We start from the raw sequence: 44,293 nt of genomic DNA, 5'->3' as shown, positions 1-44,293 counted from the left end.
GCCTTGAGGCCGGCCGATCACCGGTCTACAAAAAAGACAGTTGCTCCCCGGGGACCGGCTTGTTTGCCCCCGTCGCCAGCCGGTCATCATCTCGGCCGGCTTGACCTCAGCATCGGGAGGCCAGGACCACACGATTTCGCCGGCGCATTCTGCCGTTCGTCCGCACGGAGAACCATGCTGCGGCAGCCTACGCCCGTCGCATCACCGCCTCCACGTTCGTGACGATCGCGAAGCGCCCCTCATGGCGAGGCGGGACAGGCGGAGTATTTCATAAAATTCGGAAAAACGAAAGCGAAATTTTCGTGGACGCGGCGTGCGAACCTCGATCGCATTGGAAGGGCTGGTGTTTGGCGCCGAAGATCGGCTTCGTCTGGGCGCAGACAAAGCCGGATCGCTGTGGAAGTTGCCGGCTGGCCTGCACCCGGAACGGGGCCAGGCCAGCCGATGCGCATGCTCAGCGTCTTTGGCCTTTGCCTCGGCCGGGTCCCGTCGTGTCGAGAGCCTGGCGGCAATCCGCTGAGACTTTCTCGCGGTTGGTCTCGAGGCAGGCGCGAACCTGGCCTGCGCCGTGCTGCTTGCCGGAGCAGAAGCTCTGGATGTCAGCGGCGCATTGCGTTGCCACCGGCCCGGTTCCCTGAGCGAAAGCGGGCATGGCCGCGATGGCGGCGATGACGATGGCGAGTTGCAAGGACGTCCTCATTCAAGCCTCCTTGGGGAGTGGTGTAGGCACGGTAGCGAGGTAGCGTGTGTCCTGCGTCCGTTCGTTGCGCAGGATCAAGCCGAAGGGGATCGCGCCGGAGGAACGGCTTCGCGTTCCGGGAATCGTGCCTGGAGGAAACGGCGTGACTGCCAGGAAGCTGCTCCACGATGATGATATCGCCGACATCGAGTGGCAGTACCAATACCTGCTGCGTCAGCAGCATGACCGCGATGGCTTCGATCTCCTCGAAGGCAGCCGGCACATCGGTGACGATGTCAGCGGCCCTGCGGAAGCTCACCCTCGTCGACCTGAGGCCACCGTCCTACGCTCACCCCGCCGCTCGATCGGCTCGCTCGTGCGCCCCCGCGGCTGCGCGCTGGGATGACGAGACGGGTCTCAGAAGCCGGTCCGCGCACTCAAGACAAGCTGATCTCGGTTTCGCCGTCCGGCCCGATCAGCGTCAACATTCCGGGCGTGCCCTCGCCACCGGAGAGGTAGTGATAACTGTCCAGGGCACGTCCGCTCGGAATGCCGAGAAGCTCGGCGGGGCCCGTCAACCTGTCTTCGGCAAACATGAACGGCTTGGCTGGGGACGGCGTGGGGACGGTTGCGGCAGGCCTTGTGGCCATGCGCCTTTCGATGTCGGCGAGATATTGCTCGAGGCTCGGCGGATTCGGCATCTTGGCGGCAATTATCGGATAGGCCTGGATCGCTTTCTTACGCACCGCGTCGAGGATCATCTCGTGCTCCGTTTGTCCCGATGATTGGGCCTGGTCGGCGGAATGTCGCTCGGGATGCAGAAGCCGCGACAGCTGGTCCGTCGCGTTGTCCGCCCTGCAATAGGTTGCCAGCGCCTCGGGCTCACCGCCCTCGGGCGGCAGGTTCTCGCCGGTGAAATAGCCGGGTGCCGAGTTGTAGCTGTCGCGCTGCTTGCCGTCATCGACGAGAAGATACAGCAGGATATCGCTGTCATGGACGATGAAGGCGATGACCGGCCGTTGCAGCGCGCTCGAAAGCGCGAGCGCCAGAGCCGACAGGCCCGCTTCATCTTGAAACGCGGCTTGAGGGAAAATGCTGGTCCAGGCATCGGCAGGCGAGCCACGCACATAGGCCGGAACGACGCCGAGAGACTTGAGCGCCTCGATGACCGCGCGAGGTGCGGCGTCGCGAACGTGGAGGTTGGTGATGAACGATCCCATGCTCACTGCTTCCTTCAGCTCGGCGGCGTCGATATGTCCGATTCCAAAGCGGCCGAATTTTGCGCGCGTTCGGAGCGTAAGGGCCGTGGCTCACGTGGGACAGGTTTGTCCATCGCAGGAAAATCTGGCACACCCGGTCGCTGCCCGCAACGAAATGGGGTCGTGATGCCAATTGAAGATGTCGAGTCTCTGAAGGCTGCAATTGCTGGCGGTCGCGCGCCGGAGCTTCTGCTGTTCTGGGGACACACTGCCAAGACGAGCGAGATCGGCAAGCACGTGCTCAGCCAGTGGTGGTCGGCAGCGTTCGCGCTCGACGGGCGGACCTATGCGACCGCCGAGCACTACATGATGGCGCAGAAGGCCGAGCTGTTTGGCGACCGCGAGACGCTGGACGCCATTCTCGCCGCGCCGGGTCCGTCGGAGGCGAAGAAGCTCGGACGGGAGGTGCGCGGCTTCGACGACGCGCGCTGGACCGCGCACCGGCTCGACGTCGCCGTGCGCGGCAACGCCGCGAAGTTCGGCCAGAACCCGGCGCTTGCGGAGTGGCTCCGTGCCACCGGCAACGCCGTGCTGGTCGAGGCGAGTCCAGTCGACCGCATCTGGGGCATCGGCCTCGCCGCCGATGATCCGCGGGCGCGCGATCCCGCGCGCTGGCGTGGTCTCAACCTGCTTGGCTTCGCGTTGATGACAGTTCGCGCCGCGCTCGGCTGAGCGCGACGCAACGCCTGAATCACAGCCGCGGATCGATCGGCTCGCTCTCCAAGGCCAGCACCGCGAACACGCATTCGTGCACGCGGCGCAGCGGCTCGCGGGCGACGAAGCGGGTCAGCGCCTCGTGGCCGAGCGCGAACTCGCGCAGGGCCAGGTTGCGCTTGCCCTCGAGCTTGCGCTGGCGCAGCCGGACGATGTGCTCCGGCGCATCATATTCCGGGCCGTAGATGATGCGCAGATATTCCGGCCCGCGCACCTTGAGCGCCGGCTGAATGAGGCCCTTCGGTCCGCGCGCGACGAAGTTTTTCGGCTTCACCACCATGCCTTCGCCGCCGCTTCCCGTGAGCTGCTCCCACCACGCGATGGCGTCGGCGACGGCCGTGTCGTCGGCCAGCACAACAGTGCGCCATTGCGTGCGGGTGACGACGGATGCTGATGCGGCGGCCAGCCGATCGGCGAGCGTCATGTGCCAGACGTGGTCCTGATCGAACCAGACCCGGCCCTCGCTGGCGAGCAGATGAAACGGCGCGACCTTGAGATCGTCGATGCCGCCGACCGGCCAGACATAAGGCGCCCAGGCAGCGCCATAGCGCTTGGCGCGCGCGACACGATCGCGGAAATGGTCGCCGAGCGCGGCGACATCGAGGCCACGCGCGGCGGCGCGCGCCACTGCGTCGGCGGCTGCTTCGAGGCCGGCGACCGATGACGCCGCGACCGGCGCGTACTGGCTCTCGATCAGGCTGCCGGCCTTGGCCGACCAGGGCATGATCTCGGCGTCGAGCAGCAGCCAGTCGGATTGCAGCTCCTGCCACAGGCCGGCGCTGTCGACAGCGTCACGCAGCCGTGCCAGCAGCGCCTCGGTCATCGCGGCATCGTTGAAGAAGGCGCGGCCGGTGCGGGTCCAGATCGCGCCGCTCTCGTCGCCTGCGATGCCGAAGCGGGCCCTGGCAACATCGGCGCTGTTGCATAGCGCAATGACGGCGCGCGAGCCCATGTGCTTCTCCTCGCACACGACCTCGGCAACGTTGCGGGCGCGGAAATGCGCGAACGCCTCCTCGGGCCGTTCCAGCCAACCCTCGCGCGCGCTCGTCTCCGATGGCGACATGGTCGGCGGCAGATAGACCAGCCACTGCGGCGGCAGCGCGAAGCGGCTCATCACCTCCAGCGCGGCGGCCGCGTTCTCCTCGGCCACGACCATGCGGCCGCGCAGCGTGGTGTCGATCCAGCGGCGGCCGCTCACGTCATCGATATCGAGCAGCTGATCGGCCTCGGCCTGCGCGGAGGCGCTGCCGGCGCGAGGCGCGAGCGGACGGACCGGCTCGCACCAGACGCGCTCGGCCTCGACCTCGACGAGCTCACGCTCCGGCCAGCGCAGCGCTGTCAGCCGGCCGCCGAACACGCAGCCGGTGTCGATGCACATGGTGTTGTTGACCCATTCGGCTGATCGCACCGGCGTGTGACCGTAGACCACGGTGGTCGGTCCGCGGTAGTTCGCGGCCCAGTCGGCGCGCAAGGGCAGGCCGAATTCGTCGATCTCGCCGGTGGTTTCGCCATACAGCGCGAATTCGCGCACTGCGCCGGAGCCGCGGCCGATCATCTCCTCCTTCAGCCCGGCATGCGCCACCGCGAGCCGGCCGCCGTCGAGCCAGACATGGCTGCGCAGCCCGTCGAGAAAGCCCGGCAGAGTGTCGCGGAAGCTTCGCTCCTCGCTGGCGAGCTGATCGATCGTGGCCTGCAGGCCGTGCGCGATCGTGACCTTGCGGCCCGCCAGCCAGCGCTGGAATTTGCGGTCGTGATTGCCCTGCACGGCATAGGCGGTGCCGGCCGCCACCATGCTCATGACGATGCGCAGCACATCGGGTGACTGCGGGCCGCGGTCGACGAGGTCGCCGACGAAGACGAGCTTGCGGCCCGCGGGCGGCGTCACTGTGACGGCGCGTCGACCCTCTGTGTCGCTCCATGTGACCTGATAGCCGAGCTTCGCCAGCAGCGCCTGCAATTCGGCCGCGCAGCCGTGTACGTCACCGATGATGTCGAACGGTCCGGCGTCATGCCGCTTGTCGGTCCACAACGGCTGCCGCGCGATGGTCGCGGCCTCGATGCGCGCGACGCTGTCGAGCTTCCACACCTGGCGAAAGCCCTCGCGCTGCAGCCCACCGAGACCACGGCGGATCTCCGAGACCATGCGCTGCACGACGGGGCCGCCGAAGGCGCGCTCGGGACGCGTCCTGTTTCTGTCGATGCAGACGTCGATGCCGGGATCGAACACGATCGCGACCGGCAGCGCATGCCATTTGCGCGCGAGCTCGACCCAGCCCTTCCGGTCGGCAGGGCGCACATTTGTGGCGTCGATGACGGCGAGCCTGCGGTGCTTCAGCCGCTTGCCGGCAATTTCGCGGACGATGTCGAACGCGTCGGCGGAGACGCCCTGGTCGGTCTCGTCGTCGGCGACCAGCGCGCGGCAATGGTCCGAGGAGATCACCTCGGTCGGAAGGAAATGCCTGGCGGCGAAGGTCGACTTGCCGGAGCCGGTCGAGCCGATCAGCACGACCAGCGCGAAATCGGGGATTTCGATGTTCATGGAATTGCTCAGCGAGTGAAGACGGCCATCTGCGTCGGCGCGCCATGGCTCTCGTCGTGATGGCCGATGCCGGAGAAGGCGGCCTGATAGTTGAAGGTTGCGCAGATCCGCTGCGCCCAGTCGGCAAACTCGGCGCGCGACCATTCGAAGCGATGGTCGCGGTGGCGAAACTGTCCGGCGGGCAGGCTTGGAAACAGTGCGTTGTAGTCGGCGTTCGGTGTGGTCACGATCACCGCGCGCGGCCGCGCGGCGCCGAACACCACGCGCTCGAGCATCGGCAGCCGGTCGGGATCGAGGTGCTCGATCACCTCGACCAGAACAGCGGCGTCGGCCTCCGCCCAGCGCGCGTCGCGATAGGTCAGCGAGCCGTGCAGCAAGGTGACGCGGCCCTCGGGCGGGCCACCGGGGAAGCCCAGCTTGAGCCGCTTGGCCGCGCGCTCCAGCTCGCCGGCCGCGGGATCGAGCCCGATCAGTCGTTCGACCCAGCGTTCGCGTACCAGAAGCTGCAGCAGCCGGCCTTCGCTGCAGCCGAGATCGGCGATGGTCTTGGCGCCGGTGGTCCGCAGCGCCTCGATGACCGCCGTCATGCGCAGGTCGTTGAGCCGGATCGGCGCCTCCAATTTGTCTTCTGTCAGGCTGCGCGCCTCGGGCTCGGCCGTCTCGTCCTGTGTCTCCGGCGCAAGCCGCGCCAATGCCGCGCGCGCGAGCACGCCGCGATGGCGCAGATAGCGGCGCACGATCAGCTCCTTGGCAGGATGGGCGTCGAGCCAGCCTTCGCCGCGCTTGAGCAGCTTGTCGATCTCCTCGTCGCCGACCCAGTAATGCTTGGCATCGTCCATGACGGGGATCAGCACGTAGAGATGGTTGAGCAGCGCGCTGAGCCTGGCGGTGCCGCGCAACGTCAGTCGTACGTAGCGGCTGGTGGGATCGCCCTGCGGTCCGGCGATAGGCGCGACCTCGACCTGCCAGCCCAGCGGCTCGAACAGCTGCCGCAGCACGGCTTCGCCGCCGCGCAGGGGCAGGGGCGTCACCACGGCCTCCAGCGCGATGGCGCTGTCGGCAAGCTCCTGGCGCGCACTGCTGACGCCGTTCATCGCGGTCCGGAACGCCTTGTTGAGCGCGACCGACAGGAACGACGACGCGGCATAGGGGCGGTCGTTGACATATTGATCGAGCAGCCCGTCGCCCTGACCGTTGCCACGGACGAGGCCGATCGGATCGACGTCGAGCACCAGCGCCGCCTCGCAGCGATCATTGCTGGCCTCGGGATAGAAGATCAGCGCCTTGCCATAGGTGAGCGCGAGCTCGTGCAGCCGCTCCGGATGCTTGTTGAGCAGGTAGCCGAGATCGGTGGCAGGCTGATGGGTGGTGGCGATGGACAGGTACATGGCGTCACTTAAACGGGGGCGCGTGGGGTGGTCCACTGTTTGTGGAAGAAGACCCGGGCGCGTCTGTGACGCGTCCGGGTCATTTGTCGTCAGTGCAGGGTCGCGCCGCGCAAGCTCTCCTCCTGCGCCGCGATCCAGGCGATCACGGCCTCGGAGAAGCCGTCGACCCGCGTCCAGGGCCCGTAGCCGACCCCGTGCTGGTACGACGCCACGTTGACCATGGTCCCGCGCGTCTTCGGCGCCGGCACAGGATCGTGGCTCTGCTCGTCGGTGAAGACGATCAGGTGGTCGCCCTTGCGGTCGACCTCGCTGACCGCGCGGCCGAGATAGGTCGAGACATGCGGCTGCGAGTCGAGGATCGCGTCGCGCAGCGCAAAGCCACGTCGCGGCGGCACCTTCACGACCTCATTGCTGAACGTGAAGATCTCCACCTCGTCGCAGACCTCGCGGGCGAGGATCGCCAGCCCGCACGCCGCGTCCGCGCGCGTCATCTCCGACCTCGCGGACAGCGCCGCGAACATCGAGCCGGAGACGTCGATCAGGAGCCGCGTGCGGCCCTTGAGCCGCGCGTAACCCTTGATCGACCTGAACATCGCGGCCTCGAGCTCGGGCTCGAAGGCCGGCGCATGCCGGGCCGCCGTGATGAACCGATACGGCAGCACCCGGTCCGTCCGCATCGTCGCGATCGCCTGTGCGATCGTTGCGCGCGGCACTCCGGCCTGCCGCATCAGGCGCAGGTTGCGGAACAGCGCCAGCGCTCCGAGCCTGTTCTCACCGAGCAGCCGCTCGAAGCTCGCACGCTTGTCCGCACCGGCCGACAGCGCGACCTCCCAGGTGTCGGGCGAGGGCAGCTCGCCATCGACGAGCTGCTTCCACACCGCCTCCTGGACGGCATCCCTGGGCCTGGCGTGAACCAGGAAGAGGACGTCGCGCAGCCGCACCGGCCCCTCGCGGTCATACTTCGCGAGCTGATAGGCGTCGAACTTCGAAAACGCCTTCGCCAGCCCCTTCTTGACCTGCGCCGAGACCGGCTGCCGCTTGCGCTGCTGCTGCGGACCGAGAGCGTCCGCCCAGTAGATCGCGAGCAGCTCGGCCATCTCGTCCGGCCGCTGGATGATGCGCGACAGCGTCTCGGCGACCAGCGCGCGGTGCGACGGCAACCGCGCCATCTCGCGGGCGACGAGCAGCGGCGCGTGCCGCAGCTTCATCTCCTCGCGCGCACGGACCGCGAGCTGAGCCACCTCGCGCGGCTCGACCTGCGGCACCAGCGCCTTGATGCGATCGGCGATCGCGATCCCGTCCTCGTAGAACTGGTCCTCCCAGAGCAGGCAGCTCATCAGCGTGCGCTGCAGCGCCTGTGCCGGCGCGAGCTGTCGGGACGGCGCACCCTCGTGGGTGAAGGCGCGCAGGAACGTGTTGAGCTTGACCATGCCAGGGCCTCCTCTTGGGTTAATGGTCGATGGATAAATGGCCGGGAGCATCGGCCGGCACGCGCGATCTCGTTCGAGATCAGGCGTGATGGGAACCACGCGCCGGGAACGGGCGAATGCTGATCGGTTAGTGCTCTACCGCTGAGCTACCGGCGCATGGAGCGCCGGGTGGGAGTCGAACCCACGACCTCTCGATTAGCAATCGAAGTATCAGCATTCCTCACCACGGCGCGTGGAAGAAGGAGCGCAGAGCGTATCTGCGCCGTCGCGGTGACCGCCTGTTCGAGACGATCACCGGTTGAGATGGAGCACGAGCCGGGAACGGGCGATGACTGAGACCCGGGCCACTTGCATGGCCCGGACAGCGCTCTGACCTCTAAGCTACCGGCATGACGCCGGGCGGGATTCGAACCCGCGACCTCTGGCGTGGAAGGCGAAGTAACAGTCATCTTCACCACGGCTCGCGAATGAGTTCGGCGGGGAATGGGTGATGCTGTTGCTGCCCCAGTGGGGCGCTCGGTTTCAACGAAGTAACAGGCATCTTCACCACCGCCTTGGCCGCACGGCTGCGGGATGCGGCCGGGCGGCATTGATGGCATGCTGGGGAACGGGCGATCACGGCGATACGACGATCGAAACGCAGGCTTGGCATCAGCCTCGCCGCAACCAGCGACTCACCCATCTCGCTTGACGGATTCCACGGTACGATCGATCGAAGGCGGCGCGCGGCCGCATTGGCGCGAAGGAGCCGCGATCTTCACCACCAGCAGCTCCCGGCTGCGAACGGCCGGGAATTCAATTGGCTTGTCTGCGGCGCTGCACGGCGCCGCGTGTTGCGAGCTCCAGGGAGCTCGCTCTGTCATCGGTGTCCGGCGTTGCCGCCTCGTTCCCTCCGACAGGCCCCGCGCGCGCAGGCCACGCGCATCACCTGCGCGAGCCCCGGGATCCGGGTCTCCCGTTCCGGCTCGAGGCCGGGACATCTGGTTGTTCGCCGTGCAGCCGGCTCACGTGAGGGCAACAAAAAACCCTCCGGAGCGGCGGGCTCGGGAGGGTCCGTGTGATGCGGACTGTTGATCTTGCCTCAAGCAAGATCGTTCCCCCGAGCATGGCGTGCGCCATCCACCGGCATGACGCCGTTGGACGTGCGGATGAAGTGTTCGTAGCCGAAGGACATCGTCTCGCTCATGTTTGTCGCGGGCGCAGTCGCTCGCGAGGCCGCGGGACATACGCCGCTTTGTTGGTGCTGTCAACAGCATGGCGTTGATGTTTTGCCGGCTGCTGCGGAGGCCTTGATCTGCAACAACGCGCCGATGCGGAGCATGCTTATCGTGAGCATATCGAGATGCGGCGAGAATTGCGGGCGCAGAGTCATGAACCGACGGCGGGTCCTGATAGGAGGCGGCAGCGCGCTTGCAGCGGCCGCGCTCGGCGCCGGCTCCTGGCGCGCCGCGACCGGCACGATGCGCGCATATGACGACTATAGTGCCCGGTTGCGCGCGCCGTTGTCGTCCGACATCACCGATGTCATCCGTTACGCGACGCTCGCGGCCAACAGCCACAACACGCAGCCGTGGCGCTTTCGCGTGACGCGGGATGCGATCGAGATCATGCCCGATCCGTCACGCCGCACGCCGGTGGTTGATCCGGACGACCATCATCTGTTCGTCAGCCTCGGCTGCGCGGCCGCCAATCTCGCGATCGCCGCCGATGCGAGCGGCCGTCCGGGCGAGATCAGCAGCGACGGCCGGATGGTGCGGTACAGCTTCACGAACGGCACGGCGCATGACGATGCGCGGCTTGCGGCCATCGTCCGCAGGCAGTCGACGCGCGCGGAGTATGACGGACGAGCGGTGCCGCTAGGCGATCTCGCCGCGCTGCAGGCGGCCTCGGCAATGCCGGGCGTCGATCTTGCGATCATCACGGCTCCCGCCGCAATCGCTGCCATTCGCGATCTCGTCGTCGCCGGCAATGATGCGCAGATGCACGATGCCGCGTTCTTGCGCGAGCTGAAGAGCTGGCTGCGGTTCAATCCGCGGAGCGCGATGGAGACGGGCGACGGCCTGTTCGCGGCGGCCAGCGGCAATCCGTCATTGCCGACCGCGCTCGGTGGCCTCGCCTTCGATCAGCTCTTCAATGCAGCATCGGAGAACGACAGATATGCGCGGCAGATCAGCTCATCGGCCGGTGTCGCCGTGTTCACCGCCGAGCAGGCCGACGCCTCGCATTGGATCAGGGCCGGGCAGGCGTGCCAGCGCTTCGCGCTCGAAGCGACGCGGCTGGGGCTGAAGCTCGCCTTCGTCAACCAGCCGGTCGAAGTCGCCGCGTTGCGGCCAGAGCTGGCGCGCGTGGTCGGAACGACGAGGCGGCCGGATCTCGTGCTGCGCTTCGGCTACGGGCCGGCGCTGCCGTTTGCGCCGCGGCGGCGCGTTGCCGACGTGCTGGGTTCATGAGTCGTTCCTGTCAATCTTGACGGATTTGCGACTCGGTGCATTGCTTCGCTGCATGTTCGAGAACACCCGATTGGCACGCATGAGCGACGGGCATTATTGCCTGGTGCGCGACCTTGGCCTGGTCAAGGGCGGCAAGGGCATGCGCCATCACGAGGTGGTGGTGGATTTCAGCTATCGCGGCATCAAGGTGTTTGCCAGGCAGGGCGCGTCGTCGCTGATGCGCCGCGTCGCGGCCAAGCTCGCGCAGCACGACGCCACCTCGAAGCTGCCGGCACTGCTGCGCGTGCGCCTGCGCGAGCCGCAGTAGCGTCAGCGCTTGCGCCGAAGTTCACCGCTTTGCGGCGTCGTATTTGGTCGTTTCGGCTCGTAGGGGCTTTCCGGATTGACGTCGAGCTCGACCTCGGCGACGCAATATTGCGGCCGGCGGTGGCTGCGCCCGGAATGCCAGCGCCCCTGGCGCAGCTCGACCTCGCTCATGTCGGCGACATCGAAGCACTTCCATTGGCCGCCCGGCGGCAGGCCGCTGCTCGCGCCGCCCGCGAACTGGAACACGAGCACGCGCTCGCGGCCGGCGGTGTGGCCGAGGATGATCGGGCAGATCGCGCGGGCGAAGCCGCCATAGATGCACAGAATCTGCTGACGCGTGAGCATCGCCTGCATGATCAATCGGTAGGTCGGGCTCGGCATGCTGGCCTTCTGCACGATGCAGCAACATAAGATCGCCGGCCGCGGCCAGTTCCGCATCGAACCTTGCAGCGGCGGTTCACGGGCTTAGATTGAGCCCTCAACGAGACAGCGCGAGCAAAAAGCCATCATGTCCGATCTCTCCAGCTTCCCGATCACCACGCGCTGGCCGGCGCGGCATCCCGACCGCATCCAGCTCTATTCACTGCCGACGCCGAACGGCGTGAAGGTCTCGATCATGCTGGAGGAGACCGGCCTGGCCTACGAGCCGCATGCGATCGATTTCGGCAAGGATGAGCAGAAGACGCCGGCATTCCTGTCGCTCAATCCGAACGGCAAGATTCCCGCGATCATCGATCCCGACGGTCCCGGCGGCAAGCCGCTCGGCCTGTTCGAATCCGGGGCGATCCTGCAGTACCTTGCCGAGAAGACCGGGAAATTTCTCCCCGACGATCCGGCGCGGCGCTGGCAGACGATCCAGTGGGTGCATTTCCAGATGGGCGGCATCGGCCCGATGTTCGGGCAGCTCGGCTTCTTCCACAAATTCGCCGGCCGTGAGTACGAGGACAAGCGGCCGTTGCAGCGCTACGTCGCGGAGAGCAGGCGGCTGCTCGGCGTACTCGACAACAGGCTCGACGGCCGGCAGTGGATCATGGACGCCGACTACACCATCGCCGACATCGCGACGCTCGGCTGGGTGCGCAACCTGATCGGGTTCTACGGCGCGCGCGACATCGTCGCCTTCGATGAGCTCAAGCACGTGCCGGCCTGGCTGGAGCGCGGCCTGGCGCGGCCGGCGGTGCAGCGCGGGCTGGAGATCCCGCAGCGGCCGTGATCGTCAGCGAGGCCGATTTCGAACGTTGCATCGCCGAACTGCTGGCCGCGCCGGGCGACGCCGTGCTGCCGTCCGACAGCGTGATGTGGCGCGTGCATCGCGAGGCCGCGCTGTTTCTCGGCGCCGGCCGCGCGCTGCTGTTGCAGCTCGCCCATCCCTGGGTGGCGGCCGGCATTGCCGAGCAGTCCAGAGTGTTCGCCGATCCGCTCGGCCGTTTCCACCGCACCTTCAGCATCGTCTACACCATGGTGTTCGGCACGCGCGCGCAGGCGGTCGCCGTGGCGCGGCGGCTGTATCGGCGGCACGCCGCGGTCGATGGCGTGATGCCGGAGACGGTCGGACCGTTCGCCGCCGGCTCGCGCTATCACGCCAACGACGTCGACGCGCTGCGCTGGGTCCATGCCACCCTGGTCGAGACCGCGATGATGTCCTACGGCCTGCTGTGTCCGCCGCTCGGCGATGCCGAGCGCGAGCAATATTGGCGCGAGGCCATGCGGTTCGCGGGCCTGTTCGGAATTCCACACGAGGCCATGCCTCCGGACTGGACGTCGTTCAAGGTCTATGCGGCCGAGATGATGGCGTCGGAGACGCTCACGGTCAGCACGGCCGCGCGCGACATCGCGCACCGCATCTTCTCGGGCGAGGCGACGTGGATCGCACCGCCGCGCTGGTTCACGGCGCTGACGGCCGAGATGCTGCCGGAGCGGCTGCGCCTTGCTTTCGCGCTGCCCTATGGCGAGCGCGAACGCCGCAGCGCGGCGCGGGCCAAACGGTTTCTGCCACGCGCCTACGCGTTGCTGCCGGAGAGATTGCGTACCGTCGGCCCCTATCAGGAGGCGATGGCGCGCATCGAGGGGACGACGTGTCCGCCGTTCACACGGCTGCTCAACCGCGCCTGGATCGGACAGCCCAGCATGGCGAGCCCGTTCGAGCCGCGTGCGGACCGTGCGCGGAGCGGGACGCTCTGAGACCGGCGCGCTTGCGGCGCCGATGACGGATCACGGCCGTGGAGCGAGCTTGAGCGTGATGCCGCGAACCTCCTGCGGCGTCGGCGCGCGGCTGCCGCCGGGTTGGCTGATGCTGAGGCGGATCGACAGCCGTCCACCCTCGATGGCCTCCTTCGGCACCGGGAGCGCATAGGTCCCGGCCTCCGCACCAGTGCGAAGGCCGAATGGCGAGATGGTCCCGAGCGGCATCCCGGCTGCGGTCGTCACCGTCACCTCCTGGCCTCGCCCCAGTGCGCCCAGGCTGATCTCGACGACCGCAGCGTCGCTCGCATCCAATGGCCGCGGCACGACCAGATCGACGGCTCTGAAGGGCTCCGCCGCCAAGGACGAGGCCGGTCGCAGCAAGGTATAGAGCAGCACGGTACAGAGCAGCACGGCGCAGGCCCGCAGCGCGGCGCGCCTGCCGTTCATCGGCGCAGCGGTCCGACCGAGAGCGCTTTCAGGGGCGGCGCGGTGCCGACGCCGCCCGAAGGCACGACGCGGATGCTCAGCGGCTGGTTGGGCGCGGCCCGCAGGGCGGAGAACGCCTCCTGCTTCGTCGGCAGCGGCACCGCGAAGGTCGCATCCATGGTCATGGCCATGCCCGGCATCATCGATCCGAAGAAGGCGATGGTGCCTGCATAATACGGGCTGTCAGCCGTGACCCTGGTGACATTGGCGGGCGCGTTCACCAGGACGTCGAACTCGCGCACGGTCGAATAGCCGCTCGGGCGGGGCAGCGTGATCTGCGCCATCAGCGGCTGCGGCCGCGTTGCCGCCAGGTGCGCTTCGAGCGCGTCGCCAGGAATCTTCACCGTGCCCGCATTGGCCTTGACCGAGCCCTGCTGCGGCTTGATCTGCGGCGCCGAGGCGACCGCGGGCGGACCCACGATGTCCTCGCCGAAACCCGGCGCATAATCGTAGTCGAAGCGATCGGTCGAGATGTAGTCGCCGGCCTTGCTGGGGCCGACATAGCCGCCCTTGCCATCGGCGTAGAACAGGAACGGCTCGTCCGAGAATGTCTTCAGGTCGGCCCCCTGCGGCAAATAGGGTAGCTTGAGCCGCTGCTGCTTGCGTGTCCAGACATCCCAGAGCCGGTCCATGTTCGAATGATGCAGGAAGAAGATCGGATCGACCGGCGACAGGAAATTGGTCATGTTGCCATAGGGGCCGGGATCGAGCGGGCCGACACCGCCGATGTAGTTGTGGACCTTGTTGTGCGGCAGACCTTCCAAGGTCGAGAACTTGGTCGCGCCATTCGGCTGGGTGTTGTGCGAAGCGGTCTTCGAGCTGGTGAAGCTCAGATAGTTGTCGGGGTTATAGAAGTCGGTCGGCAGCAGGCCCGCCATGATCACGAACGGCGAGACGTCGTAGGTGGTCTTAGCATCGAGCTTCGGATTGTCGCGCGACAGATAGCGTGAGGCGCAGGTGGTCGCAAATGCCTCATTGCCGGAGATGCCGGCATTGGCGGACGGCGAGAAGCCGGTGACGTCGTTCCAGAGATCGTCGATCGACTTGTAGCCGCGGATCTCGAGCTGGCCGCGCTGGTCCTTCGACAGGCCGTTCCAGTAATCCGTCAGCGCCGGCTTGATGAACGAGGTGAAGACCGCGAGATTCCCGGTGAACGGCTGATACGCCTTGTCGGTCGGCGTCAGCACGCCGTCGAACATGCCGGCAGGAATTTCCGGCAGCTCGGTCCAGTCCCAATAGGGCAGGGCGAAACTGTCGTCGCCGCTGAGCGCGCGGATCGATTGCTCGAAATAGCCGAGATAGCCGCGATGCCAGACATAGAACCACCAATTGCCGTGCGGGCAGTCCATCAGATGAATGAACGCGTTGCGGAACCAGTTCTGCGGATGGTTTGCGGGAAGCTGCAGCATGGCGGCGACGCCCTTGGCGTAGCTCGCGAGCATCTTCTGGCCTTCCGCGCTGGTGACGTTGGCGCGGCGATATTTCGCGGCGGCGTGGCCTGGTCTCGGCGAGATGACGGTGCCGGCTGCCGCCATCGCGGCCGTCGCCAGGAACGTTCGGCGGGTCTGTCGCAATCCCATGCTCATCTGAAATGAATCCTGGATGGAAAAACGCCATGTTGCGTTCTCACGATTGCAATCTCAAGTAGCAATTCCGTGTGATGGCCGTATGATGCCGCCCGAGAGGGTTGCCGATGAACGCGCTGACGCTGCTGATCATCCGTCATGCCGAGAAGCCTGACGGCGACACGACAGGCCCGGGCCTGACCCACACGGGCAAGCCGGATTCGAAGTCGCTGGTGATCTTCGGCTGGGAGCGGGCAGGGGCCTGGACCGCGCTGTTCGGCAGCGGGCTGGGCGGCACGGACTATCCGACACCGCAGGCGGTCTATGCCGCCGATCCCGACAGCACCAAGGACGGCTCCGACCCGAGCCGCCGGCCGTACGAGACGGTGCTCGAGCTCGCGGCGCGCATCGGGCTCGACAAGCCGAACACGTCCTTTGCGAAGGGGCAGGAGGCGGCGCTGGCCGAAGCCCTGCTACCGCTGTCCGGCACCGTGCTGGTGGCGTGGGAGCACAAGGCGATCATCTCCGACATCCTGCCGCGGCTGCCGGTGAGCAATGAAGGCCAGTTGCCGACCCACTGGTCCGGCAAACGCTTCGATGTCGTGCTGCGCTTCGACCGCGCCGCGGGCGGGGCCGATTTCAAGTTCACAGAGCTGTATCCCTGCCTGATGCCGGGCGATTCCAACACGCCGTTGAAAAGCGATCCGAAAGACGATTGAGCACCCGATCGCGGTTCGCCTGCTCCAGGGAGATATCCCGCGGACGGGTGCGTTGGAGCGACGTCCGCAGCAGTGGCGTGGGTAGGGTCGATCGCGCGGGCCGTTTCCTTTCGCGGGTCAGGTCAGGCCAGCGCAACCCGCTCGCGGTCGCTGATCTCCTCGACCCAGGCATGGGCGGCGAACCATTCATGGTAGATGCGGCAGTGCGGGCAGTAGGCGCGCGAGAAGAACACGGGCATGCGCTGAAAGCGCGCAGCGTCCATTTCCATCCCCGTCTCGATGCTGCGGCCGGTCTGCGGACAACGTACCATGATCTTGCCCATCGCGGTCTCCTGTTCGTGGGCCAGATACGCCGGGGATGCGAAGAAAATGTAATGCTCAGCCGACAGTTTCGTGGCAAAGGTCGGAGTGAATTCCGACCGCGGAACGCGTGGCCTCCGCCGCATCAAAAGCGGGTGAATCGCACTGCAAAATGCAGGGCCGATTGTCGCAACGTGGGACATCCATCACCGTCGGACACGATTGTTTGAGGACGCGTGGCATGAGCATCACGATCTACGGAATCAAGAACTGCGACACGATGAAGAAGGCGCGCGCCTGGCTCGACGATCACGGCGTCGCTTACGAATTCCACGACTACAAGACCGCCGGAATCGACAAGGCTAAACTCAAGGCGTGGAGCGACGAACTCGGCTGGGAGGTGCTGCTCAACCGCGCCGGCACGACGTTCAAGAAGTTGCCCGACGCGGACAAGGACGGACTCACCGAGAGCAAGGCGATCGCGCTGATGCTGGCGCAGCCGTCGATGATCAAGCGCCCGGTGCTCGATCTCGGCGGCCGGCGCGTGGTGGGCTTCAAGCCGGATCTCTACGCCAGGGACGTGAAGGCCGCGAAGTAGTTGGAGCCGGCGATCGCTGCGCGCGTGCGGGAAAATGCCGGTGGCATGATATTCTATGTCAACGGGAAATACCGGCAGATTTCAACGCAAGGTCCGCCGGCCGCCTTGCGACGTCGTTGCCCAGCTTTCCGCCTTGCCTAACTCACTCGATTGACGGCATATTCCGCCGCGAAGCGGTCGCGGGTGGCGGCGAGGAATCGTTCAGCCGTCCAGCAGAGCCGTCGTACAGGAAGAAGCGAGGGCCAGGCACTGAAGGCGCCGGCTTGGGGGGAATCTTTGGCTGACGAGTTCATTCTCGAGACCCACGGATTGACGAAGGAATTCGCGGGATTTTTTGCCGTTCGCGATGTTTCGCTCAAGATCCGCCGGGGCACCATTCACGCGCTGATCGGCCCGAACGGGGCCGGCAAGACCACGTGCTTCAACCTGCTGACGAAGTTCCTGACGCCGTCTGCCGGCAAGATTCTCTATAAGGGTCAGGACATTACGGCGACGGCGCCGGCCGACGTGGCAAGGCTCGGCCTGGTCCGCTCGTTCCAGATTTCGGCCGTGTTTCCGCATCTGACCGCGTTGGAGAACGTCCGCGTCGCTCTGCAGCGGCAGCATGGCTCGTCGTTCGACTTCTGGCGCTCCAAGAGCGTTCTGAACCGCTTCAACGGCCGGGCGCTCGAGCTGCTCAACGACGTGGGCCTGAGCGAGTTCGCCAATATTCCGGCGGTCGAAATGCCCTACGGACGCAAGCGCGCGCTGGAGATCGCAACCACGCTGGCGCTCGATCCGGAGATGATGCTGCTGGACGAGCCGATGGCCGGCATGGGCCACGAGGACATCGACAAGATCGCCGCGCTGATCAAGCGCATCTCCGCCAAATACACGATCCTGATGGTCGAGCATAATCTCAGCGTCGTCGCCAACCTCTCCGACACCATCACCGTGCTGACGCGCGGGCAGGTGCTGACGGAAGGGCCGTATTCAGAGCTTTCCAAGGACGAGCGCGTCAAGGAAGCCTATCTGGGAGCCGGACATGCCTGAGGTGATGACGGCCACGAAGCCAGGCGCGGCGGCTGCGACCAGCACCATTCTCGACGTCAACAACCTCGAGAGCTGGTACGGCGAATCCCACATTCTCCATGGCATGAACTTCAATGTGAATGCCGGCGAGGTGGTCACCCTGCTCGGGCGCAACGGCGCCGGCAAGACCACGACGCTGAAGTCGATCATGGGGATCATCGGCAAGCGCACCGGCTCGGTTCAGTTCAACGGTCAGCAGCTGATCCGCATGACCTCGGACAGGATCGCGCGGCTCGGCATTGCGCTGTGCCCGGAGGAGCGCGGCATCTTCGCGAGTCTCGACGTGCGCGAGAACCTGCTGCTGCCGCCGGTGGTGCGGCCGGGCGGGCTGACGCTCGATCAGATCTTCGAGCTGTTCCCGAATTTGAAGGAGCGGCTGAAGAGCCAGGGCACCAAGCTGTCCGGCGGCGAGCAGCAGATGCTGGCGATCGCGCGCATCCTGCGCACCGGCGCCAGCTTCCTGATGCTGGACGAGCCGACCGAGGGTCTCGCGCCCGTGATCATCCAGCAGATCGGCCACACCATCGCGCGGCTGAAGAAGGAGGGCTTCACGATTCTCCTCGTCGAGCAGAACTTCCGTTTCGCCTCGACGGTCGCTGACCGCTACTACGTGGTCGAGCACGGCAAGGTCATCGACGGCTTCGCCAATGCCGATCTGTCGGCCAACATGGACAAGCTGCATACTTATCTCGGCGTCTGACCGGCGCCGGCGATGTCGGCTCGACGGTTTGATCGTTAGTGTTGCGGCAGTTTTCTCGGCAGTTGTCTTGGAAAGTTCTGGAAGTTGGAAATGAAGAGCAAATTCATCGCGTCGCTGCTGCTGGGAACGGCACTCACGCTCGCCGCTGGCAGCGTCGCTTCGGCCGGCGACAAGACCATCAAGATCGGCGCGCTGTCCGATCAGTCGGGTCTTTATGCCGATCTAGGCGGTCCCGGCTCGACGCTCGCGGCGCAGATGGCGATCGAGGATTCCGGTCTCACCGCGAAGGGCTGGAAGATCGACGTCATCTCCGGCGATCACCAGAACAAGCCGGATATCGGCACCTCGATCGCGCGGCAGTGGTTCGACGTCGACAAGGTCGACGTCATCGTCGACGTGCCGAACTCGGGCGTGGCGCTGGCGGTGAACAACGTCGTCAAGGAAAAGAACGGCGTCTACATCAATTCGGGCGCTGCGACCTCGGATCTCACCAACGCGCAGTGCTCGCCCAATACGGTGCACTGGACCTACGACACCTACATGCTCGCGCACACCACCGGCCAGGCGCTGGTCAAGGCGGGCGGCTCGACCTGGTATTTCCTGACCGCCGACTACGCCTTCGGCGCGGCGCTGGAGCGCGACACCACGGCGGTCGTGACCGCCAATGGCGGCAAGGTGATCGGCAGCGTCAAGCACCCGCTCAACACCTCCGACTTCTCTTCCTTCCTGCTGCAGGCGCAGTCGTCGAACGCCAAGGTCATCGGCCTCGCCAATGCCGGCGGCGACACCACCAATTCGATCAAGCAGGCGGCCGAGTTCGGCATCACGAAGGGCGGCCAGAAGCTCGCGGCGCTGCTGTTGTTCCTGACCGACGTCAAGTCGATCGGGCTCGACATCGCGCAGGGCCTCAACTTCACCGAGACCTTCTACTGGGACATGAACGACCAGACCCGCGCGTTCTCGGACCGCTTTGCCAAACGGATGAAGAACGGCGCGCCGCCGACCATGGTGCAGGCGGGCGTCTATGCCGGCTTGATGCATTACTTCAAGGCGTTGGAGGCGCTCGGCGAGAACCCGCATGACGGCGTCAAGATCGTCGACAAGATGAAATCGATCCCGACCGACGATGCGCTGTTCGGCAAGGGCGAGATCCAGCCGAACGGCCGCACCATCCACACTGCGTATCTGTTCGAGGTCAAGAAGCCCTCGGAGTCCAAGGGCCCGTGGGATCTCTACAAGCTGGTCGGCTCGGTACCGGGCGACCAGGCCTTCACACCGCTCGACAAGAGCGCGTGCGCCTTGTTGAAGAAGTGAACCGCTGCCGTCCCGGCGGCTGATCCCGCCGGAACCGCTGTCTTTAGGAAACGCCGAGAGAAAACAGAAACAAGACGATGCAGGCCCTCTACGCACAGCTCCTGGTCGGACTGATCAACGGCTCGTTCTACGCGCTGCTCAGTCTCGGGCTTGCCGTCATCTTCGGCATGCTCAACATCATCAACTTCGCCCATGGCGCGCTCTACATGATGGGCGCGTTCTGCGCCTATTTTCTGCTCAACCTCGGCGGCATCAATTATTGGTGGGCGCTGCTGCTGGCGCCGATCATCGTCGGCGCCTTCGGCATGATCCTCGAGCGCACCATGCTGCAATGGATTGCCGGGCTCGACCATCTCTACGGACTGCTGCTGACGTTCGGACTGGCGCTGATCATCCAGGGCGTGTTCCAGAACTTCTTCGGCTCGTCCGGCCTGCCTTACGCGATCCCGGATCAGCTCCGTGGCGGCATGAACCTCGGCTTCATGTATCTGCCGGTCTATCGCGGCTGGGTCGTCATCTTCTCCCTGGTCGTCTGCCTGGCGACCTGGTTCCTGATCGAGCGCACCCGGCTCGGCGCCTACCTGCGCGCAGCCACCGAGAACCCGACCTTGGTGCGGGCCTTCGGCATCAACGTCCCGCGCATGATCACGCTGACCTACGGCCTCGGCGTCGGGCTTGCGGCGCTGGCCGGCGTGCTGTCGGCGCCGATCAACCAGGTGCGGCCGCTGATGGGCGAGCACATCATCATCGTGGTGTTCGCGGTGGTTGTGATCGGCGGCATGGGTTCGATCATGGGCTCGATCATCACCGGCTTCCTGCTCGGCGTGATCGAGGGACTGACAAAGTATTTCTATCCCGAGGCTTCCAACACCGTGGTCTTCGTTCTGATGGTCCTGGTGCTGCTGGTGAAGCCGACGGGTCTGACCGGACGGGCGGCCTGACATGACATCCATCACCGACGCGACCCTGCCGATCACCCCGCGCGCGATGCGCGACGAGATGATCGTGTTCGTCATCATGGCAGCGCTGCTGGCGATCGTGCCGTGGACCGGGCTGTACCCGTTCTTCGTCATGCAGGCGCTGTGCTTCGCGCTGCTCGCCTGCGCCTTCAACCTCCTGATCGGCTATGGCGGCCTGTTGTCGTTCGGCCACGCGATGTTCCTGGGAACGGCCGGCTATTGCAGCGCCCACGCGTTGAAAGTGTGGGGGCTGCCGCCCGAGCTCGGCATCCTCACGGGCGTTGCCGGATCGTTCGTCCTGTCGGTGATCACCGGCTACATCTCGATCCGCCGGCAGGGCATCTATTTCGCGATGATCACCCTGGCGCTGTCGCAGCTCTTGTACTTCATCTATCTGCAGGCGCCGTTCACCCATGGCGAGGACGGTATCCAGGGCATTCCGCAGGGGCGGATGTTCGGCATCCTCGACCTGTCCAAGCCGACGGTGCTGTATTACGTCGTGCTGGCCGGCTTCCTCGCCGGCTTCCTGCTGATCTTCCGCACCATCAACTCGCCGTTCGGCGAGGTGCTGAAGTCGATCCGCGAGAACGAGCAGCGGGCGATCTCGCTGGGCTACAAGACCGACCAGTACAAGCTGCTCGCCTTCATCCTGTCGGGGACGCTGGCTGGCCTGGCCGGTGCGCTGAAGGTGTTCGTCGCCCAGAATGCCTCGCTGACCGACGTCGAGGTCGGGATGTCCGGCCAGATCGTGCTCATGACCCTGGTCGGCGGGCTCGGCACCGTGTTCGGCCCCGTCGTCGGCGCGTTCGTGATCGTCGGCATGCAGCAATATCTGTCCGGCTTCGGCCAGTGGGTGACGGTGATCCAGGGCGGCATCTTCGTCGCCTGCGTGCTCACCTTCCGCCGCGGCGTGGTCGGAGAAATCGCCCATCTGTTCAAGCGATCCCTCTAAGCTGTTGATCTGTAAAGAGATCGTCGAAAGGGCAGAAAGCGGTGGATGAACCGGCCACCGCTTCTGCTGGTGCGCGATCCGGAGTATGACAGTTCTGTGACGGGTCGGCCCTGGCCCGTTTCGGAATGGATGGATCTCGTCCCATGCTGCACTGGTTTCGCGCCGTTCTCCCGCGGGAGGAGCGGTTTTTCGATTTGTTCGCCCGCCACAACAAGGTGGTGATCCAAGGCGCGCATGCGCTGCAGGACATGCTTAAGGGCGGCGACGACATCCTCAGGCACTGCCAGCGCGTCAGCCAGCTCGAGAACGAGGCCGACAACATCACGCGGGAGGTGCTGACCGCGGTCCGCCGCACCTTCATCACCCCGTTCGACCGCGGCGACATCAAGAACCTGATCACCTCGATGGACGACGCCATCGACCAGATGCAGCAGACCGCCAAGGCCGTGGTGCTGTTCGAGGTCAAGGAGTTCGAGCCGACCATGCGCGAGATGGGCACCTTGCTGGTCGATTGCGCCAATCTGATCGGGAAGGCGCTGCCGCTGCTGCAGGCGATCGGCCAGAACGTGCCGATGATCACCGCGATCACCGAGGAGATGACCAAGCTCGAGGGCCGGGTCGACGACCTCCACGACATTGGGCTGAAGGAGCTATTCCTCAAGCACCGCAACGCCAACACGATGGACTTCATCGTCGGCGCCGAGATCTACGACCATCTGGAGAAGGTCGCCGACCGCTTCGACGACGTCGCCAACGAGATCAATTCGATCATGATCGAACAGGTCTAGGGTAGGGCCGCGCCGTGGACGCTCAACTCGGCCTTCCGATCCTGGTTGGCCTCATCGCCGTCGCACTCGCCTTCGATTTCCTGAACGGCCTGCACGACGCCGCCAACTCGATCGCGACCATCGTCTCGACCCGCGTGCTCCGGCCGCAATATGCGGTGTTCTGGGCCGCGTTCTTCAATTTCGTGGCGTTCAGCGTGTTCGGACTGCATGTCGCGCAGACCATCGGCACCGGGATCATCGATCCCGCGATCGTCGACGCCCACGTGATCTTCGCGGCCCTGGTCGGCGCGATCGTCTGGAACCTGGTCACCTGGGCGGCCGGCATTCCGTCGTCGAGCTCGCACGCGCTGATCGGCGGCCTGGTCGGGGCAGGGGTCGCCAAGGCCGGCATCTCGGCCACCGTGTGGAGCGGCCTGTCCAAGACCGTGCTCGCGATCGTGCTGTCGCCGCTGGTCGGGCTGGTGCTGGCGATGATCCTGGTTGCGATCGTGTCCTGGGCCTCGGTGCGCTCGACGCCGTTTGCCGTGGACCGGGCCTTCCGCATCCTGCAATTCGCTTCGGCCTCGCTGTATTCGCTCGGCCACGGCGGCAACGACGCGCAGAAGACGATGGGCATCATCGCGGTGCTGTTGTACTCGCAGGGCCATCTCGGCGAGCAGTTCACGGTGCCGTTCTGGGTGGTGCTGTCGTGCCAGGCCGCGATGGCGCTGGGCACGCTGATGGGCGGCTGGCGCATCGTCCGGACCATGGGCCTGCGCATCACCAAGCTGAATCCGATGCAGGGCTTCTGCGCCGAGACCGGCGGCGCCATCACGCTGTTCCTGGCGACGTTCCTCGGCGTGCCCGTCTCGACCACCCACACCATCACCGGTGCCATCGTCGGCGTCGGCGCCGCCCGCCGCGCCTCGGCGGTGCGCTGGAACGTCGCCGGATCGATCGTCTATGCCTGGATCTTCACGATTCCGGCCTCGGCCATCGTAGCGGCACTGAGCTTCTGGCTGGTGTCGGTGCTCAGGCACTAAAGACGGCGGGACCGTCCTGAAACGTTGGGGCCTCATGGTTCGAGACGCGCCGCAAGCGCGGCGCTCCTCACCATGAGGGTTTGGGGCTGGATCTGGTCCGCAAATCGGACTCCGCTACAGATTCAGACCTCGTCCTGAGGAGCGCGCCGCTTGGCGCGCGTCTTGAAGGACGGCCGTGGGCGGGATGCGGGGTCCGGGCGGGCCACGGTCAGGCCGGTTAACTCCCCGGTTGGAGTTGCGGTGCAAAACGCCTATATGGAGGGCGCGCGGCGGCCGTGATCCCGCGCCTTTTCATCACATAGCGCTCTCTCTGGCCTCAAAACGACGTCCGCCGCCTCATGTCCGATTCCGCCGTCACCACTGAACAGCCGTCCCGCTCCGCGCTCTCCGATGAGGTCGCGCGCCGGCGCACCTTCGCCATCATCTCGCATCCGGACGCCGGCAAGACCACGCTGACCGAGAAGCTCTTGCTGTTCGGCGGCGCCATCAACCTCGCCGGCCAGGTCAAGGCCAAGGGCGAGCGCCGCAACACCCGCTCGGACTGGATGAAGATCGAGCGCGAGCGTGGCATCTCGGTGGTCACGTCGGTGATGACCTTCGAGTTCGAGGGCCTCGTCTTCAACCTGCTGGACACGCCGGGCCATGAGGACTTCAGCGAGGACACGTATCGCACGCTGACCGCAGTCGACTCCGCCGTCATGGTGATCGACGCCGCCAAGGGCATCGAGGCGCGCACGCGCAAGCTGTTCGAGGTCTGCCGTCTGCGCGACATCCCGATCATCACCTTCATCAACAAGATGGACCGCGAGAGCCGCGACACGTTCGATCTCCTGGACGAGATCGAGAAGACGCTGGCGCTCGACACTACGCCGATGACCTGGCCCGTGGGCCGCGGCCGCGACTTCATCGGCACCTATGACGTCAGAGACGGCGGCGTGCGCCTGCTCGAAGGCGGTGGCGCCAAGACCGGCGCGGCACAGCAGATCGCGATCTCCGAGCTCGGCAAGCTCAACGCCAATCTCGACATGGGCCAGATCACCGACGAGCTTGAGCTGGTCAAGGAAGCCTGCAAGCCGTTCGACCTGGAGGCGTTCCGCGAGGGCCATCTGACGCCGGTCTATTTCGGCAGCGCGCTGCGCAATTTCGGCGTCGGCGATCTCCTGGAAGGTCTCGGCCGCTACGCGCCGTCGCCGCGCGCGCAGGAGTCCAACCTGCGCAAGGTCGACGCCGCCGAGCCGCGCATGAGCGCCTTCGTCTTCAAGATCCAGGCGAACATGGACCCGAACCATCGCGACCGCATTGCGTTCGCGCGGCTGTGCTCGGGCAAGCTCAACCGCGGCATGAAGGCCAAGCTGGTGCGCACCGGCAAGACCATGCCGCTGTCGAGCCCGCAATTCTTTTTCGCGCAGGACCGCTCGGTCGCGGACGAGGCCTTCGCCGGCGACGTCGTCGGCATTCCCAACCACGGTAGCCTGCGCATCGGCGACACCCTGACCGAGGGCGAGGACCTGACCTTCGTCGGCGTGCCGAGCTTCGCCCCGGAAATCGTTCGCCGCGTCCGTCTCACCGATGCGATGAAAGCCAAGAAGCTGAAGGAAGCCTTGCAGCAGATGTCGGAGGAGGGCGTCGTGCAGGTGTTCCGTCCGCGCGATGGCGCGCCGGCGCTGGTCGGCGTGGTCGGACCGCTGCAGCTCGACGTGCTCAAGGCGCGGCTCGATGCGGAATATTCACTGCCGGTCGAGTTCGAGATCTCCGAGTTCTCGCTGGCGCGCTGGATCTCCTGCGACGACAAGAAGAAGCTCGAGGCGTTCATCGCCGCCAACAATTCCGGCGTCGCCGACGACGTCGATGGCGACCCCGTGTTCCTGGCCAAGAACGAGTTCTATCTCGGCTATACCAAGGAGCGCGCGGAGGGCATCGTGTTCTCCAACGTCAAGGACGTGAAGAAGAAGGCGTGAGGCTGGCTCCGTTGTCAGCCGTCATTCCGGGGCATCGCGCAGCGATGAGCCCGGAATCCATCTTGCCTCTGGTTCTGTCGCCCGATGGATTCCGGGCTCGCCCTGCGGGCGCCCCGGAATGACGTGGGGAGAGAGTTCCCTGCAAAACTCGGGGCTGCTCACAGCTCGATGATGCCGCGCCTTGCCGCGTGCGCCACCGCATCCGTTCGCCCGGTGGCGTCGAGCTTGTCGAGCAGCGAGCCGACGTGGAATTTCGCGGTATGCACGGAGATGCCGAGGCTGCGGGCGATCTCCTTGTTGGAGCGGCCCTCGGCCATCAGCGCCAGCACGTCGCGCTCGCGCGCGGTGAGCTGAAAATCATCGATCGCCTGGCCGTCGATCCTGTCGTCGCCGCTGTGCGTCTCATCACTGCCATGCAATGGCGCGATCGCGACGTCGGCGCTCTCGCCGGGGGCGACCAGCGTCAGGCCCGTGACATTGCCGAGCAGCGCCGCCAGCCGGTCGGCGAGCTCGGCATCGTCGATCGCGATTGCGATCCTGATCGGCCCGCGCGCCTCCTCGCTCACGCCGGCCTCTCGCCGATGGTCAGGGCGAACTGCACCGGCTCGCCGGCACGCAGCGCTGCGACCTCGACGACGGCGCCGACGCTGTCCGGACCGAGTTCGCGCATCATCGCACGCATGCCCCTGAACGGCTCCTTGTTGAGAGCGGTGATGACGTCACCCTGGCGCAGGCCGGCGGCCGCGGCCGGGCCGCTCTTGTCGAGGCTCATGATCATCGCACCGAGCCCGTCATCGAGCCGGACCGGCTGCAGGCCGGCGCCGAGATAGCCGCGCGCGATGCGACCATGCGTCTCGAGCTTGCTGGCGACCCGCTCGATCGTGGCCGCGGGTATCACGAGCGTCCGGCGCGGGCCGCGCACGGCCATTCCGATCGCGTGGCCTGCAGCGTCGAGCACGAGGCCGCCTTCGGAGCTGTGGCGCAGCCGGGTGTCGAGCTCGATCCGCGCATCGATGTCGCCGCCGCGCAGGCTGCGCCACGGGCCGGCGGATTTCGAGACCATGGCGAGCGCTGCGACCGGCGTGCCCTGGTCGGCGGCGGCGATGACCGCGAGCGAGCCGAGCGCGGGCACCTCGCCGGAGAGTTTGACTGGCGCCGCCGCGCCGCCATCGAAGCGGAGCAGGGCGATGTCGGTGGTGTGATCGCGGCCTGCCATCCCGGCGGGACGTGTGGTGCCGTCGGCGAAGACGATAGTGACGTCGCCTTCATCGGCCAGCGCCTCATCGGCGGTGACGATGAGGCCTGATTTCCGGACGAAGCCGGAGGCGCGCAAGCGGTGCGAGTGGACCGAGACCAGAGACGGTGCGACCGCGGCGACGGTCGTCGAAAGCGCTGATGAGAGCGAGGAGAGGGTGGACAGATCGGACATCGCGGGCTCCATAGGTTGATCCCAATGTGGAGCGTCGGTCGGCGTTTCGGAACTCCCCGGATGGGCAGGCTATGAGTTGAACTCAGAGCGTCTTCCGCGACTTCGGCAGCGGAAACGCGAGATCGCCGTGTTTCGACGTCTTCAGCCCCAGCCCGACCAGCGCCTCGGCGAAGCGCACGGCGGCGGCGACGCCGTCGATCACGGGAATGCCGAGCTCGGTCGAGAGATCGCGCGCCAGATCGGCCATGCCGGCGCAGCCGAGCACGATGGCGCCGATCCCGTCCTCGCGCAGCGCCGCCCGGCATTCGCCGAGCAGCGTGCCGCGCACATTGGCCTCGGGCTTGTCGAGATCGAGCACGGCGACGTCGACCGCGCGCACCTTGCGGCAATGCTGCTCCATGCCGTAGTTGCGCACGAGGTGCTCCGCGATCACCTTGGTGCGCGACAGCGTGGTCACGATGCTGAAATGGGTGGCGACGAAGCTCGCCGCATGCATCGCGGCTTCCGCGATGCCGAGCACCGGCACGCCCGACAATTCGCGCGCGGCGAGCAGGCCGGGATCGCCGAAGCAGGCGATCACATGGGCGTGGCAGCCCTCGGCGTCGCCGGCTTCGATCTCCTTGAGCATGCCGACCGCGGCAATCGCCTCGTCGTAGTGCCCCTCGATCGAGGCGGCGCCGAACCGCGCGGTGCGGCCGACGATCCGCGTCGACGGGCTTGCGCTGGCCTGGGCCGCCTTGGCGATCAATTCGGTCATCGTCACCGTCATGTTCGGGTTGATGACGTTGATCACGGTCTCGCTGTGGCTCATCGTCGCGTCCGTCCGTTGTCGCATCCTGCCGTGTTCTAGCCGAGTTCCGCAGGCACGGTCGAGGGCCGTTCGCGACGCGGGAACGCGCAGACGTGAACGGGATTGAGCTTGCGAATTCTGCGATCGGATCCAGCTTGGAGTCCATTCCAGCCCGAGAGTCCCATGCTCCGTGTCGTCGTGCTCGTCCTGTTGATGGTGGCCGCTCCGGCCACCGCCGACGCGCGCCGCCAGCAGATCAATCCGGTGCCGTTCGCGCACACACCGTGCAGCGTGCTCGACGAGGGACCATGCACGCCGTCGTTCTGCAGCGTCTACGGGCCGTGGCCGTGCATTCCCGAGATGAACTATCCCTATGGCCAGAACCTGCAACTGACCATCGAGAGCCGGCCCGCCAAGGATCAGGAAGCCAAATATCAGAAGCCGGATCACGATCTCGACACGATCGGCGATCTGTTCGCAGCGCTGCGTGCATGCTGGACGCCGCCGCCGGAGGACAACGCCCGCGCCGGGATGCAGATGACGGTGCGCTTCAGCTTCAAGCGGACCGGCGAGATGATCGCGCCGCCGCGCGTGACCTTCGCAACATCAGGCGCCCCGGCCGACACGCGTGCGACCTATCTGAAGACGATCAATGCCTCGCTCGACGGCTGCCTGCCGCTGAAGTTCACAAAAGGGCTGGGCGGCGCGCTCGCCGGCCGGCCGATCGCGATCCGCTATGTCGAGAATCGTGATCTGAAGAACACGTCGGAGCGGTGATGGCTTCGCCCGCTGGGCACGACCTCTCGACCGCCCCGTGTCTCGCGCCCATCGTCATTCCGGGGCGACGCGTTAGCGTCGAACCCGGAATTTCGCGATTGCCTGCAAGAACGCAAGCCAATCTCGAGATTCCGGGTTCGGCTCTTCGAGCCGCCCCGGAATGACGGCTGAGGCGCTTGGCGCCTCACCTCGAAAATGCAGGCCACGTTGCGAGGCCGCCCCCGGAAATGATACCGGTGCCCACGCACAGGTCGCGTGCAAGCGAAGGGGGATGCCGTGGGACTTCTGGTGATGGTGGTGGGGCTGGTGCTGTTTCTCGGCGCCCATGTGTTCACGACCCGGCGCGAGGCGCGCGCGCAGGTCATCGCGCGGCTGGGCGAGGGCACGTACAAGCTGGTCTACACGGTCGTGGCCCTTGCCGGCCTCGTCCTGATCGTGTGGGGCTTTGCCGATTACCGCAGCGGCGGCTGGATCCAGGTCTGGACGCCGCCGAAGGCGCTCAAGCACATCAATCTCGCGCTGATGCTGCCGGCCGTCATCATGGTGGTCGCCGCCTACATCCGCGGCCGCATCTACACCGTGCTGAAGCACCCCATGCTGGCGGGCGTGAAGCTGTGGGCGTTCGGGCATCTGCTCGCCAATGGCGACCTCGGCGGCATCATCCTGTTCGGCTCGATCCTGGCCTGGGCGGTGTTCGACCGCATTTCGCTGAAGCGGCGCGCTGACGCCGGCGGCCCACCGATCCCGGTCGGCGGCGTCGGCAACGACGTGATCGCGGTGGTGGTCGGCATCGTCGTCTATCTGGCGCTGGCCTTCGCGTTCCATCCCGTCGTGCTCGGCATTCCGGTCATTGGGGGGTAGCGATGTCGGTGCAGTCGACGGTCCGCCGAAAGACGGCTCCCGAGATCCGCGCCCGCAAGGGCGGCGAGCCGATCGTGATGCTGACGTCCTACCACGCCCATACCGCGGCGCTGGTCGATCGCCATTGCGATGTGATCCTGGTCGGCGATTCCCTTGGGAACGTGATGCACGGTTTCGAGACCACCGTGCCGGTGACCCTGGAGATGATGATCCTGCAGGGCCGCGCCGTGATGCGTGGTTCGCGCCAGGCGCTGGTGGTGGTCGACATGCCGTTCGGCTGCTACGAGGCGTCGAAGGAGCAGGCGTTTCATGCGGCGGTGCGGATCCTGAAGGAGACGCAATGCGGCGCGGTCAAGCTCGAGGGCGGGGTGCGGATGGCCGAGACGGTGGCCTTCCTCAGCGAGCGCGGCATTCCGGTGATGGGCCATGTCGGCCTGACGCCGCAATCGATCAACACGCTCGGCTCGTTCCGCGCGCAGGGCCGCGACGAGGCGGATTGGGCCGCGATCGAGAGCGACGCTGCGGCGATCGCGCAGGCTGGCGCGTTCTCGGTTGTGATCGAGGCCGTGGCCGAGCCGCTGGCGCGCAAGATCAACCAGCAGATCGCGATCCCCACCATCGGCATCGGCGCCAGCGCCGCCTGCGACGGCCAGGTGCTGGTGCTGGAGGACATGCTCGGCCTGTCGCCACGCGCGCCGAAATTCGTCCGCCGCTACGGCAATCTCGGTCCGGCGATCGACGAGGCGGTCGAGCGCTACGCGGCCGACGTGCGTAGCCGTGTGTTTCCGGCGGCGGAACATGTCTACGGCATGAAGTCCAAGACCTGACGGGCGCCTCTCGCTTGGTCGTCGCGTTGCAGCCGTGATGCGCGCGGCGGCACTGCGCTATCTCCGGCGCTGCCGGAGATAGCCAAGCGCATCGCCCGATGGTTATGCTTGGCTGGTCCGCATCGCGGCAAACAACGACAAAAAAGCCAAGCTCGGGGAAATGCCATGGACTGGTCGACCTATGTGACGCCGCCGATGCGGCGCGAAGCCCGTTTTGGCGATCGCGTGGTGCCGCTGTTCACGGAGCGGCCGGCGAACATCTGGGCCATGGTCGAGGAGGCCGCGGCGCGCAACGGCGACGGCGAGGCGCTGGTCTGCGGGGCCGTGCGGCTGTCATGGCGCGAGGTCGCCGAGGCCGCCGCGCGGATCGCCGGCGGGCTGCAGGCGAGGGGCCTGCGCCAGGGCGATCGGCTGGCGCTGCTGCTCGGCAACCGCATCGAGTTCGTGCTCACGCTGTTCGCTGCCGCCAAGCTCGGGCTGATCACGGTGCTGCTGTCGACGCGGCAGCAGACCCCGGAAATCGCCTATGTGCTGAAGGATTGCGGCGCCAAGCTGCTGCTGCACGAGGCGGCACTGGCGGACCGGTTGCCGGCTGCTGCAGAGACGCCGGAGCTGGCGGGGCGCATTGCCGTCGATGATCGTCCAGCGCGATCGGATTTTGCAGCGCTGGCCGATCATGCCGCGCACGAGGCTCGGGTCGAGGTGGCGGAAGAGGACACCGCGATGATCCTCTACACCTCCGGAACCACCGGTCGGCCGAAAGGCGCGATGCTCGCCCATTGCAACATCATCCACTCCTCGATGATCTACGAGGCCTGCCTGGGGCTGACGCCAGCCGACCGCTCGATCGCCGCGGTGCCGCTCGGCCATGTCACCGGCGTCGTCGCCAACATCACCAGCATGGCGCGCTGCGCCGGCACCTTGATCATCATGCCGGAGTTCAAGGCCGGCGAGTATCTGAAGCTCGCCGCGCGCGAGCGCGTGACCTACACGGTCATGGTCCCGGCGATGTACAATCTCTGCCTGCTGCAGCGCGACTTCGACAGCCACGATCTCTCGTCGTGGCGGATCGGCGGCTTCGGCGGCGCGCCGATGCCGGTCGCGACCATCGAGCGGCTGGCCGCCAAGATCCCGGGTCTGCGGCTGGTCAATGCCTATGGCTCGACCGAGACCACCTCGCCGGCAACGTTGATGCCCTCGGATCTGACCGCGCGCCATATCGACAGCGTCGGGCTGCCGTGTCCAGGGGCCAGCATCCTGGTCATGGACGGGGAGGGGCGGGAACTGCCGCGCGGCGAGATCGGGGAGATCTGGATCGGCGGCGGCCAGGTCATCAGGGGCTACTGGAACAATCCCAAGGCCACGGCCGAGAGCTTCACCGCCGGCTATTGGCATTCCGGCGATCTCGGCTCCGTCGACGCCGACAATTTCGTCCGGGTGTTCGACCGGCAGAAGGACATGATCAACCGCGGCGGTCTGAAGATCTACTCGGCCGAGGTCGAATCGGTGCTGGCGAGCCATCCGGCGGTGGTCGAGAGCGCGATCGTCGCCCGGCCATGTCCCGTGCTCGGCGAGCGCGTGCACGCGGTGGTCGTGACCCGCGAGCCGATCAGCGCCGAGGCGCTGCGCAGCTGGTGTGCCGAGCGGGTCTCGGATTACAAGGTTCCGGAAACCCTGACCGTGACCGCGGACCCCCTGCCGCGCAACGCCAACGGCAAGGTGATGAAACGGCAGTTGCGCGAAGCCTTGACGGCGTGATAGCCGCGTTCGGACCCTGTGGCAGAACCGGGGAGTAACGCCTTGATTCGGCTGGACTCGCCTTGCCACCGCCATGCCGATGCGGTATCGGCGCCGGCGCGTGGGCAACGGGCCGCTCGCGCGGCCCTTCGAAGCCATGCGCGCGCGTTCGCAGCGAACCTGACTGGATGTCCTTAGGTGTCTGATTTTATTGATGAAGTAGACGAGGAGGTCCGCCGGGAACAGCTCAAGAAGCTGTGGGACCGCTACTCGATCTTGATCATCGCCCTGGCCGTGCTGATCATCGCCGGCGTTGGCGGCTGGCGCGGCTACCAATACCTGGAAGGCCAGAAGGCGGCCGAGGCGGGCTCGGCCTTCAACAAGGCCCTCGAGCTCTCCGAGCAGAACAAGCATGCCGAGGCGGAAAAGGCCTTTGCGGATGTCGCGGCCACGGCCCCATCGGGATACCGCACGCTGGCCCGCTTCCATCAGGCCGCAGAGGCCGCCATGCGCGACAAGGCGGCGGCCGTGAAGCTCTATGACGAGCTTGCTGCCGACCGCAGCATCGGGGCCGAGCAGCAGTCGATGGCGCGGCTGCGCGCGGCAGGCCTGCTGGCCGATACGGCACCTTACGCGGACCTCAAGCAGCGCCTCGAAGGCGAAACGGCGCCTGGTGCGCCGTTCCGCCACGCGGCCCGCGAATTGCTGGCGCTGTCGGCGTGGAAGGCCAATGATGCCGCCGCGACCCGTCAATGGCTCGACATGATTGCGCTGGATGGTGAAACCCCGCCGGGCCTGCGCTCGCGCGCCGAAGCGCTGCAGGCGCTGTTGCCTGCAGTCGCCAAGAGCTGATCGCGAACCTCGCGACGGCGAACCGAGTTGATTGGAACGACGATCATGCGCCGCCCCCAACGTGTCATTGCCCTCACGGTCCTCGTTGCGCTTTCCGGCGTGCTGGGCGGCTGCGCGAGCGGGGGAAGCTTCGACCCCTCGGACATGCTCGACTTCCTGGACACCAAGAAGAAGCTGCCGGGTGACCGCAAGCCGGTGTTCCCGGAGGGCGTGCCCGGCCTCGAGCAGGGCGTGCCGAAGGAGCTCTACAAGGGCGCGCAGCAGCAGCCGGTGGCTGATCCGGGCGCCCAGGAGGCGATGCCGGCACCCCCGGTCGAGGAGCCCAAGGGGAAAAAGGGCGCCAAGGGCCGCCAGCAGGCCGCCGTGAGCAACCCGACCACGGCCGATCCGCAGGATGGCGAGGCCGCCGCGGTCGAGGAGGGTGCCGCCGCCGTTCCGCCGGCGCCGAAGCCGAAGAAGATCGTGCGCCGCCGCACCACCGCACCGCCGGCGGATGACACGGCCGCGGCGCAGCCGCCGGCCGCCCAGCGCTCCGGCGGCGGCTTCCCGGCGCCGATGCCGAGCGGCTCCTTCAGCCGTTAATCTCAGTCGCGAATCGGCCGATCGCCCGTTCGGTTTTGCGGCCGAATGCGCTAAAGCTGCGCGCTCACGCGCACGGATCATCATGCCCTTCACCATCGCCATCATCGGCCGGCCCAATGTCGGCAAGTCGACCCTGTTCAACCGTCTGGTCGGGCAGAAGCTGGCGCTCGTCGACGACATGCCGGGCGTCACGCGCGACCGCCGCGAGGGCGAGGCCAAGCTCTTCGATCTCCATTTCACGATCATCGACACCGCCGGCCTCGACGAGGGGCCGAAGGGCTCGCTGACCGCGCGCATGCAGGAGCAGACGGAAACCGCGATCGCGCTCGCCGACGCGCTGTTCTTCGTGATCGATGCCCGCATCGGCTTGACGCCCGCCGACCGCGCCTTCGCGGATTTCGCCCGCCGCGCCGACAAGCCGGTGCTGCTGCTCGCCAACAAGAGCGAGGGCAAGCATGGTGAACTCGGCGCGATGGAATCCTACGCGCTCGGCCTCGGCGATCCGATCCAGATCTCCGCCGAGCACGGCGAAGGCATGGGCGAGCTCTATGACGCCGTCAGCAAGCTGGTGCCGCCCACGGAAGACGAGGACGACGAGCGTGAGGAGACGGACGAGGAGCGCGCCGCACGTCCGATCCGCGTCGCCATCGTCGGCCGTCCCAATGCCGGCAAGTCGACGCTGATCAACCATCTGCTCGGCGAGGAGCGGCTGCTGACCAGCCCCGAGGCCGGCACGACGCGCGATTCGATCGCGGTCGAAATCGAGTGGAAGGGCCGCGGCTTCCGTATCTTCGACACCGCAGGCCTGCGCCGGCGCTCGCGCATCGAGGAGAAGCTCGAGAAGCTGTCGGTGGCGGACGCGCTGCGGGCGGTGCGCTTCGCCGAGGTGGTCGTGCTGATGATGGATGCGCAGAACCGCTTCGAGGAGCAGGATCTGCGCATCGCCGACCTGATCGAGCGCGAGGGTCGCGCGCTCGTCATCGCGGTCAACAAATGGGACCTGATGGAGGCCAAGCCGGGCCAGATCTCGATGCTGCGCCGCGACGCCGACCATTGGCTGCCGCAGGTCGCCGGCGCGCCGATCGTGGCGGTGTCGGGCCTGATGGGCGAGGGCATCGACCGGCTGATGCAGGCGATCGTCGAGGCCTACGCGGTCTGGAACCGGCGCGTGCCGACCGCGGCGCTGAACCGCTGGTTCGAGGGGGCGATCGCCGACAATCCGCCGCCGGCGGTGTCGGGCCGCCGGCTCAAGCTGAACTACATCACCCAGACCAAGGCGCGGCCGCCGAGCTTCGTGCTGTTCTGCTCGCGCGCCGACGCGATCCCGCAATCCTACTTGCGCTATCTCACCAACTCGATGCGCGAGACCTTCGAGCTGCCGGGCACGCCGGTGCGCATCACCCTGCGCGAGAAGGCCAACCCGTTCGCGCACAAGCGCAAGCGGCCGAACTGATCGGTCGCGGTAGCGGAAGCGGTCCGGCCATGGAAGCAAGCCCGCCGAGCGTCGCGACCGAAAATGCGCCGCCCCCACGTCGCGGCGCGGTCGCCTTCATCTTCGTCACCATCCTGCTCGACATGCTCGCGCTCGGGCTGATCATGCCGATCCTGCCGAAGCTGATCGAGAGCTTCGTCGGCAACGACACCGCGCAGGCGGCACGCATCTTCGGGCTGTTTGGCACCGCGTGGGCGCTGATGCAGTTCGTGTTTTCGCCGGTGCTCGGCAGCCTGTCCGACCGCTTCGGCCGGCGGCCGGTGATCCTGCTGTCGAACTTTGGCCTCGCCGCCGACTATGTGCTGATGGCGCTGGCGCCGTCGCTCGCCTGGCTGTTCGTCGGGCGGCTGATCTCCGGCGTCACCTCGGCCAGCATCTCCACTGCCTTCGCCTATATCGCCGACCTGACGCCGCCGGACCGCCGCGCCGCGATCTTCGGCCGCATCGGCGCGGCGTTCGGCGCGGGCTTCGTGCTCGGGCCTGCCACCGGCGGGCTGTTGGGCGACATCGATCCGCGGCTGCCGTTCTGGGCGGCCGCGGGGCTCAGCTTCGCCAACGCGCTCTACGGCTTCCTGGTGCTGCCGGAGTCGCTGAGGCCGGAGCGGCGCAGTCCATTCCGGTGGCGAACGGCCAATCCGCTCGGGGCGCTGCGGCTGCTGGCATCGGACCGCATCCTGGCCGGACTGTCGACCGTGAACTTCATCACCCAGCTCGCCCATGTCGTGCTGCCGTCGACCTTCGTACTGTACGCGACCTATCGCTACGGCTGGGACACGCGCACCGTCGGCCTCACATTGGCGATGGTCGGCGTCTGCGCGATGATCGTGCAGGGCGGCGCGGTCGGGCTGATCGTGCGCGTGTTCGGCGAGCGCGGCGCGCTGATGCTGGGGCTATCCGCGGGGCTGGTCGGCTTCTTCATTTTCGGCGTGGCGCCGACCGGACCGCTGAGCTGGCTGGGCATTCCCGTGATGGCGCTGTGGGGCGTCTCGGGCGCGGCGCTGCAGGCGCTGATGACCCGGCTGGTGGCGCCGGACAAGCAGGGCCAGCTCCAGGGCGCGACATCGAGCGTGCAGAGCGTGGCCCAGCTCACGGGGCCGTTCCTGTTCACGCTGAGCTTCGCCTATTTCATCGGGGCCACCGCGCCCGTGCATCTGCCCGGCGCGCCGTTCCTGCTGGCCTCGGGGCTGATGATCGTCGCGATCGTGATCGCGCTGCGGACGCTCGCGAAAGCGAAGGCCGCCTCCTGACATCATCCCGATGCGCGCGACGGCGCATCGGAAATGGGCGTGAGTCCGGACTGATGCTGGCGCGCCAGCCCGGACCGATGCGGGACGATTACTTCTTCACCAGCGGGCACTCGCTGGCCTCGAGCGGCTTGGCGGCGTCCTCGGCCGGGATCGTCGCGATCAGCTTGTAGTAGTCCCACGGATATTTGGACTCTTCCGGCTTCTTGACCTCGAACAGATAGGCCGGGATCAGGCGGCGTCCGTCGGCGCGCAGCGGGCCCTTGCCGAACAGCGGATCGTCGGTCGGGATCTCCTTCATCTTGGCCACGACCTTGGCGCCGTCATGCGGATTGCCGCCCATCGCGTCCAGCGCCTTGAGGTAATGCAGCGTGCCGGCATAGACGCCGGCGACCGTCATCGACGGCATAGTGCCCTTTGGCGACACCTTCTGGAAACGCTTGGACCATTCGCGGGTCTTGTCGTTGAGATCCCAGTAGAACGACTCGGTGAAGGTCAGGCCCTGCGCCACCTTCAGGCCCAGCGCATGCACGTCGTTGACGAACAGCAGCAGCGCGGCGAGCTTCTGGCCACCCTGGACGATGCCGAATTCGGCGGCCTGCTTGATCGCGTTGGTGGTGTCGCCGCCGGCATTGGCAAGGCCGATGACCTTGGCCTTGGACGACTGCGCCTGCAGCAGGAAGGAGGAGAAGTCGGCGGTGTTGAGCGGGTGCTTGACGGAGCCGAGCACCTTGCCGCCATTGGCGGTGACGACCGCCGAGGTGTCGCGCTCCAGCGCATGGCCGAACGCGTAGTCGGCGGTGAGGAAGAACCAGCTGTCGCCGCCGGCCTTGGTCAGCGCCTTGCCGGTGCCGTTCGCCAGCATGTAGGTGTCGTAGGTGTAGGAGATGGTGTTGGCGTTGCAGGCCTTGCCGGTGAGGTCGGCGCTCGCGCCGCCGGAATTGATCAGGACCGAGTTCTTCTCCTTGACCAGATTGGAGATGGCCAGAGCAACGCCGGAATTCGGCGTGTCCATGATCACGTCGACCTTCTGGGTGTCGATCCACTGCCGGCCGATATTGACGCCGATGTCGGGCTTGTTCTGGTGGTCGCCGCTGATGACCTCGATGGTCCAGCCCTTGGCCTTCATGCCGGAATCTTCGACCGCCATGTTGACGGCTGCGACCGAGTTCGGTCCGCCGATGTCGGCATAGAGGCTGGACATGTCGTTGAGCACGCCGATCTTGACGACCTTGTCGTCGGCGAAGGCGGAGCCGGCAAAGCTGAGCGTGGTGGCGGCAAGCAGCGCGGCCATCCGCCGCGCCTGAGACGTCGTCATCAAAGTCCTCCCTGGTGTCGTGTCACGGCGGGGCTTCTTGGGCGCCCCTTGCCGTCTGTCTCCCTGGATAGCCGGTCTTGTGAGTTGCGGCAATGTGCCAAAAGGCGCGAGGCGCGCCCAAGGTTTGTGCGTTTCGCTTGAGCGTTAACGCTGGGCGTACAGGCCCTGCAAGAATACCGTTGCTCATCATGAGGCCCGTGACCGACGCCTTCCACGATCAGGTCATGCTCGGCTGAGCACGGCGCGGTAGCTCATGAGGGCTCGACGATGGGCGTCGAGCCGCGGGCCTTTCTGGTCTTGTCGCCGACCGGCGAGGGGGCTGCGGGCGGCCGCAGGAAGCGCGTCAGCATGATGCGCAGATGTGCGGTGCTCTTCTTGATGTCGACGTTCGGATTCCGGATCGGCAGCGCGCGTGCGCCGTCGACGATCGCGAACAGAATATTGGCGGTCGATTCGGGATCAAGGCGGGGATCGACGTCGCCGCGCCGCTGCGCCTTGATGAGAAAATCGACCAGCAGCGCCCGCATCGCGCGCGCATGGGCGTGGACGATGGCGGCAAAATCGGCATTGCGGCAGGCCTCGGCCAACGCCTCGGCGCTGAGGACCTGGGCCTGCGGCTGATGAATGCTGGTGCTCTCGAGCTCCTGCACCAGGGCGTCGATCACGTCGGGTGAGGCCAGGATCGCCTGGAGGCGCGCTGCGGCGTGGCTCAGGTTCTGGTCGACCAGCGCCTGGATCATCGCCTCCTTGCTGGGGAAGTAGTGGTAGAGGTGGCCTGGGCTGATCTTGGCGGCGGCGCAGATGTCGGTGGTGCTGGCGCCGTGAAAACCGTTCCGGACGAAGCACGACAACGCCGCCTGGAGAATCTCCCGGCGCTTCTGCTCGTGCTTGACCGGATCGACCTTTCTCATCACGCGTCTCTCATCACACGTCCTGTCGGGCCAACTCTCGCCACATTCGCGGTCTCCGCCAACTGCTTGTAATATAAAATAATATTTCGCGCCGCTCTAATCTAGAGAATTTGATCTAGTTTAGTTGGACAAGCGTTTCGGCTTGTGAGACTTAATTAGAGTGAGCTATCTATCAATGGGTCTCGCCGGTAAGATGCGCCTCGCCCCGCTGAAGTCGACGGCCCTGATTTCCCTGGCGCTGGCAACGGCCGGCTGCGCCACCGCTCCGCTGGAGCGGGCCGGCTCGCTCAAGAATTACGATCGTCTCGCCGACGCCAATGGCTTGGTGACGCGCGCGCAGATCAAGGCGAACAAGAAGGAGCTGCTCGAGGCCAGGACGATCCGGATCGAGCCGACCGCGTTTCCGCCGCGTCCCGACATCGCCTTCGACGAGAACGAGCGCAAGCTGGTCGCCAACGCCATCAGCCGGGAAATGTGCCTGCGGCTCAGCGAGCGCTTCCGCATCGTTGCGCTCGGCGAGGAGGCGGATCTGACGATCAAGGCGACCGTCACTCACGCCACGGCGACCAACGCGACCGCCTCGGCCGCCTCGCAGGCGGCGTCGATCGCCAAGAGCGTCGCGCTGCCGGGCGTCCCGGTGCCGGTGCCACGGTTGCCGGTCGGGCTCGGCACGCTGTCCGTCGAGGCCGAGGCGCGCGATTTCGCCGGCTTCCAGAAGGCCGCGATGGTGTGGGCGCGCGGCGCCTCCTCGGTGTCGACCGCCCGCATGGCCAATGACGGCGACGCCTACGACCTCGCTTCGGAGTTCGGCGCCGATTTCGCCAGGCTGGTATCGACCGGCGAGTCGCCGTTCTCCGGCGTCCCGTCGCTGGCCTCGCTGCCTTCGGTGTCGAGCGTGCCCGCCAAGCTTGGCGGCGCTCCCAAATATGCCGCATGTGAGCAGTACGGACGCTTCCCCGGCCTGAAGGGCTTCGTCGGTGCCGGTCTGGGCCTGCCGCCGGGCTGGACCGACAAGGGGGCCGACGAGGTCAAGCCCGGCGTGCCGCCGCCGGCGCCGGAGATCGCAAGCGTGGAGCAGCAAGCGTCGCGATGAAGTCTGCCGCCTCCTTCCGCGCGATGGTTCCGCGTATCCTGCTCGCATGCGCCGCGTCGCTGCTGCTGGCGGCGTGCGCAGCCGTCATGCCGCGCAACGCGCTGCCGGAAGCGGCTGCCGTCAGCGCCGACCCGGTCGGCTTCCGCAACGTGCGCTACTGGGGTGACGAGCCGGCGCCGCGCTTTGCCGAGGCCGCGATGTCGCGCGCCTCGGCCGAAATCCCGATCTCGCGTCCGCTGAATTTCCTCGCGATCTCCGGTGGCGCCGAGAACGGTGCATTCGGCGCCGGGCTGCTGGCCGGCTGGGGCGAGTCCGGCAACCGGCCGTCGTTCGACATGGTGACGGGCGTCAGCTCCGGCGCGCTGATCGCGCCGTTCGTCTTCCTGGGGCGCGAGCACGATGACAAGCTGCGCGAGATCTTCACCGCCTATGAGCGCAAGGACATCTTCACGGTCAACATTCCCGGCCTGCTGCAGGGCTCGGCGCTGGCCGACAACACGCCGTTGTCGCGGCTGATCGAGAAATATGTCGATCGCGAGTTCCTGCGCGATGTCGCGCGCGAGAGCAGCAAGGGCAGGGTGCTGCTGGTCGGCACCACCAATCTCGACGCGCAGCGGCCGGTGCTGTGGGACATGGGCCGCATCGCTGCCGCCGACACGCCCGAGGCGATCGCGCTGTTCCGCCAGGTGCTGCTGGCGTCCGCGACCGTGCCGGGCGCTTTCGCCCCGGTTCGCATCAAGGTGCGGATCGGCGACAAGGATTACGACGAGCTGCATGTCGATGGCGGCGTCACCCGGCAGGTCTTCATCGGCCCGTCGGTGCTGCGTCTCGTCTCCGGCCGCGGCCCGCGCCGGAGCGTGAGCGGCGCGCATCTCTACGTCATCCGCAACGCCCGCATCGATCCGCAATGGGACAGCGTCGGCGCCGACGTGCTCTCGGTGACGCAGCGCTCGCTGTCGACCCTGATCAAGAACCAGGGCATCGGCGACATCTACCGCATCTACTCGGTGGCGAGGTTCAACGGCATCGACTTCAACTTGGCCAGCGTGCCAGCCGATTTCCAGGCCAAGGCCGACGGCCCGTTCGATCGCACCTACATGACCGCGCTGTTCGATCGCGGCTTCGAGATGGGCCGTCGGGGCTATCCCTGGGTGAAGAGCCTGCCCGGGCTGCAATCCAACGAGCATGGCATCACGGCGCAGGGGACCACGCGCACCATGGCAGCGGCCGCGCGATGAGCTTCCGCCGGACCTGCTCGCGATTGACGCGGCCCATGCCCTGGCGTTCAGTGCTCGGGAGCGCGGCGCTGTTGACGTCCGTGCTGCTCGGCGGCTGCGCGACCTCGGGCACGACGCCATCGTCCGACACGGCGCAGTACGGCAACACGTACAACTATCTCCCGGTGAACGACGTGCCGCATGACGAGCAGCGCCCGGTGCTGTCGGTGGAGCAGCAGGAAAAGCTGCGCAAGGAGCTGACGGCGGTGCGCGATCGTCAGGTGCCTGCCGCGGCGAAGCCCGTCCCCGCGAAGCCCGCTGCCGCAAAGCCTGCGGCGGCGAGTCCTGCTCCGAAATAGCTGCCGACGCAGATCGGCTCACAAGTGGTCGGGGCACGAACGGGTTGACGCGTCGTGCGTGAGAGGCGTGGTGCCGACCACGTCCGCCGCTGTCGTCCCGGCGAACGCCGGGACGGATACCGCGTGATGCGTGTTGGGAAAGACGGTCTGCGTCGTCATCGTCGCCCACCACGACCGCCGGTGGCTATCGGTCCGGCGTTCGCCGTACGGTGAGGGGAGCAACGATCTCACGCCGGCGGCTGAAAGCTCTTCAGCGTGCGGGTCTTGTACTCGTACAGTTTGCCGGTCTCGGTCCAGGACGGCAGGCACATCGGCACGATGAAGTCGGCGACCTGCTCGGGCGTCTCGAGCGTCATCGGGTCTTCACCGGGGAAGACCGTGGCGCGCATGCGGGTGCGGATCGGGCCCGGGCTGAACAGGTTGACGCGCAGCGGCGTGCGCTCGGTCTCGTGCGCCCACACCCGCGCCAGCGTCTCCAGCGCGGCCTTGGTGACGGCGTAGGGGCCGAGATAGGCCTGGGCCTTGTGGGCGGCGCCTGAGGTGAGGAACACGGCGCGGCCGGCGTCGGAGGCCTTCAGCAGCGGCTCCATGCAGCGGATCAGCTGGAAGTTGGCTGAGAGGTTGACGGCGACGACGTCGTTCCACGGCTTCAGGTCGATATGGCCGAGCGGCGAGGACGGGCCGGGCACGGCGGCATTGCCGACGAGGATGTCGAGCTTGCCATGGCGCTCATGCAGCGCGGCGCCAAGACGGGCGATGCCGTCGCTGTCGGTCATGCTGAGCGGCACCAGGGTGGCGCCGTTGCCGGTCTCTTTCCGGATCTCGTCGTCGAGCTCCTCCAGCCCGCCCTGGGTGCGGGCGACGGCGACAACATGCGCGCCGGCGCGCGCCAGCGCGCGGGCGGTCGCATGGCCGATGCCGCGCGAGGCGCCGGTGACGAGGGCAATCCGGTTGGCGAGGGGAAGGGTGGTCATGGCCGCTATTCTCTCAGACGTCGTCCGGGCCAGGCGCACGATTGCGCGCCCGGAGCCGGGACCCGTACTCCTCGGCGGTTATGAGGGAGTTGGACCGTCGTGGCTAGTCCTAGCCGCCCAACGATCGCTGGTGGCTATGGTCCTGGCATTCGCAGAGACGACGGGCAACCGCGCATCGCCCCGGAACGACGGCGTGTGGAAAGAGCCTCAGCTCGCTTCCGCCAGCAGCGAGAGCTGCTGCTGGGGCGGCTCGACGAGTGACTGGTCGGTGAGATGGGTCGGATAGCTGCCGGTGAAGCAGTGGTCGGCATATTTCGGCGCTGCCGGGTCGCGGGCGGGCTCACCCATCGCGCGATACATGCCGTCGATCGACAGGAAGGCGAGCGAGTCCGCGCCGATCAGCTGGCGCATCTCCTCGAGCGAATGCGTCGCCGCGAGCAGGCCGCCGCGATCCGGCAGGTCGATGCCGTAATAGTCGGGGTAGAGGATCGGCGGCGAGGCCAGGCGGAAATGCACCTCGGTGGCGCCGGCGTCGCGCATCATGCGCACGATCTTGCGCGAGGTGGTGCCGCGCACGAGCGAGTCGTCGATCAGGATGATGCGTTTGCCTTCGATCGCGGCGCGGTTGGCCGAGTGCTTCATGCGCACGCCGGATTCGCGGATCGCCTGGGTCGGCTGGATGAAGGTGCGGCCGACATAGTGATTGCGGATGATGCCGAGCTCGAACGGCACGCCGGAATGCTGGCTGTAGCCGATCGCCGCCGGCACGCCGGAATCCGGCACCGGCACGACGACGTCGACCTCGGGATGGCTTTCGCGCGCGAGCTGCGCGCCGAACGCCTTGCGCACCTCGTAGACCGAGCGGCCGCCGACGACGGAATCGGGACGGGCGAAGTAGATGTATTCGAACACGCAGGGACGTGCCGGCTTCGGCGGGAACGGCTTGTGGCTGTGTGCGCCGGTCTCGTCGAAGATCACGACCTCGCCGGGCTCGATGTCGCGGATGTAGCGCGCGCCGATCATGTCGAGCGCACAGGTCTCCGAGGCCAGGATCGGGCAGCCTTCGAGCTCGCCATAGACCAACGGACGGATGCCCAGGGGATCGCGGGCGCCGATCAGCTTCTTGTTGGTCATGCAGACCAGCGAGTAGGCGCCTTCGAGCGCGCGCAGCGCCTCGATGAAGCGGTCGATGAAATTGGTGCGGCGGGAATGCGCCACCAGATGCAGGATCACCTCGGTGTCGCTGGTCGACTGCATGATGGCGCCGGCGCGCACCAGCTCGCGGCGGAGCGTGAGCCCGTTGGTGAGGTTGCCGTTGTGGCCGACCGCGAAGCCGCCGGCATTGAGCTCGGCGAACAGCGGCTGCACGTTGCGCAGGATCGTGGCGCCGGTGGTGGCATAGCGGACATGGCCGACCGCGGCGTTGCCGGGCAGGCGCTCGATCACCTCGCGGCGGGAGAAGGTGTCGCCGACCAGGCCCAGGCGGCGCTCGCTGTGGAAGCGCGCGCCGTCATAGGAGACGATGCCGGCGGCTTCCTGGCCGCGATGCTGGAGCGCATGCAGGCCCAGCGCAGTGATCGCGGCGGCATCGCTATGCCCATAAATGCCGAACACGCCGCACTCCTCGCGCAGCGTGTCTCCGTCCAGGTCTGGGTCTCTGAGGTAGGCTTGAGGTCCGAAGTCCAGATCCGCGTGAGTATCCGCTTGGGCTTCGCCGGAAGAATCGTGGTGCAGGTCCATCGCGCCTCTCTTCTGGGCTGAGCTCACTTGGCCGCGGGTTTCTCGATCAGCTTCTTCAAGCTGTCGCGGGCAGGCTTGCTGTACCCATCGCCGCCCGCTCCGGGCGACTCGGTGTCAGTCTGGTCGTCGTCCGGCTTGTTCTTCTTGAATTTCTTTAAAATGGTGTTCTCGGGATCATCAGGCAAGAGCGACATCAGCCAATCCCCGGTTCCCTGCAGGACGACGCGGGATTTGGCGCCGGTGACCCAGTCCGGGCGCTGCTTGTCCGGCACCAGCCAGCTGAAGAACAGGAACGCGACCACGACGATCAGCAGGCCGCGGCCCAGTCCGAACAGGAATCCGAGGGTGCGATCCAGCGCGCCGATGCGCGAATCGAGGATCATGTCGGAGATCTTGACCGTGATCACCGAGACGATGAGCAGGGTGCCCACGAAAGTACCGGCGACGACGACGACGCTGGCGACGGTATCGTTGTTGAAATAGGTCTTCGCGGTCGGCAGCAGCTTGGAGAATGAATAAAGCGTGACCAGGGCGGCCGCGCCCCAGGCCGCGATCGACAGCACCTCGCGCATGAAGCCGCGGACCATCGCGAGCAGCCCCGACACCAGCATCACGCCGAGCAGGATGAGATCGAGGATCGTTATCGGCATCGGCTGCTCAGGTCCGCTTCACAGGTCCAAGGTTCGCTTCGAATCGACGGAGGACCGCC

Annotated in this window: 44 protein-coding genes and 1 tRNA gene; 27 read left to right on the top strand and 18 right to left on the bottom strand. The window is 66.7% G+C overall.

Going from position 1 to position 44,293, the window contains the following annotated elements:
* Positions 1 to 454: 454 nt before the first annotated feature.
* Positions 455 to 688 (bottom strand): cysteine rich repeat-containing protein, encoded by a 234-nt coding sequence (locus QX010_RS18455; protein ID WP_316181013.1) that lies wholly within the window; start codon positions 686 to 688, stop codon positions 455 to 457.
* Between the two features lie 154 nt (positions 689 to 842).
* Between QX010_RS18455 and QX010_RS18450 the strand changes: the two genes are divergently transcribed.
* Positions 843 to 1,085 (top strand): hypothetical protein, encoded by a 243-nt coding sequence (locus QX010_RS18450; protein ID WP_316181011.1) that lies wholly within the window; start codon positions 843 to 845, stop codon positions 1,083 to 1,085.
* A gap of 31 nt (positions 1,086 to 1,116) precedes the next feature.
* On the opposite strand, the gene QX010_RS18445 is transcribed toward QX010_RS18450, so the two are convergent.
* Positions 1,117 to 1,899: a hypothetical protein gene (locus QX010_RS18445; protein WP_316181009.1), complete on the bottom strand. Its 783-nt coding sequence runs from the start codon at positions 1,897 to 1,899 to the stop codon at positions 1,117 to 1,119.
* A gap of 165 nt (positions 1,900 to 2,064) precedes the next feature.
* Between QX010_RS18445 and QX010_RS18440 the strand changes: the two genes are divergently transcribed.
* A complete protein-coding gene (locus tag QX010_RS18440; protein WP_316181007.1) occupies positions 2,065 to 2,610 on the top strand; it encodes an NADAR family protein in 546 nt (181 codons plus the stop codon).
* A 19-nt stretch (positions 2,611 to 2,629) separates the two neighbouring features.
* On the opposite strand, the gene QX010_RS18435 is transcribed toward QX010_RS18440, so the two are convergent.
* The 4 genes from QX010_RS18435 to QX010_RS18420 form a co-directional block, all read right to left on the bottom strand.
* Entirely contained in the window at positions 2,630 to 5,191 is a 2,562-nt protein-coding gene (locus QX010_RS18435; RefSeq protein ID WP_316181005.1) for a polynucleotide kinase-phosphatase, read from the bottom strand.
* 8 nt (positions 5,192 to 5,199) lie between these two features.
* Positions 5,200 to 6,579: a 3' terminal RNA ribose 2'-O-methyltransferase Hen1 gene (locus tag QX010_RS18430; protein WP_316181002.1), complete on the bottom strand. Its 1,380-nt coding sequence runs from the start codon at positions 6,577 to 6,579 to the stop codon at positions 5,200 to 5,202.
* A gap of 89 nt (positions 6,580 to 6,668) precedes the next feature.
* Positions 6,669 to 8,009 carry a TROVE domain-containing protein gene (locus QX010_RS18425; RefSeq protein WP_316181000.1) on the bottom strand — a complete coding sequence of 447 codons (1,341 nt, stop codon included), beginning with the start codon at positions 8,007 to 8,009 and terminating at the stop codon, positions 6,669 to 6,671.
* A gap of 157 nt (positions 8,010 to 8,166) precedes the next feature.
* Positions 8,167 to 8,241: transfer RNA gene (locus QX010_RS18420), tRNA-OTHER, on the bottom strand.
* Between the two features lie 1,138 nt (positions 8,242 to 9,379).
* Here QX010_RS18420 and QX010_RS18415 point away from each other — a divergent pair.
* Both QX010_RS18415 and QX010_RS18410 read left to right on the top strand, forming a co-directional pair.
* The gene (locus QX010_RS18415; protein ID WP_316180998.1) at positions 9,380 to 10,459 is read left to right on the top strand and encodes an Acg family FMN-binding oxidoreductase; all 1,080 of its coding nucleotides are present in this window, start codon (positions 9,380 to 9,382) and stop codon (positions 10,457 to 10,459) included.
* A 79-nt stretch (positions 10,460 to 10,538) separates the two neighbouring features.
* On the top strand, positions 10,539 to 10,766 hold the full coding sequence (locus tag QX010_RS18410; protein ID WP_316180996.1) for a hypothetical protein: 228 nt from the start codon (positions 10,539 to 10,541) through the stop codon (positions 10,764 to 10,766).
* Between the two features lie 2 nt (positions 10,767 to 10,768).
* On the opposite strand, the gene QX010_RS18405 is transcribed toward QX010_RS18410, so the two are convergent.
* A complete protein-coding gene (locus tag QX010_RS18405) occupies positions 10,769 to 11,146 on the bottom strand; it encodes a hypothetical protein (RefSeq protein ID WP_316180994.1) in 378 nt (125 codons plus the stop codon).
* 127 nt (positions 11,147 to 11,273) lie between these two features.
* Between QX010_RS18405 and QX010_RS18400 the strand changes: the two genes are divergently transcribed.
* Both QX010_RS18400 and QX010_RS18395 read left to right on the top strand, forming a co-directional pair.
* Positions 11,274 to 11,978, top strand: coding sequence for a glutathione S-transferase N-terminal domain-containing protein (locus QX010_RS18400; protein ID WP_316180992.1), 705 nt, complete (start codon positions 11,274 to 11,276; stop codon positions 11,976 to 11,978).
* Positions 11,975 to 12,946 carry an oxygenase MpaB family protein gene (locus QX010_RS18395; RefSeq protein ID WP_316180990.1) on the top strand — a complete coding sequence of 324 codons (972 nt, stop codon included), beginning with the start codon at positions 11,975 to 11,977 and terminating at the stop codon, positions 12,944 to 12,946. Before QX010_RS18400 ends, QX010_RS18395 begins: the two co-directional genes overlap by 4 nt.
* 30 nt (positions 12,947 to 12,976) lie before the next feature.
* Here the strand turns inward: QX010_RS18395 and QX010_RS18390 are convergent, their stop codons facing one another.
* Both QX010_RS18390 and QX010_RS18385 read right to left on the bottom strand, forming a co-directional pair.
* Positions 12,977 to 13,396: a hypothetical protein gene (locus tag QX010_RS18390; protein ID WP_316180988.1), complete on the bottom strand. Its 420-nt coding sequence runs from the start codon at positions 13,394 to 13,396 to the stop codon at positions 12,977 to 12,979.
* A complete protein-coding gene (locus QX010_RS18385) occupies positions 13,393 to 15,021 on the bottom strand; it encodes a tyrosinase family protein (RefSeq protein ID WP_316180986.1) in 1,629 nt (542 codons plus the stop codon). The genes QX010_RS18390 and QX010_RS18385 overlap by 4 nt, the downstream gene beginning before the upstream one ends.
* 107 nt (positions 15,022 to 15,128) lie before the next feature.
* Here QX010_RS18385 and QX010_RS18380 point away from each other — a divergent pair, with 107 nt between their 5' ends.
* Complete coding sequence (locus QX010_RS18380) at positions 15,129 to 15,719, top strand: histidine phosphatase family protein (protein WP_315800354.1); 591 nt, start codon at positions 15,129 to 15,131, stop codon at positions 15,717 to 15,719.
* Between the two features lie 122 nt (positions 15,720 to 15,841).
* On the opposite strand, the gene QX010_RS18375 is transcribed toward QX010_RS18380, so the two are convergent.
* Positions 15,842 to 16,042, bottom strand: coding sequence for a hypothetical protein (locus QX010_RS18375; RefSeq protein ID WP_315800353.1), 201 nt, complete (start codon positions 16,040 to 16,042; stop codon positions 15,842 to 15,844).
* A gap of 218 nt (positions 16,043 to 16,260) precedes the next feature.
* On the opposite strand from QX010_RS18375, the gene QX010_RS18370 reads away from it, so the two are divergent.
* From QX010_RS18370 to QX010_RS18330, 9 genes are all read left to right on the top strand, one after another.
* Positions 16,261 to 16,617 (top strand): ArsC family reductase, encoded by a 357-nt coding sequence (locus QX010_RS18370; protein ID WP_315800352.1) that lies wholly within the window; start codon positions 16,261 to 16,263, stop codon positions 16,615 to 16,617.
* A 276-nt stretch (positions 16,618 to 16,893) separates the two neighbouring features.
* Positions 16,894 to 17,649, top strand: a complete 756-nt coding sequence (locus QX010_RS18365; protein WP_315800351.1) for an ABC transporter ATP-binding protein — start codon at positions 16,894 to 16,896, stop codon at positions 17,647 to 17,649.
* Complete coding sequence (locus tag QX010_RS18360; protein WP_315800350.1) at positions 17,642 to 18,388, top strand: ABC transporter ATP-binding protein; 747 nt, start codon at positions 17,642 to 17,644, stop codon at positions 18,386 to 18,388. The genes QX010_RS18365 and QX010_RS18360 overlap by 8 nt, the downstream gene beginning before the upstream one ends.
* A 90-nt stretch (positions 18,389 to 18,478) precedes the next feature.
* The gene (locus QX010_RS18355; protein ID WP_315800349.1) at positions 18,479 to 19,702 is read left to right on the top strand and encodes an ABC transporter substrate-binding protein; all 1,224 of its coding nucleotides are present in this window, start codon (positions 18,479 to 18,481) and stop codon (positions 19,700 to 19,702) included.
* 77 nt (positions 19,703 to 19,779) lie between these two features.
* The gene (locus QX010_RS18350) at positions 19,780 to 20,643 is read left to right on the top strand and encodes a branched-chain amino acid ABC transporter permease (protein WP_315800348.1); all 864 of its coding nucleotides are present in this window, start codon (positions 19,780 to 19,782) and stop codon (positions 20,641 to 20,643) included.
* 1 nt (position 20,644) lies between these two features.
* Positions 20,645 to 21,613, top strand: coding sequence for a branched-chain amino acid ABC transporter permease (locus QX010_RS18345; protein ID WP_315800347.1), 969 nt, complete (start codon positions 20,645 to 20,647; stop codon positions 21,611 to 21,613).
* A 143-nt stretch (positions 21,614 to 21,756) separates the two neighbouring features.
* Positions 21,757 to 22,401 carry a DUF47 domain-containing protein gene (locus QX010_RS18340; RefSeq protein WP_315800346.1) on the top strand — a complete coding sequence of 215 codons (645 nt, stop codon included), beginning with the start codon at positions 21,757 to 21,759 and terminating at the stop codon, positions 22,399 to 22,401.
* Positions 22,402 to 22,415: 14 nt separating this feature from the next.
* Positions 22,416 to 23,423, top strand: coding sequence for an anion permease (locus tag QX010_RS18335; RefSeq protein WP_315800345.1), 1,008 nt, complete (start codon positions 22,416 to 22,418; stop codon positions 23,421 to 23,423).
* Between the two features lie 338 nt (positions 23,424 to 23,761).
* On the top strand, positions 23,762 to 25,381 hold the full coding sequence (locus QX010_RS18330) for a peptide chain release factor 3 (protein ID WP_315800344.1): 1,620 nt from the start codon (positions 23,762 to 23,764) through the stop codon (positions 25,379 to 25,381).
* Positions 25,382 to 25,539: 158 nt separating this feature from the next.
* On the opposite strand, the gene QX010_RS18325 is transcribed toward QX010_RS18330, so the two are convergent.
* The 3 genes from QX010_RS18325 to QX010_RS18315 all read right to left on the bottom strand — a co-directional run bounded on the left by QX010_RS18325 (position 25,540) and on the right by QX010_RS18315 (position 27,621).
* Complete coding sequence (locus QX010_RS18325) at positions 25,540 to 25,947, bottom strand: response regulator transcription factor (RefSeq protein WP_316180981.1); 408 nt, start codon at positions 25,945 to 25,947, stop codon at positions 25,540 to 25,542.
* A complete protein-coding gene (locus tag QX010_RS18320; RefSeq protein ID WP_316180979.1) occupies positions 25,944 to 26,810 on the bottom strand; it encodes a S1C family serine protease in 867 nt (288 codons plus the stop codon). The genes QX010_RS18325 and QX010_RS18320 overlap by 4 nt, the downstream gene beginning before the upstream one ends.
* 82 nt (positions 26,811 to 26,892) lie before the next feature.
* The gene (locus tag QX010_RS18315; protein ID WP_315800341.1) at positions 26,893 to 27,621 is read right to left on the bottom strand and encodes an aspartate/glutamate racemase family protein; all 729 of its coding nucleotides are present in this window, start codon (positions 27,619 to 27,621) and stop codon (positions 26,893 to 26,895) included.
* A gap of 162 nt (positions 27,622 to 27,783) precedes the next feature.
* Here QX010_RS18315 and QX010_RS18310 point away from each other — a divergent pair, with 162 nt between their 5' ends.
* From QX010_RS18310 to QX010_RS18275, 8 genes are all read left to right on the top strand, one after another.
* Positions 27,784 to 28,377 (top strand): hypothetical protein, encoded by a 594-nt coding sequence (locus tag QX010_RS18310; protein WP_315800340.1) that lies wholly within the window; start codon positions 27,784 to 27,786, stop codon positions 28,375 to 28,377.
* Positions 28,378 to 28,653: 276 nt separating this feature from the next.
* A complete protein-coding gene (locus QX010_RS18305) occupies positions 28,654 to 29,238 on the top strand; it encodes an NnrU family protein (RefSeq protein ID WP_315800339.1) in 585 nt (194 codons plus the stop codon).
* 2 nt (positions 29,239 to 29,240) lie between these two features.
* Positions 29,241 to 30,065 (top strand): 3-methyl-2-oxobutanoate hydroxymethyltransferase, encoded by an 825-nt coding sequence (panB, locus tag QX010_RS18300; protein WP_316180976.1) that lies wholly within the window; start codon positions 29,241 to 29,243, stop codon positions 30,063 to 30,065.
* Between the two features lie 165 nt (positions 30,066 to 30,230).
* Positions 30,231 to 31,823, top strand: coding sequence for a class I adenylate-forming enzyme family protein (locus QX010_RS18295; protein WP_316180974.1), 1,593 nt, complete (start codon positions 30,231 to 30,233; stop codon positions 31,821 to 31,823).
* A gap of 177 nt (positions 31,824 to 32,000) precedes the next feature.
* Positions 32,001 to 32,654: a tetratricopeptide repeat protein gene (locus QX010_RS18290; protein ID WP_316180972.1), complete on the top strand. Its 654-nt coding sequence runs from the start codon at positions 32,001 to 32,003 to the stop codon at positions 32,652 to 32,654.
* A 45-nt stretch (positions 32,655 to 32,699) separates the two neighbouring features.
* The gene (locus tag QX010_RS18285; protein WP_316180971.1) at positions 32,700 to 33,236 is read left to right on the top strand and encodes a hypothetical protein; all 537 of its coding nucleotides are present in this window, start codon (positions 32,700 to 32,702) and stop codon (positions 33,234 to 33,236) included.
* Between the two features lie 82 nt (positions 33,237 to 33,318).
* Positions 33,319 to 34,689, top strand: a complete 1,371-nt coding sequence (der, locus tag QX010_RS18280; protein ID WP_316180969.1) for a ribosome biogenesis GTPase Der — start codon at positions 33,319 to 33,321, stop codon at positions 34,687 to 34,689.
* 29 nt (positions 34,690 to 34,718) lie between these two features.
* Positions 34,719 to 35,975, top strand: coding sequence for a TCR/Tet family MFS transporter (locus tag QX010_RS18275; RefSeq protein ID WP_316180968.1), 1,257 nt, complete (start codon positions 34,719 to 34,721; stop codon positions 35,973 to 35,975).
* A gap of 88 nt (positions 35,976 to 36,063) precedes the next feature.
* Here QX010_RS18275 and QX010_RS18270 read toward each other — a convergent pair whose 3' ends face one another.
* Complete coding sequence (locus QX010_RS18270; RefSeq protein WP_315800332.1) at positions 36,064 to 37,290, bottom strand: ABC transporter substrate-binding protein; 1,227 nt, start codon at positions 37,288 to 37,290, stop codon at positions 36,064 to 36,066.
* Between the two features lie 251 nt (positions 37,291 to 37,541).
* Positions 37,542 to 38,201 (bottom strand): TetR/AcrR family transcriptional regulator, encoded by a 660-nt coding sequence (locus QX010_RS18265; protein ID WP_316180966.1) that lies wholly within the window; start codon positions 38,199 to 38,201, stop codon positions 37,542 to 37,544.
* Between the two features lie 160 nt (positions 38,202 to 38,361).
* On the opposite strand from QX010_RS18265, the gene QX010_RS18260 reads away from it, so the two are divergent.
* Genes QX010_RS18260 through QX010_RS18250 form a run of 3 tightly spaced genes read left to right on the top strand, consistent with a single transcriptional unit; the run spans position 38,362 to position 40,870 of the window.
* On the top strand, positions 38,362 to 39,294 hold the full coding sequence (locus QX010_RS18260; protein WP_315800330.1) for a DUF3313 family protein: 933 nt from the start codon (positions 38,362 to 38,364) through the stop codon (positions 39,292 to 39,294).
* Positions 39,291 to 40,532 (top strand): patatin-like phospholipase family protein, encoded by a 1,242-nt coding sequence (locus QX010_RS18255; RefSeq protein WP_316180964.1) that lies wholly within the window; start codon positions 39,291 to 39,293, stop codon positions 40,530 to 40,532. The genes QX010_RS18260 and QX010_RS18255 overlap by 4 nt, the downstream gene beginning before the upstream one ends.
* A gap of 35 nt (positions 40,533 to 40,567) precedes the next feature.
* Positions 40,568 to 40,870 carry a hypothetical protein gene (locus tag QX010_RS18250; protein WP_316180963.1) on the top strand — a complete coding sequence of 101 codons (303 nt, stop codon included), beginning with the start codon at positions 40,568 to 40,570 and terminating at the stop codon, positions 40,868 to 40,870.
* A 227-nt stretch (positions 40,871 to 41,097) separates the two neighbouring features.
* Here QX010_RS18250 and QX010_RS18245 read toward each other — a convergent pair whose 3' ends face one another.
* The 3 genes from QX010_RS18245 to QX010_RS18235 all read right to left on the bottom strand — a co-directional run bounded on the left by QX010_RS18245 (position 41,098) and on the right by QX010_RS18235 (position 44,234).
* On the bottom strand, positions 41,098 to 41,844 hold the full coding sequence (locus tag QX010_RS18245) for an SDR family NAD(P)-dependent oxidoreductase (protein ID WP_316180961.1): 747 nt from the start codon (positions 41,842 to 41,844) through the stop codon (positions 41,098 to 41,100).
* Positions 41,845 to 42,051: 207 nt separating this feature from the next.
* Positions 42,052 to 43,584, bottom strand: a complete 1,533-nt coding sequence (purF, locus tag QX010_RS18240) for an amidophosphoribosyltransferase (RefSeq protein ID WP_316180960.1) — start codon at positions 43,582 to 43,584, stop codon at positions 42,052 to 42,054.
* Positions 43,585 to 43,607: 23 nt separating this feature from the next.
* On the bottom strand, positions 43,608 to 44,234 hold the full coding sequence (locus QX010_RS18235) for a CvpA family protein (protein ID WP_315712460.1): 627 nt from the start codon (positions 44,232 to 44,234) through the stop codon (positions 43,608 to 43,610).
* Positions 44,235 to 44,293: the final 59 nt, after the last annotated feature.

The sequence above is a fragment of the Bradyrhizobium sp. SZCCHNRI1009 genome, from assembly GCF_032487575.1.
GTDB lineage: Bacteria > Pseudomonadota > Alphaproteobacteria > Rhizobiales > Xanthobacteraceae > Bradyrhizobium.
The sequence above is the reverse complement of the archived record's forward strand: the minus strand, read 5'-3'. Positions and strand labels throughout refer to the sequence as shown.

Coding starts and splice junctions, on each gene's coding strand:
- QX010_RS18445 (WP_316181009.1), bottom strand. CDS start 1,899: ATGGGATCGTTCATCACCAACCTCCACGTTCGCGACGCCGCACCTCGC.
- QX010_RS18440 (WP_316181007.1), top strand. CDS start 2,065: ATGCCAATTGAAGATGTCGAGTCTCTGAAGGCTGCAATTGCTGGCGGT.
- QX010_RS18435 (WP_316181005.1), bottom strand. CDS start 5,191: ATGAACATCGAAATCCCCGATTTCGCGCTGGTCGTGCTGATCGGCTCG.
- QX010_RS18430 (WP_316181002.1), bottom strand. CDS start 6,579: ATGTACCTGTCCATCGCCACCACCCATCAGCCTGCCACCGATCTCGGC.
- QX010_RS18425 (WP_316181000.1), bottom strand. CDS start 8,009: ATGGTCAAGCTCAACACGTTCCTGCGCGCCTTCACCCACGAGGGTGCG.
- QX010_RS18415 (WP_316180998.1), top strand. CDS start 9,380: ATGAACCGACGGCGGGTCCTGATAGGAGGCGGCAGCGCGCTTGCAGCG.
- QX010_RS18410 (WP_316180996.1), top strand. CDS start 10,539: ATGAGCGACGGGCATTATTGCCTGGTGCGCGACCTTGGCCTGGTCAAG.
- QX010_RS18405 (WP_316180994.1), bottom strand. CDS start 11,146: ATGCCGAGCCCGACCTACCGATTGATCATGCAGGCGATGCTCACGCGT.
- QX010_RS18400 (WP_316180992.1), top strand. CDS start 11,274: ATGTCCGATCTCTCCAGCTTCCCGATCACCACGCGCTGGCCGGCGCGG.
- QX010_RS18390 (WP_316180988.1), bottom strand. CDS start 13,396: ATGAACGGCAGGCGCGCCGCGCTGCGGGCCTGCGCCGTGCTGCTCTGT.
- QX010_RS18385 (WP_316180986.1), bottom strand. CDS start 15,021: ATGAGCATGGGATTGCGACAGACCCGCCGAACGTTCCTGGCGACGGCC.
- QX010_RS18380 (WP_315800354.1), top strand. CDS start 15,129: ATGAACGCGCTGACGCTGCTGATCATCCGTCATGCCGAGAAGCCTGAC.
- QX010_RS18375 (WP_315800353.1), bottom strand. CDS start 16,042: ATGGGCAAGATCATGGTACGTTGTCCGCAGACCGGCCGCAGCATCGAG.
- QX010_RS18370 (WP_315800352.1), top strand. CDS start 16,261: ATGAGCATCACGATCTACGGAATCAAGAACTGCGACACGATGAAGAAG.
- QX010_RS18360 (WP_315800350.1), top strand. CDS start 17,642: ATGCCTGAGGTGATGACGGCCACGAAGCCAGGCGCGGCGGCTGCGACC.
- QX010_RS18355 (WP_315800349.1), top strand. CDS start 18,479: ATGAAGAGCAAATTCATCGCGTCGCTGCTGCTGGGAACGGCACTCACG.
- QX010_RS18350 (WP_315800348.1), top strand. CDS start 19,780: ATGCAGGCCCTCTACGCACAGCTCCTGGTCGGACTGATCAACGGCTCG.
- QX010_RS18345 (WP_315800347.1), top strand. CDS start 20,645: ATGACATCCATCACCGACGCGACCCTGCCGATCACCCCGCGCGCGATG.
- QX010_RS18340 (WP_315800346.1), top strand. CDS start 21,757: ATGCTGCACTGGTTTCGCGCCGTTCTCCCGCGGGAGGAGCGGTTTTTC.
- QX010_RS18330 (WP_315800344.1), top strand. CDS start 23,762: ATGTCCGATTCCGCCGTCACCACTGAACAGCCGTCCCGCTCCGCGCTC.
- QX010_RS18320 (WP_316180979.1), bottom strand. CDS start 26,810: ATGTCCGATCTGTCCACCCTCTCCTCGCTCTCATCAGCGCTTTCGACG.
- QX010_RS18315 (WP_315800341.1), bottom strand. CDS start 27,621: ATGAGCCACAGCGAGACCGTGATCAACGTCATCAACCCGAACATGACG.
- QX010_RS18310 (WP_315800340.1), top strand. CDS start 27,784: ATGCTCCGTGTCGTCGTGCTCGTCCTGTTGATGGTGGCCGCTCCGGCC.
- panB (WP_316180976.1), top strand. CDS start 29,241: ATGTCGGTGCAGTCGACGGTCCGCCGAAAGACGGCTCCCGAGATCCGC.
- QX010_RS18295 (WP_316180974.1), top strand. CDS start 30,231: ATGGACTGGTCGACCTATGTGACGCCGCCGATGCGGCGCGAAGCCCGT.
- QX010_RS18285 (WP_316180971.1), top strand. CDS start 32,700: ATGCGCCGCCCCCAACGTGTCATTGCCCTCACGGTCCTCGTTGCGCTT.
- der (WP_316180969.1), top strand. CDS start 33,319: ATGCCCTTCACCATCGCCATCATCGGCCGGCCCAATGTCGGCAAGTCG.
- QX010_RS18275 (WP_316180968.1), top strand. CDS start 34,719: ATGGAAGCAAGCCCGCCGAGCGTCGCGACCGAAAATGCGCCGCCCCCA.
- QX010_RS18270 (WP_315800332.1), bottom strand. CDS start 37,290: ATGACGACGTCTCAGGCGCGGCGGATGGCCGCGCTGCTTGCCGCCACC.
- QX010_RS18265 (WP_316180966.1), bottom strand. CDS start 38,201: ATGAGAAAGGTCGATCCGGTCAAGCACGAGCAGAAGCGCCGGGAGATT.
- QX010_RS18255 (WP_316180964.1), top strand. CDS start 39,291: ATGAAGTCTGCCGCCTCCTTCCGCGCGATGGTTCCGCGTATCCTGCTC.
- QX010_RS18250 (WP_316180963.1), top strand. CDS start 40,568: ATGCCCTGGCGTTCAGTGCTCGGGAGCGCGGCGCTGTTGACGTCCGTG.
- QX010_RS18245 (WP_316180961.1), bottom strand. CDS start 41,844: ATGACCACCCTTCCCCTCGCCAACCGGATTGCCCTCGTCACCGGCGCC.
- purF (WP_316180960.1), bottom strand. CDS start 43,584: ATGGACCTGCACCACGATTCTTCCGGCGAAGCCCAAGCGGATACTCAC.
- QX010_RS18235 (WP_315712460.1), bottom strand. CDS start 44,234: ATGCCGATAACGATCCTCGATCTCATCCTGCTCGGCGTGATGCTGGTG.